The following is a 57,671-nucleotide window of genomic DNA, read 5'->3' as shown; positions in this document are numbered from 1 at the left end:
CCAGCCAGCCATAAGGCCCGTAATCAATTGTTATTCCGTGAATCGACATATTATCGGTGTTCATCACGCCATGAACAAAGCCTACACGCTGCCAATGCAGAATCATTTCTCTGGTTGTATCAGCTACGGTTTTAAAAAACTGTAAATATTGTTCTTTTGGTTCGCCTGTAATTTCAGGGAAATAATGTTTGATGTTATATTCTACAAATTGTTTCAGGTTTTTTAGTTCATTTCGGGCAGTAAGCATTTCAAAACTTCCAAAACGTATGAATGATGGTGCGACACGGCATACAATAGCTCCTTTTTCGTAAGCAGGATTTCCGTTGTACAAAATATCCCGAAGTACCTGATCGCCTGAAAGTATTAAAGAAAGTGATCGGGTAGTGGGAACGCCTAAATAATGCATCGCTTCGGCACATAAATATTCACGGATTGAAGAGCGTAAAACCGCTAAACCATCTGCTGTTCTGGAATACGGTGTTTTTCCTGCTCCTTTTAGTTGTAAAGTAAAATATTGATTATTATGTTCAACTTCGGTTAAATTAATCGCCCGGCCATCGCCTAATTGTCCGGCCCAGTTGCCAAATTGATGTCCCGCATAACACATAGCATAAGGTTTCGTTTCCGGCAGAATTTCTTTACCGGAAAAAATAGTTACAAATTGTTCTGACTGAATTTCATCTTTTGAGATTCCAACCAATTCCGCAACTTCTTCTGAAGCATGAATCAGTTTAGGATTCGAGGGTTTTGTTGGGCTTACATAAGAAAAAACGGCTTGTGAAACTTGGCGGATTTCGTTGTTTTCATTAGGGTCAGCCGGTAATTCAGTTGTAAAACGATTATGTATTTTTAAATTTTTCATTTTAATTTTCAATCTTTTAATTTATCAGCGTACATTTTTTTTAATTTGTACACTTTAGGATCGATAACCATTCGGCAATAACCTGCTTCGGGGTTGTCATTATAATAATTCTGATGATCTTCTTCGGCTTCATAAAACACCTGAAAAGGTTTTAGTTGCGTTACAATTGGATCCGTAAAAACAGATTTTAATTCATTGAAAACCTGTTCAGCAATTGTTTTCTGTGTTTCATCATGATATAAAATAATAGAACGATATTGTGTTCCCTGATCGGCACCCTGACGATTAAGAGTTGTGGGATCATGACTTGTCATGAAAATGGTAATTAAGTCATGATATGAAATTATGTCAGGATTAAAAACAACCTGTATCACTTCTGCATGTCCGGTTCTGCCGGTACAGACTTCTCTGTATGCCGGATTTTTAATCTGACCATCAGAATAACCGGATTTTAAGGTTTCAATTCCTTTTAAACGCTGGATTACTGCTTCAATACACCAAAAACAGCCACCACCAAAGGTTGCTACGGATAAATTTTTCATTTATTATTTTTTAGTTATCGATTTAACCTATTAGTTATGTAGGGTAAATTAATAAATTGTTTGTAAAAAGGCGATTTTATTAAAAATATTAAAGATATAATTTTGATTTGAAGTTTATTATTGATAAATCTGCAATTTTGGTAAAAAACAATATATTTGCTGTCAAATAAAAAGTACATCCAAGTACCGCAAAAATAATACCATGACTTTAGAAGCGTATTTTAATAATTTTCGAAAAAATATTATTGGAATTAATCAGGAGTTTACTTCTCCATACGGGAAAAAACAAATTATTTATACAGATTGGACGGCCAGCGGAAGGCTTTATCGCCCTATTGAAGAGAAACTTCTAAACGAATTTGGGCCTTTTGTGGCTAATACTCACACAGAAACGACTGTGTCAGGTACTGCCATGACAAAAGCATATCATCATGCCAGACATATTATCAAGCGTCATACAAATGCCAGTCCTGATGATGTTTTGATTACAGATGGTACCGGAATGACAGGTGTTATCAATAAGTTTCAACGAATTTTAGGGTTAAAGATTCCTGAAAACCTGAAAGCTTTTACCGTCATTCCGGCTGAGAAAAAGCCAATTGTTTTTATTTCGCATATGGAGCACCATTCTAATCAGACTTCTTGGCTGGAAACGATTGCAGATGTTGAAATTATTCCGTGTTCTGAAACTGAAAAAGGGCTTTTTAGTCTGGATAATTTAAAAGAATTATTAGAAAAATATAAAGACAGAACAATCAAAATTGCCTCAATTACGGCATGTTCAAACGTAACCGGATTAAAGACCCCTTTTCATGAAGTGGCAAAATTAATGCATCAGTACAATGGGGTTTGTTTTGTCGATTTTGCCTGTTCAGGACCATATGTGCAGATTGACATGCATCCTGAAGATCCGGAAGCCTATCTGGATGCGATTTTCTTTTCGCCACATAAATTTTTGGGAGGTCCCGGGACTTCAGGAGTTTTGATTTTTAATAAAAAATTATACAATAATATGATTCCGGATTGTCCAGGCGGAGGAACTGTTAGCTGGACAAATCCGTGGGGAGAACATAAATATATCGATAATATTGAAGACCGTGAAGATGGTGGAACTCCAGGGTTTCTACAAGTGATTAAAACGGCGCTTGCGATTCAGCTGAAGGAAGAAATGGGAATTGAAAACATCCTGAAACGTGAGCATGAGATTGTAGATTTTGTTTTTAACGAATTGAATCCTGTTTCGAATATTAAAATTCTGGCAGGACATCATCAGGAGCGTTTGGGCGTTATTTCGTTTTTTATAGATGATTTGCATTTTAATTTAGGTGTAAAATTACTGAATGATAAATTCGGAATTCAAACCAGAGGGGGATGCAGCTGTGCAGGAACCTACGGGCATTTTTTACTGCATGTTGATCAGGAAACTTCCAATAAACTGGTTGATGAAATTACGATTGGTGATTTAATCAAAAAACCGGGATGGATCAGAATGTCGATTCACCCAACGACAACGAATGAAGAAATTGCTTTTGTTTGTGAAAGCATCAAAGACTTGGCTAAAAACCATGAAAACTGGAAACTAGATTATTTGTATGATAAAAATACAAATGAGTTTATCCACAAAAATGCTAATTCTTTTGAGGATGAATTAGTGGCTGGCTGGTTTAGGGCTTAAGTCTGAAAAATAAAATTTTATACAAACCCGACAGGTTTTTAATCTGTCGGGTTTGTTGTTGTTATGAAATGATAAATTTCTAACCTAGCCCCGATAGAGCGGTTATCCTTTTATGGCGGGGTTCGCCATAAAAGATAAGAGCGAAAGCGGGACTTTTGGTCTTGAAAACCCTAAAAACGTCTGCTTCTGACCCATTAACTGATAATCATGCGGGTTTTAGTTGGCTGTTACAAATAAATGTATTATTTTTGCAGTCCTTTTGGCAGAGAAGAGTTTCCATTAGGAATCAACTATTTATGTAAAACAACTTCTGTTTTTTCTACTGCTTTATGAAACTCGAGGGAAACAGAATACAAATTTTTTATCAGCATGTCTGAACAATTAAAATCACAAGAAGAGTTTTTAGCAAATTTTAACTGGCATAACTTCCAAGAAGGAATCGATGCAGTAGATGAGAAAAACTTACAAGAGTTTGAAGAACTAGTATCAAAAACTTTCATCGCTACAGATCAGGAAGAAGTAGTTGAAGGTGTTGTTGTTAGAATTACAGATAGAGACGTTATCGTTGATATCAATGCTAAATCTGAAGGTGTTATTTCTTTAAACGAATTCCGTTACAACCCAAACTTAAAAGTAGGTGACAAAGTTGAAGTATTAATCGACATCCGTGAGGACAAAACTGGTCAATTAGTATTATCTCACAGAAAAGCACGTACTATCAAATCTTGGGATAGAGTTATTGCAGCTAATGAAACTGGAGAAATCGTTAACGGTTTTGTTAAATGTAGAACTAAAGGAGGTATGATCGTTGACGTATTCGGTATCGAGGCGTTCTTACCAGGATCTCAAATTGATGTTAAGCCAATTAGAGACTACGATGTATATGTAAACAAAATGATGGAATTCAAAGTGGTAAAAATCAACCACGAATTCAAAAACGTTGTTGTATCTCACAAAGCGCTTATCGAGGCTGATATTGAAGTACAGAAAAAAGAAATCATCGGTCAATTACAAAAAGGACAAGTATTAGAAGGTGTTGTTAAAAACATTACTTCTTATGGTGTGTTCATTGACTTAGGTGGTGTTGACGGATTAATTCACATTACTGACCTTTCTTGGAGCAGAATCAACCACCCAAGTGAAGTTCTTGAATTAGACCAAAAATTAAACGTTGTAATCCTTGATTTCGATGATGAGAAAACAAGAATTCAATTAGGATTGAAACAATTAAACGCTCACCCATGGGATGCTTTAGATGCTAATTTAACTATTGGTGATAAAGTAAAAGGTAAAGTAGTTGTAATCGCTGATTACGGTGCATTTATCGAAGTTGCTGAAGGTGTTGAAGGTTTAATCCACGTTTCTGAAATGTCATGGTCTACTCACTTACGTTCTGCTCAGGACTTCGTGAAAGTTGGAGATGTTGTTGAGGCAGTTATCTTAACTTTAGACAGAGACGATCGTAAGATGTCATTAGGTATCAAACAATTGACTCAGGATCCATGGACTGACATTACTTCTAAATATCCAGTAGGTTCTAAACATACAGGTATCGTTAGAAACTTTACAAACTTTGGTATTTTCGTAGAATTAGAAGAAGGAATTGATGGATTAATCTACATTTCTGACCTTTCTTGGACTAAGAAAATCAAACACCCATCTGAATTTGTAAATGTTGGTGAGAAACTTGATGTAGTTGTATTAGAATTAGATGTTGATGGACGTAAATTATCTTTAGGTCACAAACAAACTACTGCTAATCCTTGGGATCAATACGAAGATTCTTTCGCTGTAGGAACTATCCACAATGGTGAAATTTCTGAAATCGTTGACAAAGGAGCTACTGTAGAATTCGGAGATGATATCGTTGCTTTCATTCCTACTCGTCACCTTGAAAAAGAAGACGGAAAGAAATTGAAAAAAGGTGATACTGCTGATTTCAAAGTAATCGAATTCAATAAAGAATTCAAAAGAGTAGTTGCTTCTCACACTGCTATCTTCCGTGAAGAAGAAGAGAAAAACGTGAAAGCTGCAACTGAAAATACTTCATCAAACTCTTCTACAAACGCACCAGCTGCAACTTTAGGAGATAACAATGATGTATTAGCTGCATTGAAAGCTAAAATGGAAAAAACTGAGAAAAAATAATTCTTAGATTTTTATAAATAGAAGGTCCCACAGTGATGTGGGACTTTTTTTGTTTTTATAATTTCTTTTTTTAACAAATAAAGTTGTGTTATTGTTTTGAAAAGTTACTTTTGTGTGAAAATTTATATATATGAAGAAAATTTACTTTTTGGTTTTGATATTATTAATGTGTTTTAATGGAAATGCTCAAAATGTTTTTTTTAGTTATAGTCAGGAGTTTAAGGATATATTGGTATATAAAACATCTACAAATTCAAGTATAGCAAAAGATAAAAATGGAAAAAATATCAAGGTTGATATAAATGGTGATGGAGAGATACAGGTTACCGAGGCACTAAATGTTTATCAACTCAATATCGATGATTTGTATAAAGGAGAAGTTTTTTTTACATATGGTAGAATGAATGGTATTGAAGCTTTTACGAATTTAACCTATTTAAATTGTAGGGATTGTAATGTTAGGTATCTTGATGTTACGCAATTAGAAAATCTTCAAGAGTTGAATTGTGATGAGAACTACATGGAGAGTTTAAATGTTGCAGGATTGAAAAATCTTAAGAAACTAAGCTGTCAAAGAACTAATTTTGATTCCATTGACCTTACAGGTTTAACAAACTTAGAATATTTGAATTGTAGCCTAGGAATTAAATCTGCTTTGGATTTATCACCATGCATTAATCTAAAAGATTTTATATTAGATGGAACCGGTCTGAAAAGCTTATCCGTAGCAGGCTTGAATAAATTGGAAAATTTTTTAATTAAAGGAACTATATTAAAGAATCTGTCGTTGAAAAACCTACCATCGTTAAAGGTATTAAATTGTGGTTCAGATGTATATCAAACTACACCTTATTACATATCAAAACTTGAGTTATCAGGATTAAATAATCTGGAAGAATTGAATTGTTCCTATAATGAAATTACTAGTTTAGATTTATCTAGCTGTACTAAACTTAAAAAACTTAGTTGTTCTCGTAATAAATTAAGTGGAGTTTTAGATGTATCGGACAAGAAATACTTAACATTATTACATTGTTGGAGCAACAATTTGACTAGTTTAATAGTAAAAAATGGCTATGAATGGAAATCACCAGATATTTTTTTTCACCTTAATCCTAATTTAAAATACATTTGTGTTGAAAATGATCAATATGATTTTTTCAAATCTAGAGTTCAGGGTAGTGAATTGCCTTTGTCTTCTGTTGAAATTAATTCCTATTGTAGTTTTAAGCCGGGTGGAACAAGTTATGAAATTAAATGTATTGCTAAGATTGATAGTGATAAAAATGGATGTGATTTACTCGATAATGTTTATCGCAACATGAAATATGATATTAAAGAAGTTAATAATACAGGAAGTGTAGTTTCTGACGGTACGGGATCATTGAGTATTCCTTTAAAGGAAAATACTTATATTATAACTCCTGTTTTAGAAAATCCTAGCTATTTTTTAGTTTCCCCAACAAATGCTTCAGTTACATTTCCAACACAAACCAGCCCCTTTATTCAAGATTTTTGTTTTACTCCCAATGGTATTCATTCAGATTTAGAAGTTACTTTAATTCCACTACATCCAGCAAGACCAGGGTTTGAATCGAAGTATAAAATTGTCTATAAAAATAAAGGAAATACAACTGAATCAGGAAATATAAATGTAAATTTTAATGATGACCTTTTAGATTTTATTTCTTCCACTTCAGTAATTACAACTCAAACATTAAGTAATTTATCATGGAATTTTAGTGATTTAAAACCATTTGAACTCAGAGAAATTATATTTACATTAAAAGTGAATAAACCAACTGATAATCCAGCTGCGAATAATGGGGATATTTTAAAATTAAAAACAACGATTGCCTCACAAGAAACGGACGAAACCCCAAATGACAATACATTTACTTTGAACCAAACAGTAGTTGGTTCTTACGATCCAAATGACAAAACCTGTTTAGAAGGTTCGGTTATTACGCCAAGTTTAATAGGTGAGTATGTACATTACATGATCCGCTTTGAGAATACAGGAACGTATGCTGCACAAAATATCGTCGTAAAAGATATGATTGATTTATCAAAATTTGATATTTCAAGTTTAATTCCAACCAGTTCAAACCATTCTTTTGTAACTAAAATTTCAGAAGGTAATAAAGTAGAATTTATATTCGAAAACATCAATCTTCCTTTTGATGATGCTAATAATGACGGTTATGTTGCTTTTAAAATCAAAACTAAGCCAACGTTAAAAGTTGGAGATACATTTGCTAACGAGGCTAATATTTATTTTGATTATAATTTCCCGATACTGACCAATAAAGCCACATCAAAATTTCAAACGACTTTAAGTAATCCTGATTTTGAATTTTCTAATTACTTTTCCTTATATCCAAATCCTGTAAATGATGTTTTGAATATTAATGCTAAACAGGATATAGAACTACAATCATTAGAGATTTACGATATTTTGGGGCAATTGGTAATTGCTGTTCCAAATGCAAAATCAGTTTCTAATATTGATGTTTCTAAGCTTAGAACGGGGAATTACTTTATAAAAGTTAAATCAGATAAAGGAAGTTCGAGTATGAAGTTTATAAAGAAATAAAAGAATATTTCATTAAATAGAAAGTCCTACGCAGTGTAGGACTTTTTTATTGTTTTAATTTTAGATAATTTTTTTTAGAATAAATAAATTAATTAGCAGCTAATAATTCAGTCTCTTTTGGCATAAAATCATCAATAATCGAATAATTATTTATTCCGGTAATATTCATTTCGTCAAGGATATCAACCAGATTCCCGTAATTAGATTTTTTGCTGGGTTTTATTATTACTGTGATTCCTCTTCCTAATTTACCTGCTTTTGCAGAATGGTCTAATAGAAATTTATTTCTAATTAATAACTCTTTACGTATTCCTTCTTTTCCATATGCAATTTTTTGAGGCTTCTTTATTGGGTTATCTAAAAGACCTACAAAATATATTAGCTTGTTATTTTCGCCTAATAAAATAGTTAGAGATCTATTTTCTCCATGATCCCTATAAGGTCGACAGTCACAACATCCGTGATCAGGAAAATCTAAGTCCATAATTTTCGGTTTGGCCAATTCAGTTGTAACCATAAAGAATACAATTAGTAAAAATGAAACGCTGACCATTGCTGTTAAATCAACTCTTGTATTTAGTTTTTTGCTTCTGACTTTTCTATTAATTTCCATAGTTTTAAGAATTTAGTTGGATGCTAATAGTTTTGTTTCTTCCGGAGTGTAATCATTTACGATTACATAAGTATCAATTTTCGTTATTGCCATTTCATCCAAAATATCTACTAAGTTTCCGTAATTAGATTTTTTACTGGGCTTTATGATTACTATGATGCTTTTTCTGTAGTCTCCAGTGTATTCCTGAATTTGTTTAGTTTTAGTTACTAACTCTTTTCGAATACCTTCTTTGCCATAGTTTAATTTTTTTGGTGGTTCATGAGAAAAACCTAGCAGACCAAAATAGGATATAATTTTATTTTTATCATCAAGTAAAACAGTTAAAGTGCGATTTGGTAAACCGGCACCACAACCAAATCTGGATATATCTGCATCATAATCAGGCAAACCTAAATCCATTATTTTTGGTTTCCTTAATTCAGCTGCAACCATAAAAAATATAATCAGTAAAAAAGAAATACTAACCATAGCGGTTAAATCAACTTTGGTATTTAGTTTTCGGCTTCTGACTTTTTTAGGCATATTTTCCATAAATGATATGTTTTGATTCTAAAGTTAATAATAAAATGAATATAAAAATGATGCATCTTTAGAAATTTAATAAAAAACAAAATAATTTATTAATGCCTTGTTTACAAGGCTTACTGCTGGTATTTTGCATTTTTTGTTATCAGGTATTTTTCTTTTGAAAACCAAAATGGGTTTATCTCCGTAAATGACCTTATAACTTAAAACATTCATTATGAAAACTAGAAAATTTTTAGCAACAGCAGTTTTAGCTTTAGGATTTGCATTTACATCAAATGCTCAAAAAACAGTAATGGTAGGCGGAGCAGCAATGTATCCAAATAAAAATATTATTGAAAATGCGGTGAACTCAAAAGATCACACTACTTTGGTAGCTGCAGTAAAAGCAGCGGGATTAGTAGAAACATTACAAAGCAAAGGTTCTTTTACCGTTTTTGCGCCTACAAACAAAGCCTTTGACAAACTGCCTGAAGGAACTGTTCAAACATTATTGAAACCTGAAAACATCAAAACATTACAAACTATCCTGACGTATCATGTTGTAGCAGGAAAAATGAATGCTTCGGATATTGCAAAAGCAATAAAAATGGGTAAAGGAAAAGCAACTCTTAAAACAGTTAGCGGCGGAACTTTAACTGCCTGGATGGACGGGAAAGATTTGTATATTTCTGATGAAAGCGGAAATAAATCGAAAGTTACCATTGCAGATGTTAATCAGTCAAATGGTGTAATACATGTAGTAGATACTGTATTGTTGCCAAAAATGTAAAAACTATAATAAGGTTAATTAAATAGATTTTTTACAAATTTTTAAATCACCCTTTTGTTAATACAATAAAAGGGTGACTTTTTTTAGTTATATCTTTTTAACGTATTGGGTAATGATTACAATTTGCTGACCATCGACTTTTCCTTCGATATATTCTGCATTTTCATGGTCTAAACGAATGTTACGAACAGCAGTTCCTTGTTTGGCCACCATACTTGATCCTTTTACTTTTAAATCTTTGATTAAAACTACAGAATCTCCATGTTCTAAAATAACACCGTTACTGTCACGGTGAATAATCTTGTTTTCGTCATCTTCGCCTTCACCGGTTGCTTTTGCCCATGCAAGTGTATCTTCGTCTAAATACATCATATCAAGCAGTTCCTGTGGCCAGCCAGCTGAACGCATACGGCTTAACATTCTCCAGGCTACGACTTGAACAGCAATATTTTCATTCCACATGCTGTCGTTTAAACACCTCCAGTGATTTAAATCGACATTATCCGGATTTTCAATTTGGTCAATACAAGTGCTACAGGCTAATACAGCTTCATCAATACCGCCTTTTTGAGTGGGTAAAACGGTATATACTTTTAAGTTTTCTTGGGCTCCGCAAAGTTCACATTTAGATCCGCTGCGTTTATTTAATTCTCTTTCGATGCTCATTGTTTGGTGTTTGTTTGAGAAGGCGAAATTAGTTTTAATTTGTATGGTTTACAAATTTATATTTTGTTTGTCATTGCCAGGAACGAAGCAATAACACTAACAAAAGTAAACTTACTGCATATTGAAATTATTTCTTAATCCTGACCGCATCCGGAACCAGCATTTCATATTTACCGTTATTACGTAATACATCACGAACAATACTTGAACTGATAAAGGAAGTTTGTGCAGCAGTAAGTAAAAAGATGGTTTCAATTTTAGATAAACGTCTGTTGGTGTGGGCGATTGCTTTCTCGAATTCGAAATCGGCCGGGTTCCGCAATCCTCTTAAAATAAAATTTGCTTTTAGTTTATGACATAAATCTATTGTTAAACCTTCGTAAGTAATTACAGAAATCTTTGGCTCATCTTTGAAAGTTTCTTCAATGAAACGTTTTCTTTCTTCAAGTGAAAACATATATTTTTTTTCGGCATTCACACCAATTGCAATTACAATTTCATCAAACAATGGAATTCCTCTTTTAATAATGTCTTCGTGTCCAAGAGTAATAGGATCAAACGATCCCGGAAATATAGCTTTTCTCATTTTTTTATTTTTGAAATTCAGGTTTCGGCAAACAGAGCCCAATTTTTTTATTGAATTTTGAGTTTGATATTGAAATTGATTTTTGAAATTGATATTGAATCTAGGTTATTCGCAACGTATTTATTGAAGCAACCCATTCGTCCTTTTGACAGATTTTGCATTTTGCAGTTCCTGGTTTTTGTTTTTCAGTATGTCCACAGAAACTGCAGGAGTAAGTTCCTTCTTTTGGAATAATTTTGTTTTTTTCAGTAAATAAAGCGGGTAAGATCGGCAATCCGTATCCTACTTCTTTATCTTCGTAAAAAAAGACACTTATTTCACCGCTGGGTTCTATAAAAGCGTGTTTAACCTGTCCCAGATGTTCAATTGATTTCACACGAAGTTCAGAGAAAAATTCATCCTGGGCCAATGTCTCTTTTCTAAAACTGGTTACAGAAAATTTCCCATCACTAATAAGGCACTCAGTTTTACCTTCAATAAATTCTTCAAATTTTTTGCTTTTTCCGGTCAGCCAGGTTAAAGTCCGATACAAAATCATAATAACGGCAAAAACAATAATAGCCGGTACAATCCCGACATCTTCATAAAACATCGGATCTCCCGCTGCAGAGCCTAAAGCAATTACAATTACGGTTTCGAAAATCGACAATTGTTTTACGCCTCTTTTTCCGGCTAGTTTTAAAGTCAGTAATAAAACCGTAAACATTACGGCTGAACGAAAGATTACTTCCAGAAGGAAAACTCCCGGCAGTTCGTTAAATAAGACTCTGTTCCATTCAAAGATTTCTTTCATTTGTTGAGGTGCTGTTCTGATGAACTAAGTTACTGAGTTTTTATTGGAAAATTAAACTATTATTTTCGCCTTATTTTTATTATTTCATCTTCCTGATAAAGTTTTAAAATATCTTTTCTGGAATAATACACTTTTTGATCTGAAAAATTTTCTGGTTTATCCAAATCATCGATTTCGTATGGCATATAGGCCTCAAAATCATTATGGGTAGTATAAATGCTGTCTTTGGTTACTTTGTCAATTCTCATGTTCGAATAATAACCGTTAGAGAACTTTAAATTATAAACGTCTCCCTCAATTGGATTTTTTATTAGAATACTGGTCTCGTCCTTTTCTTCAAAATAATTACTGATTGAAAAAATAATGAATGCAATTAAAATAATGGAACCCAAAAACATCCAGGGTGTAGCATCTAATTTTTCATTTCTCAGTTTTAGTTGAATACTTTCAGTTAAATCTTCGTAATCAAAATTTTCATCGCAATGATTACAATTAATAAAAACCGTTTTACCAACCGGAAACAAAGGAACTAAGGTAAGAGAAATATATTTTCTGTAAATACTAAAATGCAATGTGTTTTCTTCGTTACATTTTGGACATTTTTCGTTTAAAATTATTCCGTTTTTTATGTTTGAATCCCGTGTTCCAACTAAAATCATCATAAATTAATGTGTGACATTTTATTAAAAAAATGAGGTGCTGAGATTCTAAAATTTCAGCACCTCTAATATCTTGACAAGCTTACGCTAAAGCCAGCTCAATAGCATTCGTAAACAAATCCTCCAAAGAAATTCCGGCTGCTTTGGCTTGCTGAGGAATTAAGCTTTCTGTTGTTAATCCCGGAATGGTGTTCATTTCCAGCATGTGCGGTTCGTTGTTTACGATAATGAATTCGCTTCTTGAGAACCCTTTCATTTTCAACACTTCGTAAGCTCGTTTGGCGGTTTCGCCTATTTTTTGTGTTAGTTCATCTGAAATTCTCGCTGGTGTGATTTCCTGAGATTTTCCTTCGTATTTGGCTTCGTAATCAAAGAAATCATTGTCTGATACGATTTCGGTAATTGGCAAAACGATGATTTCTCCTTTGTAATTGATAACGCCAACAGAAACCTCAGTTCCGTCAAGGAAACTTTCGATGATGATTTCGTTGTCTTCTTTGTAGGCTACTTCAATAGCGATTGGCAATTCAGCTTCGGTTTTTACTTTTGAAATACCGAAACTTGAACCTGCTTTGTTTGGTTTTACGAAGCAAGGCAAACCTACTTTTTTTACGATTTCGGCTGTATTGATTTCGTCTCCTTTATTTAGGTAATAAGAGATGGCTGTTTTGATTCCGTATGGTTTTAGAACGGATAATAAATCACGTTTATTGAAGGTTACAGCTGCCTGATAATAATCGCAGGAAGTTTGTGGCATCCCTAACAATTCGAAATATGCCTGCATGAGTCCGTCTTCGCCCGGAGAACCGTGAATAGCGTTGAAAACACAGTCAAATTTGATTTTCCCGCCGTTTACGGTTACGGAAAAATCGTTTCTGTCAATTGGGAATTCAGCATCATTTTCGTCTACATAAACCCATTTTTCTTTGAAAATATGAATTCGGAATCCGTTGTATTTTGTTTTGTCAAGGTATTGTTTTACTACGTTTCCGCTGATTAGAGAGATTTTATATTCGCTTGAATATCCGCCCATGATGATGGCTATGTTTTTCATTTTTTGGTGTTTATGTGTTTAATCGTTAATTTTCTTTGTTTGAGGTTTCAGGTTTTCTTTGTTTGCTACGCCAATTCGGCTAAAGCCTCGTGTCATGTTTTACAATTTCTTTTTTGTCAATAATAGTGACGAAAATGCTCTTATGAAACCAAAAGCCCTAGCCCTGATGGTAGCGGCATCCTTTTGTGCCGGGGTTCGGCGCAAAAGATACAGCGGACAGCAGGAAACAGCTTCTGAAAATTGAAATTCCAATAATCTTTGTTTTCAACATTAATAACATCGTGTTACTTTCTTGCTTAAAACAAAATTATCATTTTTTTTCAAACGAAATAGCTTTATCTTTGCGTTCATCTAAAAATAAATTTATGAGTTTACGTAAGTATTTAACGAGCCGTGTGTTTTTTTTACAAGTGTTGGGTGCAGCTGCTATTATTGCGGTTCTGGGTTATTTGTTTATGCATTGGCTAACGTTTACAACAGATCATGGACATGAAATTACAGTTCCGAATTTAGCTAAACTAACGGAAGAACAAGTAGAAGAAAAACTGGATGAGCTGGATCTGGATTATGTGCTTTTGGATAGTGTTGATTATAGAAGCGAGTTTCCTAAATTTAGCGTAGTAGAGCAGGATCCATTGCCGGGAACGATGGTAAAAGTAGGAAGAAAAATATATATAAAAATTAATGCATCGGGATTTTCGTCTGTTCGAATTCCGGATTTAATTGATAAAACATATCGTGAAGCAGTTCCAACACTGAAAGCTTTAGGACTTCAGGAAGGAACGATTACGTATATCCCGAACCTTGGAAAAGATATGGTTTTGGAACTTCGTTATAAAGGTAGAAACCTGAAAGCAGGTGATCGTGTACTAAAAGCGTCTAAAATTGATTTGGTTTTAGGTGACGGAAAAGCAACTTATGTAGATGAAAGTGAGGCAGTAGACAGTACTGCTGCGCCAATTGAAGAAACCCCAGCTGATGAACAATAATAGTGAAGAAAATTTAGATCTGGAAGACGAGTTATTCGAACATTTCAGGTTTGATGTGCCTAAAGGTCAGGCGCTGTTGCGTATTGACAAATATTTGATGAATATGATTCCGAATGCAACCCGGAATAAAATTCAGAATGCTGCCAGTGAAGGAAGTGTTTTTGTTAATGAGATTCCGGTAAAATCAAATTATAAAGTAAAACCTTTTGATATCATTACGGTGATGTTATCGCATCCTCCGTTTGAAAACAGAGTAGATCCGGAGGATATTCCGTTGGATATCGTTTATGAGGATGAGGCGCTTTTGCTTATCAATAAACCACCCGGATTGGTAGTGCATCCTGGACATGGAAATTATACAGGAACTTTGGTGAATGCTTTGGCATTTCATTTTGAAAATTTACCAATGAACAGCAGTGAACGCCCTGGTCTGGTTCACAGAATTGACAAGGATACATCAGGACTTTTGATTATAGCCAAAACGGAAGCAGCCATGACACATTTGGCCAAACAGTTTGAAGCTAAAACGACGGAACGTGAATATGTCGCTCTTGTTTGGGGAAATGTTGCTGAAGAAAGCGGAACCATTGAAGGAAATTTGGCCAGACATTTAAAAGACCGTATGCAAATGGCGGTTTTTGCTGATCCTGAAATTGGAAAACCTGCCATAACACATTATAAAGTTCTGGAGCGTTTTGGTTATGTGACTTTGATTTCATGTAAACTGGAAACAGGTAGAACGCATCAGATTCGTGCGCACATGAAGCACATTGGGCATCCGTTATTTAATGATGAACGTTACGGAGGTCATTTAATTTTAAAAGGAACTACTTTTACCAAATACAAACAGTTTATCGAAAACTGTTTTAAAGCTTTGCCACGCCAGGCTTTACATGCTAAAACGCTTGGTTTTGTGCATCCGAATACAAAAGAACTGATGCGTTTTGATACCGAATTGCCGCAGGACTTTCAGGATTGCCTTGAAAAATGGCGTAATTATTCGAAATCACATCATGTTGAGGATGTGGAGGAATAATTAGATAATGTGGCAATTTGTCAATTTTATAATTTACTCTAATATTTTAAAAGCTCCTGATGGAGCTTTTGCTTTTTAATGCTTTTCATTCGTTTTGTGGGAATTTTGAAATCGAAAATTTGATTAAGTATAAAAAATCTAATGATCTAAAAGACTAAGTTTGTAGAATAGGAAATACTGCTTATGAAATATATTGTACTTATATGAAAAACAATTTCGATCTCAGAACGGTAAATGTTACGCGTTATATCACGCCTTTGCGCGAGGGAGGTTCTTTGCCTGCTTTGGCAGAAGCTAATGACGATTTTAAATATGTCCTGAAATTTAAAGGGGCAGGTCACGGTGTAAAAGCTTTGATTGCCGAATTGATTGGTGGGCAGATTGCAAAAGCCTTAAAACTACAGCTCCCAGAATTGGTTTTCGCGAATCTTGACGAAGCTTTTGGACGTACCGAAGCCGATGAGGAGATTCAGGATTTACTGCAGGGAAGTCAGGGATTAAATCTGGCACTTCACTTTTTATCAGGCGCCATTACTTTTGATCCGGTCGTAACAACCGTTGACGATAAGCTGGCTTCGCAAATTGTTTGGCTGGACGCTTATATTACCAATGTCGACCGTACTTTTAAAAATACCAATATGCTGATCTGGCATAAAGAACTATGGCTGATCGATCACGGTGCGTGTTTGTATTTTCATCATTCCTGGAATAACTGGGAACAGCATGCCAAAAGTCCGTTTGCATTAATTAAGGATCATGTATTATTGCCTCAGGCTTCACTTTTAAAAGAAGTTGATGTCGAATTCAGAGCACTTTTAACTCCGCAAATAGTAGAAGAAATAGTCAATACGATTCCGCTGGAATGGCTGCAATGGGAAGACACAGATGAAACACCTGAAGCCTTGCGAAATGTGTATTTACAATTTTTGCAGACCCGATTAAATCATTCAGAAATCTTTGTAAATCAGGCTCAAAATGCAAGATAATCACTTATATGAGTACGCCGTAATTCGTGTGGTGCCAAGGGTAGAGCGCGAAGAGTTCCTGAATATTGGAATCATTTTGTTTTGCAAAAAAGCCAAATTTATAAAAGTATTGTCACATATTGATGATGCCAAAATACAAGCCCTTTCGAATGATTTTGATGTAGAACAATTGCACTGCAATATAACAGCACTTAAGAAAATTGCAACAGGTGACAAAGACGGCGGACCCATTGGAGAAATGGATATTCCGTCACGTTTTAGATGGCTGACAGCGATTCGAAGTTCTGCCATTCAAACCTCAAGGCCACATCCCGGAATGTGTGAGGATCTGGAAAAAACGATTCAGCGTTTGTTCGAGGATTTGGTTCTTTAGCTTTTGAGATTAAAAGGTTCAAACGTTTTCTTCAAAGAGGTATTTTCCGTCTGATACAATGTTTTAAATCGTGCAAAGTTTTTTATCTACATATTAATGGATAAAAATGGCTTTATTTCATCAGATTAAATCTTTTTAAAATCCTGCGTTAAACAAAAAAGCACTTAAAAGACTATAAACTGTAAAATAAACATAAGAAACTTATTTGATTTCCAGCTAAACAAAAAAACCACGAACTGCACAACTGCAATCCGTGGTTAAAAACGAAACTAAATTTTTTCTATTTTGGTTTCTTAGAATGAACCGCAAATGTTACCGCCTAAAGTAGCTCCTGCATTAGAAGAAATATCTGCTTTGACAGCTGTTTTATTAAGTTTTACAATAGTATAAGGAGGTGTAAAAGCTGTTTTGTTACCTGCTTTATTTCCTGTTGTATTCGTGAAAACATTGTCGGTTTCAGTAACAGCAGTATAACCACTCATTAAATCGATTGGCGTTTTTACACCTTCAAAAACGTTACTTTCTATACGAATATCAGCTTCAACACCGGCAGCAATACATTTGTTGCTTACAGTACTATTGAAGAAATTGTTAACCAAATGCACTTTTCCAAAACGAACTCTAGGCATTCTTTCTTTACATCCCGGAGCCCACCAGCATCTTGCAAAAGTGATTCTTAATTTTCCACGATCGGCTGTTGCACCATCGCTTGAACCAATTAAATTTGAATATCTGTGATCATCAGAACCTCCTGATCCACCAGCTTTTGGCGCTTTTAGATAATGAAATTTAGAATATGTAACCGAAATATAATCAGATTTGTTTTTGATGTCGAAGTTTCCGTCAACACCATCTCTAAATTCGCAGTGGTCAACCCATACGTTTTGGCAGTCGTCTAAGATGGCATTGTCCCAGCCATCTGTATCATAAGCACCAGGACCTTCAAAAATTAAGTTTCTGATAATTAGATTTTTACATCTTTTAATGTTAATAATACCGGAACCGTCTTTAGTTTGATTATTAGAAACCAATTTTGCTCCGCTTGCTCCGTAAATAGTTTTTCCGGTTTGATCCTGTAATGATAATCGTGTTGTAACGGTAATAGTTCCGGAAACTTTAACAACTTTTACAGAACTGCTTTCAATAGCAGATTTTAACTGTGCATAAGTTGTTACAGTTGTTTCAGCTGCAGAACCTCCTCCGGTTGTGTTTCCGTTTTGTGAAGCCCAGCCAGGTACTTCTGAGCAATTTCCGATTTTTGATGTCGAAATACTACCTGTTTCAATGTTTCCTTCAATAGTTGCTGCTTCATTTGATGAAGCAATTTCTTCAGAATTACACGCTGTAAAACAGAAAACTACTGCAGTTAAAAAAATGGATAATGTTGATTTAAATTTCATAATGTAAATTTGGGGGTTTATAAATATTTAACAGTACAAATCTCTATATATTGTTTTGTAAAAAAAATGAATAAGTTCAAACTTTTGTAAAAAAAATAAGCTAAATGGTTTTTTTAACAATTTTTGATTTACAAAAAAGAACAAATAATATACTTTTGCGTAATCGATTACACTGTTTTTTCCCCCGAATCTGACAGTCATCGAAAAACCACGTTTACTTAAAAAAATATAAACATGTACAACCTACTAAGAAAAAGCATTGAGCGAAAAATTCCGCTCACTGATCAGGAATGGGACATTATTGTCTCAAAAACACAACTTATTAAACTAAAAAAGAATCAATTTCTTCAAATTCAAAATTCCTACAACAGTTATCAGGGATTTATTTTAAAAGGACTGTTTAAAACGTACGCGTTAAACGAAAATGGAACCGAAAGCGTTATTTTCTTTTCGTTTGAAAACGAATGGATGTGTGACCTGCAGAGTTTTTATCATCAAAAGCCCACCACGTATAATATTAAAGCTATTGAAGATAGCGAAATAGTTGTCATCAATAAAGAAGAAAAAGCACAGCTATTTGCAAAAGTACCTAAACTCTTTCAGTTTCATGTACTAATGATCGAAAGTGCCAATGTAGCTATACAGGAGCGCCTTCTTGATGTTTTAAATAAAACTTCCAAACAGCGTTATCTTGATTTTAAGGAGCGTTATCCTCACAAGGTGCAGAAAATAAATAATAAAAATTTGTCTTCGTATCTTGGAGTCTCTCATGAATTTTTATCAAAGATTAAGAAAAGATGCTAAGTTTTTGATATACATATTAGTATGAGTTTTTGTATATAAAAAAATCCCGCGAGTCACAAAGTTTTATTTCACGCAGATTCTGCAGATTTGAGCAGATTTTAAAAGATAATCTGCGTAAATCTTTTTTAAATCTGCGTGAAAAAACTTTTCGCCTTTGCGAGATAAAAAAAACTTTGCGAACCTCTGCATAACCCTTTGCGAATCTCTGCGGTAAAACTCTAAAGTTTCTTCTCTAAAAATATAAACTCCAATGGTTCATCAGAAACCGTAACATGAATTTCACTTTCAGGAAAAGCTTCTCGTTCACCCGTATCCACATAACCATGGCGTTTGTACCAGGCAATAAGCTCCTCACGAACCGAAATAACGGTCATAATAATACTCGATAATCCCAAAGCTTTCGCCTGATTTTCGGCTTCTGCCAAAAGCTTTTTCCCGATGCCGCTGTTTTGAAGTTCTGGTGATACGGTCAGCATTCCCAAATACAATTGATATCCTTTTTCGACTAATAAAACCGAACCGATAATCGTATTATTCTCTGTAAACTTCAAAATAGTATTTTTTGGATCCAGAAAAATTTCGGTCATTTCTTGTTCATCGGTTCTTTTTCCTTCGAGTAAATGGGCTTCGGTTGTCCAGCCTTTTTTGGAGGTTTCGCCTCTGTAAGCGGAGTTGATTAGAGATACTAATGCCGGAATATCTTCTAGTGATGCTTTTGTAATCATTTTTTTGTGAAATGTAAATTGTGAAATGTCAGATGTCGAGTTCGATTTTATACAAAAGTTGGGGACGATGAAGTAAAATTGAAACTACTGTTTCTTTAATCTGTTCTCAAATTTTGATTTTTTCCAGGCATCAATCATTGTTTTCTTATCTTCCTCATTATTATAATTAATATTCACACCAAAATCATAACCATTTATCAGTTTGCTGTATAAAATTTGATTAAGAATTACTTTTCCGTCCGGAGCATAAATTGTAGTGTAAAAAGTACTGAATTTAATTCCTTGGATTATTTCTTTTCCTGATGAAGAATCTACTTTTATACCCTGATCAACATAGGTTTGATAAATTAATGCATTTAAATCTTTATTAGTTTGTTCATATTGCCCGGAAAAATCCTCTTTGAATGGCTCTGATGTTGAAGCAAACAAATTAAATTGATTTTTTTGGAAACTAATTAAGTGTTTTAAAGACTTCAAATCCATCTTTTGTCCTGATGATTTTTCTATTGCTTTTTGCCCTTTTTCTTCCTGTTGCTCTGTGATATCTTTTGAAACAATTGACCAACCAGTTGGAACTCGAATCTCCCAGCCAATTTCTCTACTTTTATATATTTCTCCTTTTAAAGTTCCTTCGTCAACTTGTTTATTTGGGTCTTTTCTATCGCATGAAAACAATAATAATGAAATAGTGTATATCAATAATGTTATTCGGGATAATCTCATATTATATTTTTTTTAAATTATTTATTTAGGTTTTTATATAGTGTGTTACTCAAATATCCCCAAAATATACCTATCGTCTACAATTGCATTTGGATTCTCTTTTACTTTTTCTAAAAAGAGGTTCAGATTACGATAAGTTCTAAATTTATAAACCCTTTGCTTATCATTATCTTTTACAAATATTTTCCAAACCCTTTTTTCGTTTATCATTACAGCAGTTCTTTGAACCTCAGTAATAGATGATAATGGATGTTGAACTACGGGTAAATTTAATGTAATGCAATACAGATTATTTGCATCAAAGTAAAGAACCGGTTTTGGAAATAAACGTTTTTCTAAACCAAATAAAAAAAGTGCAGGAGGAGCAGAGAGTCTGTAAAGTTCATCTAAATTAAGATTGGTTCTCTTCTTAAACTCGATTACTCTTTGCTCTTTAATATATTCAATGTACGATAGGATTTTTTTATAATTTAAAATTAAAATGAGTATTACGGCTATAAGAACGAGAATTTTTATGTTCATAATTTGGTTTAATGTTTTATTTTTTGATTAAAGCAATTAGGGTCAAACATAAGAAACTATTCCTAAATAAAAACCATAAACTACACTAAGATAATCGGTGTAATGGTGGTTTTAAATTTATAGAAAAACATCAAATTTATATCGGACAAAATGAATATTACTCAATCGAGCTGATTTTTATATGCTCAAATAACCTTCCTGTATTGGGTAAAAAGTAGAATCCATTTTTATTGAGTTTGTAGAAAGCATCTTCAGACTGAATAGAAGAAATTTGCTTAAGCGTATTGTTTTCAAAAAAGTAAATACCTTCAGATTTTGGAAGCTGTTTTATTTTTAAGTTTTTGGGTACAGAATCAACACTAAGTTTTGCCCCTACATCAGAAACTGAATAGACAGAATTCCCTTTTTTATTATCTTCATAATGTTCAGAATAAAACCAAATACCATTTTTCTGAAAGCTGCCAGTATCTGAATCTGATTTTAATGGTGGAGCGTAAGCAATGATTACAGAATCATTTTCTAAATAACAATTTGTATCAAAAACAAAATAGGATTTATCTTTCTTGCACAATATTTGACTGATCTGCGGATATCTCGAATTTTGCCCCATTGTAATTAATAAATTTTCTTTGCTCAATAAAGTATCGATAGTTTTATATTCTGAATATGTTTCTAAATCGACTTTCTTATAATTATTATTTTTCTCAGAACAGGAGAATAAGACCGTGGCTAAAAATAATAAAGCAGTTTTTTTCATTTTATAATCAATTGGAAGGGGACAAAAAATATTTTTTTAAATGTATTAAATATTTAACTAATGAAGTCCTAATCTTCGGACTTACTTTTTCTTCATTAATAACACATTCAATTTGTGTTGGGGACGTAGAAATAATTTTTAGATTTGTTTAATTGTAAACTTGATAAACAATAATTGACATAAAATACGAAAATAGTATCTTACAAAAACAGCTTTGTTTTTTACCAAAATTAATTTTCGTTTAAGAATTTTAAATATCTTTGAATTATGAGTACAGCAACAAAACCAAAACATATCGGCAGAAATATAAGCCGTATCAGAGAGCTTAAAGATATGAAACAGGAAGCACTGGCACAGGCTTTAGGAATAAGTCAACAGGCAGTTTCTGCTATTGAAAACAGCGAAACTGTAGACGAACAAAAACTAATTGAAGTGGCAAAAGCTCTTGAAGTTTCTGTTGAAGCAATTAAAAACTTTTCGGAAGAAGCGGTTTTAAATATTATTGGTAATACTTATCATGATAATGGTATTGTAAATGCTGGACTTAATTACAGTTGCACTTTTAATCCTTTAGATAAAGTTGTAGAACTTTACGAACGTTTGGTGCAGGCTGAAAAAGATAAAGTTGAGTATTTGGAGAAATTATTGAATGGGAAATAAACGTTGTGAAAATATATTTAATAAAAAAGAGATCTTGTTATAGATCTCTTTTTTGTTTCTTGTGCTCACAGTTGGGCGCTAGAGCTAGGAGGTGTTATCGAATAAGCTTAATTTTTCTTTCGTTCCACTTTTCAGAAATTCGATCATTATTTTTTTTAAAAATTTTTGAGTCTAAACTTGTGTTTGCCCAAGCTTTGATGCTATAATATTCCATTACTGGAATGAGAAGCTTTGGATAATCCCTCTCTGATAGATTTGATTTGCCAATATTTGTGAACTCAATTTTAAAACGTTCATTAATTTCTGATACATTCAAATAATATATTAGCATTATTATAAATTCAAAAAATAACGTCATCGGAATGCTAATTTCAAAAAGTAATCTAACGATGTCACCACCATTTTTTGTGAAAATTGATAATAAAAAAGGTACGCTTAGAATGATTAAATAAATTACAGCTTTATATAACATTAATTTTAAAGTGTTTTCAGTGTGAAATGAACTTTCATAAGAATTTAACGCAAGTTTTTTAATTCCTTGCTCAACTTCATCATTATTATAATAACCAATTGTATTTTCATCTGAATATTTAGTTCCAAAAGAGTTATCAATTAAATCATTTCTTTTTTTCTTTTCAGCACTATGAAAAAGAACTCTTGAAATTATATTTATGATTAAGTAGCCGATCATAGAAACGTAGCTAATGGTTTTTCCTAATTCCAACCAATCATTATAAGGAGAAAGCATTTTTACACTATAAAATTTTAATAAAAACCAATTTAAAAGAATTAATAATGCAGTTATAAATAGGAAAACAAAAGCAGTTTTCTCAAGTTTTCTTATTTGATCATAATTTGAGTCAAATGGAACTATTCTTGTCATATATGCTTAATTAAATTGTGGATAATCAGAACCAAAAATTTCCCGCCACTTATTTATAGACGCTTCTTGATTTTGATCTTCAGTTTCTAAACGATATGCCTCATAACCTTTATGATATGCATCATTTGCTTTTTCAGATATTTTACGTTTGTCGTCTAATGAAAGATCATTAAGATTAGAACAAATTTTTTTTGGATCGTTAACATTGTTAAAAACAGCTGATTTTAAATAATTCCAAAAATTAATAATGTTTATATCGATATGTGGCGATAATTCAGTTTTGCTCTCAACGAAATTTAATACGAAATTTTCAAATAAATAAGAACTGATTGTTGGCATTTTGGCTCGTTTATTCCAATATTTCAAAGTTCTCACTAATTGATGTACCGAGGAATTATATTTTTTATTTAAAGATAAAATATATTCATGGTCTAGACCAGGATTAGCGGCTTTCCAGTTTCCAGAACCGTCTGGAATTAAATAAAAACCACTCGTTGTATAAAAGGCAGGAACAATATCAAAAGTCCAAGCATAAGAAGTCAAATTCAATGTCGCTGCTTCTTGTCTTCGGTGAATCTCTGCTGATTTATACTGAGAAATATTTGACAGACTAGAAACGACTTTATTTACAACTTTTTTTGAATTTAATTTTCCATCGTCTGATAGATTTTTTAATCGGTCGCTTGCATTCTGTGTATGTATATAATACTCGTCCGGTTTAATGGAACTCTGTGAATAAGTAGCGTTATTTCCGCCCAGACAAAAAATTAAATCAATGTCGTCCAGTTCGCGAGTTTTTGTATTGCGGGAAAAAGAACCAAATTTGATATGTTTTTCTTCATATTTAAACGGAAATGTAACATCATTTGATGGAAAGTTATTTAGTTGCGTATATAGCCAATCGCGACTACTACGTGCAGTTTTGGTTTCATCTGAATCAAGATTAACATAATCTCGATTAAATTCTGTAAATGCTGAATTAACTGTTTTAGCCATTATTATTTTCGTTGATATTTAAATGTGGCAATTGATATATATTAGCTACAGTCTTTACAATTGTATCTAACTCGTTTTCTTGTTTTTCAAATATATACATTTTTTCTTGCCAATTTTAAAAAAAAATTATAGCGAATATTAGAAACTGAACATTATGTTAGGTTGATTAGTAAAAAAAGACTGAAAATAAATTCCAGTCTTTTTTTGATATTTCATAGAAAATTATTACCCCAAGAAACTCTTCAACTCCTCATAAGTCCCAATCTTCACACTAACTTTCTTCTCATTAATAACACTTTCAATTTGTGTTGGAATTGGAAGTGTGATTCCCGCTGTTACCAGAAGTTTATCTCATACCAAAATTGTATAAATCTTTTCCGAGTTGAGATACATTAAATCCAGAACTCCATGAACTAGTTTGATATGCAACGCCACATGCATATAAAAGTGCTTCACTTTCTCCATCTCTCGGTATACCTTGTGAAGCTTTGTCTTCAGCTATTTTGAAGCCATGATTAGATAATTGTTGTAAAAAAGGAAAAGCTTTTGGACTTATTGAATCTAAGCATATTGATAAATGATTGAAATATTCCCAATCAATATTTCCATCTACATGAGCTTTAAACAGTTTTGCTAAAATTTTAGATTTTTCTAAGGTTAGAAATGTGTCTAAATAGATCATTATTTGTTCAGTTACATTATTCCGATACTTTTCTTCCGAATTAAATTTTGACCTGAACTGATTAAGCTTTTGTGTGTCGATACTTTGATTATGAAATTCCTTTAGAAAGACAAATAGTTTCTTTACAAAAAACCTCTCTTTAATACTAACGCCAATTTTTCCAACAGCATAGATAGTTTTTATAAATGGGATTTCTTTTAAGACTCCATCTGCTAAGAAACTATCCAATACCAATTCTGAATAATCTAGACTTAAATCAATACTATTATCAGCAATCTCGTTCGAAATAGCAGATGTTAACGTGTTTTCATTTTGTTGGCTTGTTGTCATGGACAATGTTTCTTTTAAATTTCTGGTAACTCATTTATAGGGGAAATAAACTTTTGCATATACACGTAAAATCAGGTAGCTAAGCGAAACTTTATTTCATTTTCTTACTTTTCAAATATATGTGTTTTTTATTACCAATTTTTACGGATTTCCGTACTTGATATTGTTATATATTAATTCAAAATAATTAATGGTATTGCAATAAAAAAGCGAGTAATTTTTTTACTCGCTTTAATCATTTATTATATGTTTTACCCCAAGAAACTCTTCAACTCCTCATAAGTCCCAATTTTCACACTAACTTTTTCCTCATTAATAACGCTTTCAATTTGTGTTGGAATCGGAAGCGTAATTCCTAAAGCAGGTTCAACCACATCTAAGAATTTAATAGGATGCGCTGTTTCTAAGAAAATTCCAATTGCGTTGGGATGTTTTTCCAATTCTTTTTTCAAACCTAAATAACCAACAGCGCCATGTGGCTCTGCGATATAACCGTCTGTGTTATAAATATTTTTTAGAGCAACTAAAGTTTCTTCATCAGTATAACTATAAGAAGAGAAGTCTTTTTCGAAAGCTTTCAGGTCATTATTGTACAATTCCTGAATTCTAATAAAGTTACTTGGGTTTCCAACATCCATGGCGTTAGAGATTGTTGCTTTAGAAGGTTTTGGATCGTATTTTCCGTTTTCTAAGAATCGTGGTACCGTGTCGTTTACGTTTGTAGACGCTACGAAATGTTCAATTGGTAAGCCTAATTTCTTTGCCATAATTCCGGCGCAGATATTTCCGAAGTTTCCGCTTGGACAAGAGAAAACCAATGGTTTGTTTTGGCTTTTCAAGGCTTTGTAAGCAAAGAAGAAATAAAACATCTGCGGTAACCAGCGCGCAATATTTATAGAGTTTGCAGAAGTCAGGTTTTTATGCGCTAAAGTTTCATCTAAAAACGCTTTTTTTACCATATCCTGGCAATCGTCAAAAACACCGTCCACTTCAAGCGCTTTAATGTTTTGCCCTAAAGTAGTCAATTGTTTTTCCTGAATATCGCTCACTTTTCCTGACGGATATAAAATCACAACATCTACGCCGTCAACGCCTAAAAATCCACTGGCAACGGCTCCGCCTGTATCTCCGGAAGTGGCTACTAAAACGGTGTTTTTAGCATCTTTTTTGTCTTTATTGAAATAGCCCAGACAACGTGACATAAATCGCGCTCCAACGTCTTTAAACGCCATTGTCGGTCCGTGGAATAACTCTAATGAATAAACTCCGTTTTCGACTTTCACAACCGGAAAATCAAAAACTAAAGTATCCGCGATAATTTCTTTTAGTTTTGCTGCAGGTATTTCGTCACCAACGAATTGTTTTATTGCTTCAAAAGCAATTTCTTCGTGGCTTAAACTTTCGATTGTATCAAAAAATGAAGGATCTAAAGCGGTAATATTTTCAGGGAAATATAATCCTTTGTCACTCGCTAATCCTTGTATAACAGCTTCCTGAAAAGAAACTTTTGGGGCATTATGGTTTAAACTGTAGTATTTCATTTTTATTTTAGATTTTTAGACTTTAGATTTTTAGATTTTTAGAAAATAAATTCCAATACTAAAATTCTAAATTCCAATAAATTATGTTTTACTATTTTAATCGCTTTTTTGTCATTTCGACGGAGGAGAAATCTTCGCAAGTAACTCCGCAACGAAAGTCCAATCTTTGTCGAGCTTCTAGCGAAGATTTCTCGTTCCTCGAAATGACAAACTGTATGGCTATGCTTTGCGTCTGTACTTTGTCGAGCTTCTAGCGGAGATTTGCTTCGCCTATTCGCTATCGCTCGGGTCTCCTCCGTCGAAATGACAAACTGAACGGTTATGTTTTGTGTCTGTACTTCGCGTAGGCTTCAACTTCACTCAGCCTGACAAACGCCTCGTATAAATCTTAATACGTAATTCTTAACAATTAATACTTTTCACAATTCACATCTCATATTTTACAAAATGCGTACGCCATCGGGATTAATTTTCGAAACATGAATCTCATAAGGCAAATTCATTTTTTCGTAAACCTCACTCATGGCTTTTGCGATTTGATCTGCGGTTTCTTTTCCTCGGCTTAAAGCAAAAATCGACGGACCGGAACCTGAAATTCCGGAACCTAAAGCACCGTTTTCGTAAGCTGTTTGTTTGATCTGGTCAAATCCCGGGATTAAAACGCTTCTTAAAGGTTCAACGATTTCGTCATGAAGCGATCTTCCAATCAATTCGTAATCTTTCGTGTAAAGACCTGCAACCAATCCACCAACATTTCCCCATTGCATGATGGCGCTTTTTAGGGAAACATTTTGTTTTAAAACTGAACGTGCATCAGACGTTTTTAATTCAATCTGAGGGTGAACTACCGTTGCGAACAATTCCTCTGGGCTATCAATTCGTATAATATCAAGTGGCGAATAACTTCTAACTAAAGTAAATCCGCCTAAAAGGGCAGGAGCAACGTTGTCGGCGTGTGCGTTTCCGCTGGCTAATTTCTCGCCCTGCATCGCAAACTGAACCAAATCTTTACGGGAATATGGTCTTCCTAATAATTCATTAATTCCGAAAACTGCTCCGGCAGAACTGGCAGCACTGCTTCCGATTCCGCTTCCGGCTTTGATGTTTTTATAAATTTCGATTTCAAATCCAAAATCCAATTCGTCCAAAGTAGCTAACATCGCCAAAGCCGCCACACCCGAAACGTTTTTCTCAGTTTCAAGTGGTAAATCGGCACCAACAATTTTAGTAATTCGAACACCTTTCTGATCTGATTTTCGAACGATCATTTCGTCACCCGCATTGTCTAAGCAAAGTCCCAATACGTCAAATCCGCATGAGAGGTTTGCAATAGTTGCCGGGCAAAATAGTTTTATTTCCATTTTTTTAAAGTTTCTAAGTTGCTAAGATTCTGAGTCTCTAAGTTTCTTTTGCAACTTTTTATTTTTAAGTTTCTAAGTGGCTAAGTTTCTGAGATTCTAAGTTTAGTTAAGAAAAAAAACTTAGAATCTTAGCGACTCAGTATCTTAGCATCTTTTACACGTTTCCTATGCGAATTACATCTGCAAAAATTCCTGAAGCGGTTACGGCTGCACCGGCACCGGCTCCTTTGATTAATAAAGGCTGATCTACGTAACGATCGGTGTAGAAAAGCACGATATTGTCTTTTCCTTCCAGATTATAGAAAGGATGATCTTTTGGAATGAATTGAAGACCAACGCTTGCTTTTCCGTTTTCGAATTGCGCTACGTATTTTAGTCTTGAATCTTTAGCTAAAGCTTCTTTGTAAATGTTTTCAAAATGCTGTGAATGTTTGATTAACGATGCAAAAAAGTCATCGTTGTTTGTTGTTGCTAAGCATTCAGCTGGTAAAAACGATTCATTTGCAATAGCGTCAATATCCATTTCGTAACCGCTTTCACGAATTAGAATCAGGATTTTACGCGCTACGTCGATTCCGCTTAAGTCGATTTTAGGATCCGGTTCTGTGAATCCCTGCACTCCGGCTTCTTTAACAACATCATGAAAAGAATTATTCTCATCAAAATTGTTGAAAATAAAGTTCAGACTTCCGGACAAAACCGCCTGAATTTTATGCACTTTATCACCTGAAGCGATCAAGTTTTTTACAGTATCGATAATCGGTAATCCCGCACCAACATTCGTTTCAAATAAAAACGGAGCGTTATACTGGCGAGATAAACTTTTCAGTTTTTTATAATTGTCGTAAGCAGATGAACAGGCAATTTTGTTACAGGTTACAACGGCAATGCTTTCTTTTAAGAATTTCTCGTACATTTCAGAAACGCTTGCATTTGCAGTAATATCTACGAAAATGCTGTTTCTTAAATTCAGTTCTTTTGCACGTGCGATGAATTCTGTCGGAATAGCAGCTTCTCCTTTTTCTAAAGTTGACTGCCAGTCTTTTAGAGAAATTCCGTCTTCGTCAAAAAACATTTTTCTGGAGTTCGACAAAGCAATTACGCGAACATTAATTTTTAGAACCTCTTTTAAGAATTTCTTTTGAGAGTGAATTTGTTCAATGAATTTCTCACCCACATTTCCAACACCCATTACGAATAAATTCAGCTGTTTGGTGTTCTCTTCAAAGAAGTTTTCGTGTAAAGTATTTAAAGCTTTCTTAACATCTCTTTCGTTGATTACTGCTGAAATATTTCTTTCAGAAGCACCCTGAGCAATCGCACGGATGTTTACGTTATTTTTTCCTAAAGTACTGAACATTCTTCCGCTCAGACCTTGATGATTTTTCATGTTTTCACCTACCAAAGCAATAATGCAAAGGTCTTTTTCGACAATGCAAGGGTCGATTTTGTTTTGTAAAATCTCAACGTCAAAAGCTTTGTTGATCGCTTCTTCGGCATTTTCAGCATCCGAATTCAGGATTCCGATACAAATTGAATGCTCAGAAGAGGCCTGAGTAATAAATATAACGTTGATTTTTTCGTGTGACAATACTTCAAACAAACGTTTTGATGAACCTGAAACCCCAATCATTCCCGGGCCTTCAAGCGTCAGTAACGAAATATGGTCAATATGGCTGATTCCTTTTACAGGAGTAGTCTGCTCTGAAATTTTGTTCGAAATCAGAGTACCTTCTGCTTCCGGTTCAAATGTATTTTTGATTAAAATTGGAATGTTTTTTCTTAAAACCGGCTGAATCGTTGGCGGATATAATACTTTGGCACCAAAATGAGACAATTCCATCGCTTCCTGATACGAAATATTTGCAATTGGCTGTGCCTGTTTTACAATTTTTGGATTGGCAGTAAACATTCCGTTTACGTCTGTCCAGATTTCAAGCTGTTCAGCATTGATTGCTCCGGCAATGATAGCAGCAGTATAATCAGAACCGCCACGTCCTAAAGTTGATGTGATGCCATCAAGAGTCTGAGCAATAAAGCCAGGCAAAATAGTAATTCGGGATTGATTCTCTGCAAAATATTCCTGAATCAAAACATTTGAAACTTCAAAATTTACAACCGCTTTGCTAAAGTCATTATTCGTTTTGATTAATTCACGGCTGTCTTTATAAACTGAATCTTTGCTAATTTGCTGATAGGCCTGAGCAATGATATATGAAGAAAGTAATTCGCCAAAACTCAAAATAGTATCTGCAGTTCTTGGGGATAATTCGCCCAAAAGGAAACAGCCATCCAGTAAAGTTTCTAAATGATTGATGATTCTTTTTACGTGGCTCAGCAAACTGCTCTGTTCGCTAACCGGAATCAGTTCTTTTAAAGTATCTAAGTGTTTTTTCTCGATTTCAGCAACGATATCCCTGAAGGTTTCATCATTTTCAGCTGCTTTTGCTGCTGCCAGATGTAGCAAATCGGTTACTTTGCTTAATGCCGAAACAACAACAACGAGTTTGTCCTTTTCGGCTTTTTGTTTAACAATTTCGAGAACGAGTTTTATATTTTGTGCATTGGCAACCGAAGTTCCGCCAAATTTTAATACTTTCATTTTGATGTTTTTTTCTTTTATGCAAATATTTTTATGTATCCAAAGTCTTTCTTCTTTCAGGAAAAAAGTATAGATAAACAGGATTATATGTAAAAATGTATACCCCTAAGGGGTTGTAGTTGTTGTAGTAGAAATAATTGTAGCAGCAATTGCAACTTCTGATTGAGTTGTCATTGTAGATTGATATTTTGTGCTGTTACGTTTCATTTTTGATTTTTCAAAAGTACAGTTTTTTATAAAAGTTAAAAAGCTAAATTGTTTTTTTGCGAATATTTTAATAAAACAAATGATAAAAAATCAATATTGAGTATTTGTTAAAATTACACGCTCTAAGTTGGGTTTTTGATATATTTAAGATTAAAATTCATCTGATCAAAGAATTTGTTTTTAACTGGATTTGCACTAAAAGCGGTATTTGTGTTTCTAAGTTAGGATTGTGAAATAAATAATTTTAAAAATCACTTGATTAGAAATTTTAATTATTGTGATAAATTGTTGCTTTTTAATGTTGATTTGTTGAATTTTGATGTTTTAATTTGAAATCACCATGAGGGAAATCCATTATATTAGTACTGAAACCATAACTTTAGAGACTTTGCAGGAAATTTTAAGTCACGATAAGGCATTAGAATTATCTGAAGAAGCAAAAGTAAATGTGCAGAAATGCCGTGATTATCTGGATAAAAAAATGGCTTCCCATTCTGAACCTATTTATGGTATTAATACTGGTTTTGGATCGCTTTACAGTGTGAAAATTTCGAATGAAAACTTGTCCAAACTTCAGGAAAACCTTGTAAAATCTCATGCTTGCGGAACCGGTGAAGAAGTGCCGGCTGAAATTGTAAAATTAATGCTGCTTCTTAAAATTCAGTCCTTGAGCTACGGACATTCAGGGATTCAGCTGCAGACATTAAATCGTCTGGTTGATTTTTATAATAATGATATTCTTCCGGTTATCTATACACAGGGTTCACTCGGAGCTTCAGGAGATTTAGCTCCTTTGGCGCATTTATCTTTGCCTTTGATAGGAGAGGGTGAAGTTTATTTTGAAGGAAAAAGAAGGATTTCTGCCGAAGTTTTGAAACATTTTAACTGGGAACCGATTATTTTACAATCCAAAGAAGGGTTGGCTTTATTGAACGGAACACAGTTTATGGGGGCTTACGGAGTTCATATTTTGATTAAAGCCTATAAATATTCGTATCTGGCAGATTTGATTGGAACGATTTCTCTGGAAGCTTTTGATGGAAGGATAGAACCTTTTAATGAACTGATACATTTTATACGTCCTCATAAAGGTCAGATTGTAACGGCACAGCGAATTAATGAATTTTTAGAAGGAAGCGAAATTATTGTACAGCAAAAAAAGCATGTTCAGGATCCGTATTCTTTCCGTTGTATGCCTCAGGTTCACGGAGCTTCAAAAGATGCTATTGATTATGTTCGAAAGGTATTCAAAACTGAAATTAACTCTGTTACAGATAATCCAAATATATTTATAGAATCTGATCAGATCATTTCAGGAGGAAATTTCCACGGACAGCCTTTGGCATTGGCATTGGATTTTATAGCAATTGCTTTGGCAGAATTGGGAAGCATTTCTGAAAGAAGAACGTATCAGTTAATTTCGGGTTTACGCAATCTTCCGGCATTTTTGGTTGATAATCCGGGCCTGAATTCAGGATTGATGATTCCACAATACACAGCAGCAAGTATTGCAAGTCAGAACAAACAGCTGGCAACACCTTCAAGTGTTGATAGTATTGTTTCGAGCAACGGGCAGGAAGATCATGTAAGTATGGGAGCAAACGGAGCTACAAAAGCGTTAAAAGTTATGGATAATTTAGAACGTATTCTGGCAATAGAATTGTTAAATGCTTCGCAGGCTATTGCATACAGAGAACCATTAAAATCAAGCGATTTTATCGAAATGTTCTTAAGCAGTTACAGAGAAATTGTGCCTTTGGTTAAGGAAGACAGGATTTTACATTATGATATTGAGAAGACCATTTTGTTCCTGAGTAGTTTCCAAATTGAAAACGATTTGTTAACAATGGCTTAACATTGTAAAACAATATTGAAGTAATTTTGCACTATCAAAAATATAAAAATGTCAATAAACAGTATTTTCCAATTTTTAGTGCCGAAAGACAAAAAATTCTTTCCACTTTTTGAAGAAGCTTCAAGCAATTTAATTGAATTAGCTTCTAACTTACACGAAGCTGTAAATCTTCCATTGAAAGAAAGAGAAGTTCTTTTTCAGAAAATTGATGAATTAGAGCAAAAAGGAGAAGACATTACACGTCAAACCAATCTTGAATTGAGTAGAAACTTCATTACTCCGTTTGACAGAGAGGATATTCACACATTGATCACTTCGATTGATAACGTTGCAGATTATTTGCACGGTGCAGCAAGCAGAATGAGATTGTATCAGGTGGATAAGATTACAAAATCGATCAGAAAAATGACAGAAATCAACCTTGAAGCATGTCAAAACATTGACAGTGCGGTAAAAGAGTTGAGAAACTTAAAGAATTTCAAAGTAATTAAAGATGCTTGTGTCAGAATCAATAAACTGGAAAACAAGTCGGATAACGTATATAACAAAGCAGTTTTTGAAATTTTTGAAAACGAAACTGACGCTAAAAATATTATTAAATATAAAGAAGTGTTATCTGTTTTAGAATCAGCAACAGACAAATGTAAGAGTGTTGCCAACATACTGGAATCTATTTCTGTAAAACATTCTTAATTAAATTTTTCATTCTGAAGTTATAATTTATGACGCTACTTATAATTATTATAGTATTAGCTTTAATTTTTGATTACATCAACGGTTTTCATGATGCGGCAAATGCTATAGCGACTGTTGTTGCAACAAAGGTTTTGACGCCTTTTCAGGCCGTTCTTTGGGCAGCATTTTTTAACTTTCTGGCGTACTGGGTTTTCGGATTTGGAGTTGCGGATACTGTTGCCAAGACAGCGCACACGATGGAAATTAACCTGGTAGTTATTTTAGCAGGTGTTATTGCGGCAATCTGTTGGAACTTATTGACCTGGTGGTTAGGAATTCCTTCCAGTTCATCCCATACTTTGATTGGAGGTTTTGCAGGAGCAGCTATAGCGCATGCAATTGCAGTTCATGGTTTTTCAGGTTATGCCGGAGAAGACGGAACAACACATTACTGGTACGAAATCGTAAGCTGGTATAAGGCTGGAAAGGATGGCGGAATGCCTTCGGGTGTTATCATTATTATTGCTTTTATTGTATTAGCACCTTTATTAGGAGCGTTAGCCTCTTATTTAATATCAATTTGGTTGTTAAACGCTTCCCGTAAAAATATTGGTCCTAAAATATTTACTATAGCTTTAATGATTGCAACAATTTGGTTTGTTTATGCTCAAATGGTTCCCTATGAAGTTATAAAAGCAGAAGGAAAGCCTCGTTTTGAATCACATTTCTGGAGTGTAGTCTTTGATGGGCATAATATTAAATGGTTTTTAGTTGCTTTTATCATCTTAACGGTAAGTGCTTTTTGTTTGATATTTAGCAGTTTAAATCTTCATCAGGCTGATGCAGCTTTGAAAAAGATGCAATTACTTTCTTCAGCGGCATTCAGTTTAGGTCACGGAGGAAACGATTCTCAAAAAGTTATGGGTATTATTGCAGCTGCTGTTGCAGTTTATATCAATACAAATCCGGGAGTTCACATGGATTCATGGTTAGATGTTGTTTTGCCTAATGATGACAAGGGAATAAAAGGTGTAATGCCAGGCTGGATTCCGCTGGCGTGTTATTCTGCAATTGCTGCAGGAACTTTGAGCGGTGGCTGGAAAATTGTAAAAACGATGGGATCTAAAATTACAAAAGTAAGTTCGTTTGAAGGTGTGGCTGCTGAAACTGCAGGTGCTTTGACACTTTACTTTACAGAGCATTTAAAAATTCCGGTAAGTACAACGCATACCATTACAGGATCTATTATTGGGGTTGGATTAACGAAACGTGTATCTGCTGTTAGATGGGGAGTAACCGTAAGTTTGATCTGGGCATGGGTATTAACGATTCCTATTTCGGCTCTTTTAGCAGGATTGGTTTACTTTGTGTTGAGTGTTTTTATCTAAATGGGTAAAATGATTTTTGTGAAATGTGAGATGTAAAATCACATTTTGATACATATAAAAAAGCTGGTTTCTTAATTGAAACCAGCTTTTTGTTTTTTTGTGGATGTTAAAAAGGCTTATTTTTTCCAGTTTAACTGTAAGGCATAACATGTTTTTTCTCCTTTGGTGATACTAAAAGTAGTAGCCGAGCTCTCTTCAATATCGCTTTCGTGAATTATTACAGTATCTTTTAATGAAAGCTCTTTCATGAAATTCATTTCAAAGCTTTTTACTTCCTGCTTCAGAATTCTTTTGGGATTCACATGGTCGAGACACCATTCCAGATATTTTACGTTATTAACGTGGTTTACAATATCGAGATCCGATAAATAAACTATTTTTTCGAATATGGCTTCTTTTTCGTGATTGATATTAATTTTTGAAAAACCTTCTGTTGTGGCTCTTTTTTCAGGGAATAATTTAAAATGTTCATAAGGTAATGCCAAGGCCTCAGGACGGCGTAATTGTGTGTTAAAAACGGCCCAATACGTTTCGCAGCCCACTATTTTTTTTCCGTTGACGTACATTTCCAGCGCACGTACAGATCGTGAGTTTTCCAGGCTGTTAATCCAGGTCGTTACAGTTACAATATCTCCGGATTTTGGCAAATCTGAAATCTCAACGCGCATTCTGCTCAAAACCCATGCCTGATGAAACTCCTGCATATCAGAAAAGCTGATACCGCCAACTTCAGAATGTGCCGCCGCTGTCAATTGTAAAATATTACAGAGATCTGTATATTTTAAAGAGCCGTTTGGGGTACATTGTGTGAAATTGATTTCCCAGTCTTTGCTTAGAATGGATGTGAAGTTTGGTGATATTGGCATTAATTTAGACTTCTTAGATTATTAGAATTTTAGATTTTAGATCTTAGATTCAATATATGTTATGATTTCGCTTTTTGGCGCAGCATAATCGAACCATTTCGTGTTTTCATTTCGTTTGAACCACGTTAATTGTCTTTTGGAAAATCTTCGGGTATTTTTTTTAATTTCCTCAATGGCAAACGGCAAAGTGAATTCTCCGTCAAAATAACTGAATAATTCTCTATAACCGACGGTTTGAAGCGCATTTAACGCTTTGTTAGGATATAATGTTTTTGCTTCTTCAAGTAAACCTTCGTTCATCATAATAGCAACACGTTGGTTGATACGGTTGTAAATTATTTCTCTGTCCGCTTCTAAACCAATTAGGATGGGAGTGAAGTTTCGGTTGTTTTTCTTCTGGTTCAAAAAGGATGAATATGGTTTTTGAGTTCCTATGCAGACTTCTGTGAAACGCATCATTCGTTGTGGATTCTGTAATGTCTGTGGATTTTCTAAAGTAATTTTTTGAAAATAATCAGGATCCAGGTTTTTCAATTGTTCCTGAAGATATTCGATTCCGAGTTTTTCGTAGTTTGAATTGACTTCTGAGCGTACTTTGGGGTTGATTTCGGGAAACTCGTCAAAGCCTTTTAATATGGCATCAACATACAATCCGGAACCGCCGATCAGAATTGCGAAATCATTATTTTGAAACAATTCTTCGATTTTTGCTAAAGCTTCTTTTTCGTAATCACCAACAGTATAATTCTCGAATATCGATTTATTTTGAATGAAGTGATGTGTTGCTGCTGCAAGTTCATCCTGATTTGGAACGGCTGTACCAATGGTCATTTCTTTAAAAAACTGACGGCTGTCACAGGATATTATTTCGCAATTAAAATGTTTTGCCAATGCAATGCTTAAGGCTGTTTTGCCTATGGCTGTTGGTCCGACAATGGTAATTAGGTATTTCATATGTTTTTTAGCCCGGATGGAAATGGAAACCCCGGACTTATATTTGTTAGTTTTTGCGGCTTAAAAGAAGCGACTTTAGAAGCTGCTTTTATGACTTAAAAAACAACAAAGATAAGGAGGAGTTGCAATGTACAGCCGGAATAGCTTCATAAATTAATGATGTAATTCGGTTCCGCACTCGTGACAGAATTTAGCATTGTCAAAATGAAGCTGTGAACCGCAGATCTGACAAGAGGTTTTTGTAGAGACGGTATTGTTTCTGAGACTTTTTTTAGCAAATTCGGCAGTTACGATTCCGGTTGGAACTGCTATGATTCCGTAACCCAAAATCATGACCAGCGCCGCTATAAACTGTCCTAATGGAGTTTGAGGAGAAATATCTCCGTAACCAACGGTTGTCAGTGTTACAATTGTCCAGTAGATCCCCATTGGAATACTCGTAAACCCGGAATCTTTTCCTTCGACCAGATACATTAAAGAACCAATGATTACGGTACTGATAAGTACGAAATAAATAAAAACAAGTATTTTTTCCTTACTGGCTTCAATTGCTTCCTTCAGTTGAAAGGACTGATGTGAGATTTGAGGAATATGCAGTATTTTGAATAATCTGAAGAAACGAAGTGCGCGTATAATGGATAAAATACTTGCTCCGGGGAAAAATATAGATAAATACATAGGTAAAACAGCCAATAAATCGATTATGCCGTAAAAACTGAAAATGTATTTAACCGGTTTTTGGATGGAAATAATCCTCAAAACATATTCAATGGTAAAAAATATAGTAATTATCCATTCGCAGATCCATAATTGGTAATGATATTTGGAACTGATGCCCTGAACTGTGTCGAGCATTATTAGCAGAACGCTCAATAAAATCAAACCTAAGAGAACTAAATCGAACATTCTTCCTAAAATGGTATTAGTACCATACAGAATGATTTTGACTTTTTCCCTGAAGATTTCGTATTGTGATTTTTTGTTTTTCATATCCTTAAAGATAATGAAAGTTTTGTTTTACTAAAAATGAAGTATTTTCAACGATTTGCTTTTTCGGATGTATTGCTGAATAATGTTTTTTACGTCGCGATTGTGCTGCATCGGAATCAGGATTTTGTTCAGGATTTCGATATTGGTAATCTGATAATTCAAATCGTAATAAGCGTAGCCTTTATAGATTCCGTTTTCGACTAAAATAGCACTTCTTTCGTTTACATTTCGGCCTCTGTCTATTAAAATCATGCTTTTGTTTTCAAAACTATTTTCAGAAATAAACTGCTGAACCCTTAAATTGTAAATTTCAGTAGTGATTTCGCCAATACAGGCACCATCACATTCTTTGATTTTGTATTGAAAACATTCTTTCTTGGTCTGATATAAACCGGTCAGTTTTTGGCACAAATGATATTTCGCGGTGAACTTGAAAAGTGCATTTTTACCTTCCTGCAAAGAAGCAAATGATGTGATTTCTTTTTTGCGTCCGTCGGCTTTTCCGAGGTTTATATTCAGATAGCCGTTTGAATCTTTTTCAACATAAATGGCGAATGGAAAAAAACTCTTTTTTTGTGAACGATTGTGTCTTGGGCGGTTTATTTTTACTTCTTCGCTTTCTTTTAGCAAAGCAATTAATTCACTTCCTGTTTCCTCATAAGTTATAGTAAAAACTTCTGCTTGTATACGTTTGCTTTTGGTTGTAATTCCGGTAAAATGCTGATTGACTCTTTTTCGGATATTGAGACTCTTACCGATATAAATTAAATGTCCACCTTCGTTATGAATGTAATAAACGCCTGTTTTTGAAGGCATCTGGTTTACCAAATCCTGAAGTTTTGGTGAAATTCCTTTTTCAATTTCAAATTTTACAAAATCTTTGAGGATAGTTTTTTCCAGATCTTTTTCCAGTAATATTTTGAATAACTTGGTCGTGGCAATAGCATCTCCGCTTGCACGATGTCTGTCGGCTATTGGAATTCCGAGGGAACGGACTAATTTTCCTAAACTGTAAGAAGGCTGTTCCGGAATTAATTTTTTAGCAAGTTCAACGGTACAAAGTGTTTTTGATTCGAAATTATAACCTAAACGTCTGAATTCGGTACGCAGGATTCGATAGTCAAAAGAAGCGTTGTGTGCTACAATAATACAATCAGAAGTAATTTCGATGATTCGTTTCGCGACTTCAAAAAATTTAGGTGCAGAACTCAGCATAGCATTATTGATTCCGGTTAATTTAGCCACAAAAGGCTGAATCGGAATTTCGGGATTGACAAGGCTAATGAATTGGTCAACGACTTCATGGCCATCAAATTTATAAATGGCGATTTCGGTAATTCCCTCTTCATTGAATTGGCCTCCGGTGGTTTCTATGTCTAGTATTGCGTACATTTTCAAATGTCAAAAATCAATGGCAATATCAAAAATCAATATCAATTGCAATGTCAAAAATCAATGTTTTAAAATTGAAATTCTTTATTGAAATTGTCATTGCCATTGTTATTGTTATTGAAAAAATTACTTTTTATTTATTATCATTTTTGATGAAATTGCAATAAGTTGTTCTACTTCTTTTAGAAGTTTATTTCTTTTGTCGTTATCACCTTCTTTTATATAGTCTAATATTTTTAAAGAATTTCTGGATTCTTTAAACTCTTTTACAACTAATGAAACTTTAAAAATAAAATCTTTATCTGTTATGGTTCCCTGGGCTTCTCCAAAATTTAAAGAAGCACTTCCGGATGATCTGATTAACTGGTTTTTATAATATTCATTTTCAAAGATTCTTTCTAATTGTCTCGTAAAGAAAATACATTCTCCTGCAAAACGAATCAGTCGATCATCAAAATTGAATATTTTCTCCATTTTATATTTTATATTTTAAAATTGCCATTTTAATTGTAATTGATTTTTGCCATTGATTTTTGATATTGAAGCTTTAGCGTCCTCCAAAAATACTACTGCCAATTCTAACCATTGTGCTTCCGCATTCAATAGCAAGTTGGTAATCGCCTGACATTCCCATTGAAATTGTTGAAAAATGTGCTGCTGTTGAAATACATTGCTGTGTGTCCCGGCATTGTGCATCTTTGTTTTGAAGCGAATCAAAAATCGATTTTAAATGAAGGAATTCTTTTTTGATTTGGTTTTGGTTTTCTGTAAAAGTAGCCATTCCCATTAATCCGAGAATTCGAATGTTTTTCATTTCTTTAAATTCAGAAGAAGACAATAATGCGGTCAGTTCTTTTTTGTCAAGACCAAATTTTGTTTCTTCTTCGGCAATATATATCTGAAGCAGGCAATCAATAACCCGATTGTTTTTTAAAGCCTGTTTGTTGATTTCCTGTAATAATTTCAAACTGTCAACGCCATGAATCAAACTTACAAAAGGCGCCATAAATTTCACCTTATTGGTTTGCACATGGCCAATCATATGCCATTGAATGTCTTTTGGCATTTGTTCATATTTATCGGCCATTTCCTGAATTTTGTTTTCTCCAAAAATACGCTGACCGGCTTCGTAAGCCTGCATTAAATCTGAAACAGGTTTTGTTTTTGAAACCGCAACCAGAGTTACGTGCTCAGGAAGCGTCGACTTTATTTCTAGCAGATTTTGCTTTATTGAATTCATTTTCGATTATAAATCTTGATTAGTTCATTATTTTTTTCATTTACAAAACCTTTAATGTCCATTAAAAATATGTTTTTTAAAACTTTTGCATCATTTAATTCAGAAAGGCTAAGGTTAAATGTTTCTGAAATATCTTCTTTATTATTTTCAGTTCTGATTACTTTAATTTTTACATAAAAAAGCGAGGTTTTAAAATAGTAAAACTCGCCGTAAATATTTTCTGAATATGAATTTTCATAATGAATAGCCTGGTGATAATCTCCTTTTATTAAATCGCTATATTTATCAAAATCATATTTCCTTTTTTCAATCTTTGATAATTTTTCATAGTTTTCTTTATTAAAATGATTTACATAAAGTTTATATGAGAATCCTCCACTTCCATTTATAATCTTTGTTTGATTCCTTTTGATTTTACTTTCAATTGATGTGCTTATTCTCCCTTCTGAAATGATATCTCTACCATTTTTTTTACAAATACTATCAATTTCATTTGTTGTAAATTGTTTAATTGAATCTATTTTTACGTTTTGAGAAAAACAAACCATTGTTGTAAAATGAACGATCAATAAAAATAGATTTTTCATTACTTATATAAACTGCTTCGAAATCTTCTCCGCCTTTTTACTTTCGCTGTAATCATAAAAACCTTCTCCGGATTTTACTCCCAGTTTCCCGGCTCTAACCATATTCACTAATAATGGGCAAGGAGCATATTTTGGGTTTTTGAAGCCGTCATACATTACATTTAAAATGGCAAGACAAACATCAAGACCAATAAAATCAGCTAATTGAAGCGGTCCCATTGGATGTCCCATTCCTAATTTCATCACGGTATCGATTTCATAAACTCCGGCTACTTTGTTGTATAACGTTTCAATTGCCTCGTTTAGCATAGGCATTAAAATTCTGTTGGCAACAAATCCCGGATAATCGTTTACTTCGACTGGAACTTTCCCCAGTTTTTCAGATAAATTCATGATTATTTTGGTGACTTCATCGCTGGTATTGTATCCGCGAATAATTTCGACCAATTTCATAATCGGTACCGGATTCATAAAATGCATTCCGATAACACGTTCAGGATGTGCAACAACAGCACCAATTTGCGTAATTGAAATCGAAGAGGTGTTTGTTGCTAAAATAGTGTTATGCGAACAGGCTTCGTTTAATTGTTTGAAAATATTCAGTTTTAATTCTACATTTTCAGTTGCTGCTTCGACTACTAAATCAACTCCGACAACACCGTCCTTAATATCAGTATACGTAATGATATTCGTAATGGTTCTGGCAACATCTTCCTGCGTGATTGTTCCTTTAGATAACATACGCTCAAGGTTTGCCGCAATTGTTGCCATTCCTTTGTCTAATGATTTTTCAGAAACATCAATCAGTTTTACAATAAAACCGCTTTGCGCAAAAGTATGTGCAATTCCGTTACCCATTGTTCCTGCACCAATTACAGCTATAGTTTTCATCTAATCTGGTATTTGAATTTTAAAAGTTAAGGTTTAAAGCGGCTTTGAAGCCTGCTTTAAACCTTAAAGATAATAAGTTTGTTTTTTTATTATTTATCGAAACAATCAATAATCTGATAGGCAACTCTTAATGCATCTGTAGCCTGTTCTAATGTTACAACCGGAGTTGTATCAGTATTGATGGCATTGGCAAAAGAATTTAATTCGTCTAAAATGGCGTTGTTTTGTTCTACGTCCGGATTTGTAAAATAAATTTGTTTTTTTACTCCTTCGGCATTTTGAAGAATCATATCAAAATCTCCCGGAACTTCAGGAGCGTCTTTCATACGGACAACTTCACATTTTTTCTCTAAAAAGTCTACTGAAATATAGGCGTCTTTTTGAAAAAAACGTGTTTTACGCATGTTTTTCATCGAAATTCGGCTTGCAGTTAAATTAGCAACACAGCCATTTTCGAATTCAATTCGTGCATTGGCAATGTCCGGAGTTTCACTGATTACCGAAACACCACTGGCATTGATATTTTTAACTTTTGAATTAACCACACTCAAAATCGCATCAATATCATGTATCATTAAATCCAAAACTACAGGTACATCCGTACCACGAGGATTAAATTCGGCCAAACGATGCGTTTCAATGAACATCGGATTTTCGATCATGTTTTTGGTAGCGATAAACGCAGGGTTAAATCGCTCTACGTGACCAACCTGTCCTTTTACATAGTATTCTTTTGCCAAAGCGATAATTTCTTCGGCCTCATCAACAGTGTTGGCAATTGGTTTTTCTATGAAGATGTGTTTTCCTGATTTGATGGCTACTTTGGCACATTTATAGTGCGAAAGGGTTGGAGTTACAATATCGATTACATCCACGGCGTGGATTAATTTTGCAATTGTATTGAAGTTTTTATAGCCAAATTCTTTTGAAATTCTTTCGGCATTTTCCTGATTTTCATCGTAAAATCCAACTAATTCGTATTTGTCAGATTGTTGTAATAAGCGTAAATGTATTTTACCTAAGTGACCCGCACCTAAAACTCCTACTTTTAACATGAGAATGTATTTTAAACAAAAATAGAATTTATTTGTCGAAAGTGAAAATGAATTTAGCTAATTGTGAATTGTGAATTGTAAATTTATGAGTAACGGCTTCCGACTTTTGACCTTCAACTTTATTAATTTAATAATTAAAAATCAATATTTGATTTCCTTTTTAGTTTCTTATTTTTGCAAAAATAAAACCTACCCATTTTGAAAGATACTGCCAAACATCAAGGACTTCGCAATCAATTAGTAAGCACTTTAGAACAAAAAGGGATTACTGACAGAGCGGTTTTAGATGCGATAAAAAAAATTCCGAGACACCTTTTTTTAAATTCGAGTTTTGAAGATTATGCTTATCAGGATAAGGCTTTTCCTATAGGAGCAGGGCAGACTATTTCGCAGCCCTACACGGTTGCTTTTCAATCGCAGCTGCTGGAAGTAAAAAAAGATCATAAAATTCTCGAAATTGGTACTGGCTCGGGCTATCAGACTGCTGTTTTGTTTATGCTGGGTGCAAAAGTGTACAGTGTTGAAAGACAGAAAGAGCTGTTTAAAAGTACCTCCAATTTATTTCCTAAATTAAATATCAGACCTAAACATCTTTCGTTTGGAGATGGTTACAAAGGTCTTCCAAATTATGCTCCGTTTGACAGCATTATTGTTACAGCAGGTGCCCCGTTTATTCCACAACCTTTAATGGCACAATTAAAAATAGGAGGAAGACTGGTAATTCCGCTTGGTGAAGACGTTCAGATTATGACTTTGCTGATTCGAAAAAATGAAACCCAATTTGAAAAACATGAGTTTGGAGAGTTTAGATTCGTACCTTTATTAGAAGATAAAAATTAGAAAAAATGCCTCAAAATAATTTAATATTTATGGGGCATTTTTATTTGGGATTAATAAATAAAATGTTTTAATGTCTTAGAGAATTAGTTTTTACAATAGTTATAATATTGTAGCTGAAATTTTACCGAGCTGTACATACAAAAATTACTTAACCTTAATTACTACTTTTCCTCTGGATCTCCCTGTTTCAACATAAGACAATGCTTCGTTAGTCTGTTCGAATGAAAAGACTTTATCAATAACAGGTTTTATAATCCCAGTTTCAATCAGTTTTGTTATTTCGCTTAACTGTCTGCCTTCTGCTCTCATAAACAGAAATACAAAATTGGTGTTTAATTTTTTTGCTTTTTTCTTTACTCCCAGACTAATCAGTTTCGTTACTAATTTTAAATACCAGGGCAAACCAATTGTTGTGGCAAATTCAGGCGTTGGAGGGCCTACTAGTGAAACAAGCTGTCCGCCAGACTTTAAAATTCGTAATGATTTTTCTAAAATTTTTGAATCTCTGTTACTGTGTAAAACAAGATCATAATCTTTCAGTTTTGTTTCAAAATCTTCCGTTTTGTAATCAATAATAAGATCGGCACCAAGAGATTTTACTAATTCAATATTTTTTGCGCTTGTAGTTGTGGCAACAAAAGCCCCTAAATGCTTTGCTAACTGAATAGCAAATGTGCCAACACCACCCGAACCAGCCTGAATGAAAACTTTTTGCCCTTTTTGTATTTTTCCTATTTCAACTAGAGACTGCCAGGCAGTTAAACCAACCAGAGGAATAGAACCTGCTTCCTCCATTGAAAGGTTTTTGGGTTTTAAGGCAACATCATTTTTATTAATAGAAATGTATTCAGCAAAAGTACCAACCCTATAATCTGACGGACGAGAATATATTTCGTCGCCAACCTTAAACTTGCTGACTCTGGAACCTATTTTGGTTACAACACCAGCTACATCGTGACCATTGATAAAGGGTGGCTTGTAGGGTAAGAACAGTTTAAAATCACCATTTCTAATAAGTGAATCTAATAAATTAACACCTGCAGAATGAACTTGTACCAATACATCATTTTCATTTACACTTGGTACTGCCCAATCTGACAAATGTAATTTTTCTTTTTTGCCGTATTTTTTTACTATGAATGCTTTCATTTTTTTTCTTTTTAGGCTTTGTTTAATTGTTTGAGAACATTTTTTTCTAAAACTCCATAAGCAAAATGTTGCAGGTTTATTAGGGCAGAAGTCCCTTTGCCCACAATATTTCTAAATTTCGGCTTGTCTGTTTGAACAACTTTGAGTGCTTTTTCTGCAACCATCGCAGGATCTTCGGCCTGATCTACCAAGTTTTCTGTGAATTTTTCAATCTTATTTCTTAACGTATTGTAATCTTCAATTTTATTTAATGTTGTTGTGGAATTATCTAAAATGCTTGTTTTAAAAGCAGCCGGTTCAATCATGGCAACACTAATATTAAACTCGTTCAATTCGTATCTTAATGATTTGAAATAACCTTCCAATGCGTGTTTTGAAGCCGCATAGTAAGCTGCATTAGGAAATGAAACAAGCCCTATAATGGAACCAACAGTAATTATTTTACCGAATTTTTGTTTTCTAAAATGGGGTAATACAGCATTAGTTACTTTAATAGTTCCCCAAAAGTTAGTTTCCAATTGCTGCCTGCCCAACTCAACAGGTGTTTCTTCTGCAATACCTGAGACTAAAAAGCCGGCATTATTGATAAGAATATCCAATTGACCTATTTTCTTAAAAATTCTTTCCGAAAAACTATTTATCGATTGTTCTGAATCAAGGTCTAATGCTATCATTTGAAAAGGAACCTTACCTATATACTTTTCAGGATTCCGACTTGTACCAATTACATTATAACCGTTTTTGTGTAACTCGTTTGCGATAAGTAAACCAAAGCCTGAACTTGCACCCGTTACTAAAATATTTTTTTTCATTATTATTTATTTTAATTTTATCCGTAAATTCGCTTGCTAAATGCAAGTGCAAATATATAAACAACTTTTAAAATGCAAGTTAAAATTTAAAAATATTTTATGGAATTGAATAAAAAAAGATCAGAATGCCCATTGAGCTGCTCACTTGACGTGTTTGGAGATAAGTGGTCATTGCTCATTATCAGAGATTTGATGTTTGGAAATAAGTGCACTTATAATGATTTTTTAAAATCGGCTGAGGGTATTGCTACCAATATTTTAGCATCAAGGCTGAAAGGGCTTGAAGAAAATGGTATTATTGAAAAATCAGCTCACCCGGACAGTAAAGCAAAATTTTTGTACAAACTGACCCCAAAAGGAATTGACTTATTACCTATAATTATGGAAGTTTATATTTGGGCGGATAAATATTACGAAATGCCAGTTGACCTAAAAGCAACAATTAAAGAAGCCATGAAAGACAAAGAGAAATTTGTAAAACAGATTACAAAAGAATTGAAAATCAAAATAAAAGAGAAAAAAAGCGACAGCTAAAAGTAGTAGCACTATAAACTATTTAAGAATAAAAACAACCTTTTTTAAAGCGATTTAAAAAAGGTTGTTTTGTTTTTTCGAACTTCCAAAAGTAGCTGCCAGGTTGTAAAAAAGCAGAGCCTTGTAACCATATAAAAGTTTAAGTTTCTTTGTTTTTAAAATGCTATTTAATTCTTCCAACTGATCCCGTTTCAGAAGGAATAAGTTCAAAAACTGAAGTAGGAGCAAGACCTGATTCGATTCTGTGTGAAACGTACAAAATAGCTACATTGGTTTGCTGTTTGATAGTATTGATTAACTGAATCACCAAATCTACGTTTTCGTCGTCCAGACCTTCCACAGGTTCGTCCAGAATTAATAAAGGCGGATGTTTTAAAACAGCACGAACAATTAGTGCTACTCTTTGCTGTCCGATTGAAAGATCTATAAAACGTTTCTTTTTTAAATGACTCATTTCAATTACTTCCAGCCATTGTGCAACGATTTGTTTTTGTAAAGTTGTCGGTTGAATATACAATCCGATAGAATCGAAAAAACCGGATAGGATCATTTCTTCCAGGGTGTGACTTTTCTGAAACAGATCCATCATGGCGGTGGTATAAATACCGATTTGCTTTTTGATTTCCCAAACGCTTTCACCACTTCCTTTTTTTCTTCCGAATAAAAATAAATCCTGACCATATCCTTTCGGGTTATCACCTGTAATTAAGGATAAGATAGTGCTTTTTCCGGAACCGTTCGGGCCAATTAACTGCCAGAATTCGCCTTGTTTGATGGTCCATGAAATGTTGTCCAGAATTTTTCGATCTTCATAACTTACTGAAACATGATCCATTTTTATTAATTCACTTTCGTGAAAAGTACCCGGATCATGAGCCTTTGGAATTGCAGCTGTATTTAAGGTTTTAAAATGGTTTTCGGTTTTTGAAATAGGGTATAAAGTAAACGAATTGTCTTTGATCTGGACTTTATTCACCACAAAATCCATTAGATCAACCGTACGATTTACAAGCTGAATAATAGATATGGTATCCGTAAGTTTTTCTAAAGAAAGAGCCAAAGCCAGACGCGAAGCCTGATCTAAATGGTCGAAAGGATTATCGAAAATGATAAAATCCGGATTTTGGCTGATACAGTATTTTAAGAACTCCTTTTTGCGTTCGCCCGAAGAAAAAGTCCTCAATTGCCTGTGAGATTCAGGTGAAGCTTCAACAGATTCGTATTGGTATTCTCTTTCAATAAATTTTTCAATTGAAATATCAGAGAATAAAATCCCTTTTTGGTTGTTAAAAACGGCTAATTCTTCTTTGGCTTCGCCGGATAGGAGGGAGTCTATGAACTTTTTTTTATTTACCTGATTGGTTAAAAGAATGTCCCAATGTTGTTTTTGATGCATTATGTATTTCTTGAAAGGATATTATTTTTTAGTGTTCATTGGCAGATTATTTCGTGACCATTCGCTCCAGGAACCTACGTAAAGCTGTGGAATTGGAATTCCGGCATAATCCATAGCTAGCAAAGTGTGGCAGGCTGTAACCCCTGAACCGCAATGAACGATTACATTTTCGGGTTTTACATTTCCTAAAATTTCAGTGTATTTTTTTGCCAGTTTTTCAGCAGAAAGATAAAAACCATTTTCGTCTAAGTTTTCGCTAAATGGAACATTAACCGCACCCGGAATATGACCTGCAATCAAATCAAGTGGTTCTGTAAGAGCTTCAAAACGGTTTTTGTCTCTTACATCAATAACGATATTTTCAGGATTGTTGCGGGCTTTATCTACCTCTTTGATGTTGCTTAAAGAGAGCTCCCAGTTTGTAACCGGATATTTTTCAGCTTTCTCAAAACTTTCTGTTTCTGAACTTACAGGAAAACCTGCTTGTATTGCAGCCAGTAAACCTCCGTTTAAAACCTGTACTTTTTCATGGCCAACAGCTTTTAGCATCCACCAAAATCTGGAAGCAGCGTTTGAACCGTTTTTATCATCATAAATAATAACGTGACTTTGCGGTGTAATGCCAAGTTTTGAAAGTACTTCTGCAAATTTATCCAATGAAGGTAAAGGATGTCTCCCACCATTTGCAGGATTGCAGTCGGCAGTAGCTAAATCTTTGTTTAAATCGACGTAACGGGCACCTTTTAGATGTTCCTTTTTGTAATTTTCTTCGGCATTGAGTCCCGCTCTCGCATCGATTAAAATAAATTCAGATGAATTTTTTAACTTAAGTAATGCTTCGGGATTAATTATGGGAGACCAATTTTGCGACATATGATTTCGTTCTAAAAATTAACCCGGAATTTTTTCAATTAAAATTTCGGCACCTGATTTGTCAAAATAAGTGCAGGTCATCTCGATAATATCAACACGCCATTTCGCGATTCCGCACTGTCCGGAGTGATTGCAAAATGTAATATAATCGGTCTGACCGTCTTGATGTGCTACCAGAAATTCTATAAAACGCTCTTTGCTGGCTGTATCTTCAACTTTTATTTCAGGGTATTTTTCTTCTGAAATTACAGAATAATTATTTACACCATAATATTCCACATGGCCGTCGTTTACAAAGGTATCATATCCTTTTACGCCCAAAATAATTAAATCCTGTATATAATTTGGAAAATCGGCACCGCTTTTTACTTTGGCATGCACCTCTTTTATTTGTTCTATTGTAAACATAAAATTTGATTTAAGGTTAACTTTTATTGCTTCAAAAATACGATTAATGGTTTTATAAATGCATCAAAAGATTCAATATGTGGCAAATGTCCGGTGTCTGCAATTTCTACAAGTTTACAATAGGGAATTGCTTTTTGTGTTTTTTTGCCCAATTCGGCATAATTGCCCATTGTTTTTCTTACTTCTTCCGAAACAAGTGGTTTTCCTAAAGCGGTTTTATCCCTTGTTCCAATGATTAATAGTGTTGGACTTTTGATATTTTTAAATTCGTATAAAACAGGCTGGGTAAAAATCATATCGTACATCAATGCCGAATTCCATGCTACAATACTATAATTGGGTGCTGTTGTCCAGCCGGCGCCGAGTTCAGCCCATTTTTGAAAATCAGTATTCCATTTTCCATCATAATAATTTGCCATTTGGTATTTTTTGATGGCTTCGTAATTTTGTTTTAATTCGCTTTCGTACCACCAATCGACAGGTTTGTACGGAACAACTAATTTCCAGTCTTCTAAACCGATTGGATTTTCAAGGATTAATTTTTCTTCAGTTTCAGGATACATCAGTGCAAACCTTGTAGCCAGCATTCCGCCCATAGAATGTCCTAAAACAGCTGTTTTTTCAATTCCTAAATGTTCTAAAAGTTTTTTGGTATTCTCAGCAAACTGCTGAAATGTGTATTGAAAATTATTCGGTTTTGATGATTTTCCAAAACCAATCTGATCAGGAACGATAACCCTGAAACCTTCTTTTGTAAGGGCTTTGATAGTGGTTTCCCAATACGCTCCGTTGAAATTTTTTCCGTGCAGTAAAACAATATTTTTATGGTTGTAGTTGGAAGGGGTTATGTCCATATAAGCCATTTTTAAAAACTGACGCTGATTGTTCAGTTCAAAAAACTTTACAGGAAAAGGATATTCGTAATTTGTTAAATTAATATCCAGCTGTTTTATCTTTTCTTCCTGCGAAAAGCAAATAAGAGGGAGCAGCAATAATAAAAGTTTTATGGTTTTCATTTGAAAGCGAATTTATTTGAGAATTATAAATTTACCGCTATGCATTTGAAAGGCAAAAATTATAATCTTAAAATTATCAGAAAGTGGGAATAATATAAAATGAGCCTATTAGAGATACGATATTTAATGCTGCTTTAGGAATGAGGCTGACTTTGATCTGTTTTTATTGTAACGACTCTTTGTGGATAAGGAATATCTATTTCAGCTTGGTCAAAACGTTTTTTTATGCTTTGCAATAAATCACACTACATTACAAAACCATCTGTAGAATTTTTTGCCCAGCCCCATGCTTTCAGAGTTACGCTTGAATCGGCCAGAGCCACAACTCTTGCACCTACTAAAGGTTGTTTCTGCTTTTTATTCTCTGGAATTCTGGTGTCAATAAAAAGAGGATGTTTGGCAATTTCTTCTTTCATTATTTGTAATGCTTTGTCAATATCAGATTCATATCCAATCCCAATTTCGATTATTTTACAGCATTTGGTGTCGTGCATATTGGTATTTATGATAATCTGATTACTAATGACGGAATTCGGAATGATGATTCGATTGATCTCTGCATCTTTCAGAACAACCTGTCTTAAATTGATATCTTCGACCGTATCGACAAAATTATCAATAGTGATTTTGTCATTAATTTTAAAGGGTTTGAAAATGACCAGAAAAATACCGCTTACAATATTACTTAAAGCCTGTTGAGAAGCAAGACCTGCTACTAAAGAAATAACGCCGGCACCTGCCAAAAAAGAATGTCCTATAATCTTAAATTCGGGAATTTAGATTAAAGCAAAAGCAAATCCTAAAATGTAAATCACCATAATAATTAAATGTTTCAAAAATTTAAAACCCGTTGGATCGTATTCTTTATTGTTCAACTTTTGATATAAAAAGTAGCGTAGTACTTTTTCTGTTATCGCACCTAAAATAATGGTTGTGATGACTATTATAGCTATGAAGACAGCTATTCTGAAGTCTTTTGTGAAGTCTTTTGTGAAGTCGATCATACGATTTAATTCTGAATTAGACATTAAAAAGCTAATTCACGAAGTTTTACAGCTATCAAAAATAGCTTCATAATATTGAAGGAATTACCTCACAGATATTAATGAAACGTTAAAAGGATGCAGGATGGGGCAGGACAGTATCTTATTAGCTTATAACTAAATTGGTTATAACTATTTAACCAATTTTAACCAATTATGACCAAAAAAAGTACTTTAACATTTAGGCATATGCTTAAAGTTTTTATGATTTGCGGGTTAATCACTTTTTATGGTGATTTGAATGCCCAGACATTAGCATTTCCGGAAGCTACCGGTTTTGGACGATTTACCACAGGAGCGAGAGGAGCTGCAAATCCACAGATTTATTTAGTAACGAATTTAAATGACAGCGGACCGGGATCATTTCGTGATGCCGTTAGTCAGGAAGGAAGATTTGTAATTTTTAAAGTAGGAGGTATTATTAACGTAGCCTCTTCGATTGCAATAGCAAAAAACACAACTATTGCCGGACAAACAGCTACAGGAGAGGGAATTGTGTTGTTGGGGGCTAAGGTGTCATTTACCGGAGCAAGTAATACGATTGCCCGTTATGTTCGTATTCGTTTTGGGGCGACTACTCAAAATCAGGATGCATCGGGAATCTCAAATGGGGCAAATATAATTTTGGACCATATGAGTTTTACCTGGGGTACAGACGAAGTGTTTTCTGTTAACTGGGATAGCAAAGGTGTAAGCCCGGATAACATAACGATTCAGAATTCTATTATTGGACAGGGAATGCACCGTCACAATCATTCAGCGGGAGGATTGATGCAGCCTCCGGCTGGGGGTAAAATAAGTTTAATAGGTAATTTATATATATGTAACAAAACCCGGAACAATAAAGTAAAAGGGATCAATGAGTTTGTAAACAACGTTGTCTACAACTGGGGGAACTACGGAAATACTTATGGACATACTGAATCCGGTGATGCCTACATTATGGGCGGAGATTCTGCCGGGGGGTCAGATGTTAATATTATCAATAACTATTTTATTGGTGGACCAAATACAAGTAATACGGTTTTATCACCTTTTAACCGAGGGAATGATAATTTCTCTTTATATGGTGCAGGAAATTATTTTGACAATAATAAGGATGGGGTGCTAAATGGTACGTTAGTTCCTTACGACTTAACAGGATATCCTACGGGAGATGTAGCCACTCTTTTGTCAGCACCGTATGATTACCCGATGAAAAACCCAACATTGTCTGCTGTGGATGCTTATAATAAAATTGTAGCGAATGTTGGTGCTTCGTATCCAAGACGTGATCAGGTGGAGAATTTAATGATTTCAGATTTAGTGTCTAAAGGGACAACGGCTACTTATGTGTATGTACAAAGCGATTTGACAAGTAAGTTTGGTTTTATCAACGGTGGAGCAGGACATGTTTATGGCGCTCCTGCTCCTTTGGACACCGATAATGATGGAATGCCTGATACCTGGGAAGATGCTAACGGATTAGACAAAAATACGGCTGATGCCTTATTAGTAAGTACAACAAACGCTCCTTATCTGAATATTGAAGTGTATATTAACGGATTAACAAACACAACACCTGCAGATTTTGTTCTCCCACCGTCAAATGTGAATTTTACTAATGTGGTTTCTACTGAAGTTCCACCATCAAGTTCTTTAAAAATAAATTGGATTGATGCAGCTACTAATGAGGATAATTATATCGTGGAGCGTTCAGTGAATGGTACAGATTATAATGTTATCGCTACCCTTGGAGCAAACGTTACAAGTTATAATGACACTGGTTTAGATCCAAATACCCAATATTATTATCGCGTTAAAGCAAAAAATACTACAGAATCATCTGTATACGAAACAGGAACGGTAACGACACCACCTATTCCGTCGGCACCGACAAAAGCCTCAGCACCTAATCCGGGTACAGGACTTACTAACATTCAGTTGTCAGGCGGTAATTTAACGTTGAAATGGAGCGGAAGTACAAACACAATAACTTATGCTGTTTATTTTGGTACAAATCCTTTAAACTTAACAAAATTGAGTGATGTAGCTTATGTTACTGCTCCAGTATATCAACTCACAGGATTAAGTCCGGCAATAACGTACTATTGGAGAATTGATGCTTCTAATGCTAAAGGAACAATAACTGGCGATGTATGGAATTTCCGTGCCCTCACACCAGAACTTGTTGGTCATTGGCCGTTTAAGGAAACTGCAGGAGAAGGTCAGCAAATTGCTGATATTACAAACTATGCAAATAATGGTCAGTTAGACGCAGCTTTCGATAATGGGACTGTTCGTGTAGCAGGAAAAGAGAACAAAGCTATAGATTTTGCAACATTATTGCCAAATAAACTTATGGTAAGTATCCCAAATCAGGATCAGATATTATTTGATAAAAATTCTTTTACGGTTTCATTTTGGATGAAGGCCGATGCTAGTTTAATACCTGCTGGTTCAACATTAAGTTCTTATATATTATGCAAAGGTTCAATGACAAAAAATACAACAACAGGTGCGACAGGCAGAAGATTTAATGTAGAAATTAAGAGCAATCAATTGCGTTTTGCCATAGATGATGATAAAACAAAAACAGAACTTGTATCATCATTGGCAGCTACGAGCTATTTTACTGGAAATTGGGTCAATGTGATTATTATGAGAGATGTTGCCACATCAAAATTAAAGATATACACCAATGGAGTTTTTACAAATGAAAAAACCGATGCAACAGGAACAGCAGTGGGTATTGGAGAAGCAACAGATTTGGTAATTGGTAATATTGGGGCACTTGAGTTGTATGCCAATACTACTCCGGCACCGTACAAAGGATTATTTGATGAACTTAAAATGTTTAATTATGCTTTAACTGCTGCAGAAGTTACAGCTTTATACAATCAAACATTTTTGAATACCAATAAATTCAATCAAAGTAAAAGTAATGTTGTTGTATATCCTAATCCGGTAAAAGAGAAGATTTTTATCCATATTCCGGATAGTAATTTGTCTTTTGTAACTGCAACTTTAAGTGATGTGACCGGGAAAATCATTCTTAAAGAAAAGATTACGTCAGACGGGAATGGAACTTTTATTTTGAATATATCCAATAAAAAAGTAGCAGGACTTTATATCCTAAACGTTTCAGGAGAAAATTTAAATGGCAATTACAAAATTGTAGCAGAATAAAAACAGAATATTTGTTATAAAATAAAACCGTTACATTAATTTGTAACGGTTTTATAATTTTAAGGAATCCGGTTTATTTACAACCCGACAAAATCATCACTTTTTGGGAAAATACTCAATGCTTCGACAGCAATTTCAGGTGTTGGAGAAGCTAATTTTCTAAGTTTTGTATCCATCCAGGCACCATCAACAGTAATAGTAGCACAAAGTGTATCATCTTCTCTTCGGAATTCGTGGATGATAGACCAGCGTGAAGCATCAGCCTTCATTTTGGACGTTTTGGTATGGATGAAAATTTTATCCGAAAGTTTTAATTCTTTTCTAAAAACACATTCTTCCCTAAATAAAACAGGTCCAAAACTTTGTTCCTGCATTACTCTTAAAGTTAAACCTAATTCGTTTAGGATTTCGATACGATGCTGAGCACCAAAATCGTAATAAGCACTGTGACGGACATGAAAATTAGGATCAAGATCGGACCAGCGAAAGGATATTTCTTTTATAAATGAAGCCATTTTTAATTGTAATTTAAATAATTTTAAAAATCGAAATTACGAATAAAAGAAAAAAAGTTTGTCTTAAAAAGGCTAATTTTTGGAATTGTTTTTTTGAAGAATTGATTCTATATTAATTAAGGGAAGTTAAAATAAACTCCAAGATTCTTAGCTTTATATTTATCTGACCTGTTCGGATTCGTTATATTTCGATCATCAAGTAATTCTAAACCTAAATTTTATTTTAATTGAAGTTCAGTGCACTTCGTTCGAAGTAGCATTCTTTATTGTGATGGGGTTCATTATAAAAAAATACAGAGTATAGCAGGAATCAGCTACTTGGCTCCTTAATATTGACATGAAATATAGACGTGTGCCAGACTTGTCAGGTTTTGAAAATGCCATGTTGTCAGATTTTTTTTTGCGTGTCAATAGTAAACTGACAATTTACTTTGGTTTTTTATATTGGCACAAAGATTGACTTATGCCACCTGAGTTATTAAAATGTATATCAAAATTAAATATATAAAAAATGGGTAAAATAATCGGAATTGACTTAGGTACGACGAACTCTTGTGTTTCTGTAATGGAAGGTAACGAAGCAGTTGTTATTCCTAACGCAGAAGGAAAAAGAACTACACCATCTATCATCGCTTTTGTTGAAGGTGGAGAAATTAAGGTAGGTGATCCTGCAAAAAGACAAGCAGTAACGAATCCTACAAAAACGATTGCTTCTATTAAACGTTTTATGGGACACACTTTTGCTGAAACTCAGGAAGAGGCAAAAAGAGTTCCTTACAGTGTTGTAAAAGGGGACAACAATACGCCACGTGTGGATATTGATGGCCGTTTATACACTGCTCAGGAGTTGTCTGCAATGACACTTCAAAAAATGAAAAAAACTGCTGAAGACTATTTAGGTCAAACTGTAACTGAAGCGGTTATTACTGTTCCTGCTTACTTTAATGATGCACAACGTCAGGCTACTAAAGAAGCTGGAGAAATTGCTGGTCTTAAAGTTATGCGTATCATCAACGAGCCAACTGCTGCTGCACTTGCTTACGGATTAGATAAAAAAGGAACTGATCAAAAAATTGCTGTTTACGATTTAGGTGGAGGTACTTTTGATATCTCTGTTCTTGAATTAGGTGACGGTGTATTTGAAGTATTATCTACAAATGGTGATACTCACTTAGGTGGTGATGATTTTGACCAGGTTATTATTGACTGGTTAGCTGACGAATTCAAATCTGAAGAAGGTATTGATTTACGTTTAGATCCAATGTCATTACAACGTTTAAAAGAAGCTGCTGAGAAAGCTAAGATTGAATTATCATCTTCTGCTGAAACAGAAATCAACTTACCATATGTAACTGCTACTGCTTCTGGACCAAAACACTTAGTGAAAAAATTATCTAGAGCTAAATTTGAGCAATTATCTGATACTTTAGTAAAACGTTCTATGGAGCCAGTTGCTAAAGCATTAAAAGATGCAGGTTTATCTACATCTGATATTGACGAAGTAATCCTTGTAGGAGGTTCTACTCGTATGCCAAGAATCGCTGATGAAGTTGAAAAATTCTTCGGTAAAAAAGCATCTAAAGGTGTTAACCCTGATGAGGTTGTTGCTATTGGAGCTGCTATTCAAGGTGGAGTTTTATCTGGAGATGTAAAAGATGTATTGTTACTTGACGTTACTCCTTTATCTTTAGGTATCGAAACTATGGGTGGTGTATTGACTAAATTAATCGAGTCTAACACAACTATCCCAACTAAAAAATCTCAAGTATTCTCTACTGCTGCTGATTCTCAACCATCTGTTGAAATCCACGTATTACAAGGAGAAAGAGCAATGGCAGTTGATAACAAAACTATCGGTCGTTTCCACTTAGATGGTATTCCACCAGCACCAAGAGGAGTTCCTCAAATCGAAGTAACTTTCGATATTGATGCTAATGGTATCATCAAAGTTTCTGCAACTGATAAAGGAACTGGAAAATCTCATGATATCCGTATCGAAGCTTCTTCTGGACTAACAGCTGAAGAAATCGAAAAAATGAAAAAAGATGCTGAAGCTAACGCTGACGCTGACAGAATTGCAAAAGAAAGAGCTGAGAAATTAAACGAAGCTGACAGTACTATCTTCCAAACTGAATCTCAATTGAAAGAGTTAGCAGATAAATTGACAGACGAGCAAAAAACAGCTATCGAATATGCTTTAACTGAATTGAGAATGGCTCACCAGTCTCAGGATCTTGACGCAATCCAAAAAGGATTAGACAATGTAAATGCAGCCTGGAAAACAGCTACAGAAGCAATGTACGCTCAAGGTGGTGAAGGTCAACAAGCTGCTCCACAACAAGATCAGTCTCAAGGAGATAATGTTGAAGACGTTGAATTCGAAGAAGTCAAATAAGTACTGATTAATATCAGTTAATAATAAGTGTTAAACCGCTGTAAACGAAATGTTTACAGCGGTTTTTCTTTTTTATTATTTTTAATTTCTGCTGTTTTTTAATCATTTTTTGCCATATATTTGTACCATATTTGTACCGGCACTTAAAAGGAGACAAAGTGGCACTTATGTCTTCTTATGGTACCTTAATGGGAGACAAAGATGATGAAACGAATAAATAAACAATGTCTTAACTGCGGGGAGGAATTTCTTCCTAAAACCGTAGCTTCTGTTTACTGCTCACATATATGCAGTAAAAAAGCATACAAACAGAAGATGAGGCGGCTTAAAATTGAAGATCAGGTCAAGGCGCTGGCAGATAAAATACCCCAGAGCAGGGCTTTTATTTCTGTTCCTGAAGCTGGCATGCTTTTTGGCATTGCCAAAAGAACCCTCTACAGACTTGTCGAACAAGGAAAATGGAATTGCAACTAAAAAGTGGAGACTTTTTACGCTACTAATTTTTCATTTTGCTGGTGTAATAATTCCATTTCGTTTGGTGTTCTGTATCCAATAGAA

At 34.1% G+C, this 57,671-nt stretch carries 56 protein-coding genes (1 of these 56 running past the window's edge); 18 read left to right on the top strand and 38 right to left on the bottom strand.

Going from position 1 to position 57,671, the window contains the following annotated elements; all coding sequences use genetic code 11:
• Both FLACHUCJ7_RS20095 and msrA read right to left on the bottom strand, forming a co-directional pair.
• On the bottom strand, positions 1-862 hold the 5' portion of the coding sequence (locus FLACHUCJ7_RS20095) for a protein adenylyltransferase SelO (RefSeq protein ID WP_180910202.1). Its footprint begins 707 nt before the window's first position; only the first 862 of its 1,569 coding nucleotides appear in the window; the start codon lies at positions 860-862; its stop codon lies off the left edge, out of view.
• A gap of 8 nt (positions 863-870) precedes the next feature.
• The gene (gene msrA / locus FLACHUCJ7_RS20090) at positions 871-1,404 is read right to left on the bottom strand and encodes a peptide-methionine (S)-S-oxide reductase MsrA (protein ID WP_180910201.1); all 534 of its coding nucleotides are present in this window, start codon (positions 1,402-1,404) and stop codon (positions 871-873) included.
• A 202-nt stretch (positions 1,405-1,606) separates the two neighbouring features.
• On the opposite strand from msrA, the gene FLACHUCJ7_RS20085 reads away from it, so the two are divergent.
• The 3 genes from FLACHUCJ7_RS20085 to FLACHUCJ7_RS20075 all read left to right on the top strand — a co-directional run bounded on the left by FLACHUCJ7_RS20085 (position 1,607) and on the right by FLACHUCJ7_RS20075 (position 7,823).
• Positions 1,607-3,079 (top strand): aminotransferase class V-fold PLP-dependent enzyme, encoded by a 1,473-nt coding sequence (locus FLACHUCJ7_RS20085; protein ID WP_180910200.1) that lies wholly within the window; start codon positions 1,607-1,609, stop codon positions 3,077-3,079.
• A 369-nt stretch (positions 3,080-3,448) separates the two neighbouring features.
• Positions 3,449-5,227 (top strand): 30S ribosomal protein S1, encoded by a 1,779-nt coding sequence (rpsA, locus tag FLACHUCJ7_RS20080; RefSeq protein WP_180910199.1) that lies wholly within the window; start codon positions 3,449-3,451, stop codon positions 5,225-5,227.
• A 130-nt stretch (positions 5,228-5,357) separates the two neighbouring features.
• A complete protein-coding gene (locus tag FLACHUCJ7_RS20075; RefSeq protein ID WP_078229818.1) occupies positions 5,358-7,823 on the top strand; it encodes a DUF7619 domain-containing protein in 2,466 nt (821 codons plus the stop codon).
• Between the two features lie 88 nt (positions 7,824-7,911).
• Here FLACHUCJ7_RS20075 and FLACHUCJ7_RS20070 read toward each other — a convergent pair whose 3' ends face one another.
• Positions 7,912-8,436 (bottom strand): ExbD/TolR family protein, encoded by a 525-nt coding sequence (locus FLACHUCJ7_RS20070; RefSeq protein WP_078229819.1) that lies wholly within the window; start codon positions 8,434-8,436, stop codon positions 7,912-7,914.
• Between the two features lie 12 nt (positions 8,437-8,448).
• Complete coding sequence (locus FLACHUCJ7_RS20065) at positions 8,449-8,970, bottom strand: ExbD/TolR family protein (RefSeq protein ID WP_180910198.1); 522 nt, start codon at positions 8,968-8,970, stop codon at positions 8,449-8,451.
• A 211-nt stretch (positions 8,971-9,181) separates the two neighbouring features.
• Between FLACHUCJ7_RS20065 and FLACHUCJ7_RS20060 the strand changes: the two genes are divergently transcribed.
• Complete coding sequence (locus FLACHUCJ7_RS20060) at positions 9,182-9,736, top strand: fasciclin domain-containing protein (protein WP_180910197.1); 555 nt, start codon at positions 9,182-9,184, stop codon at positions 9,734-9,736.
• Between the two features lie 87 nt (positions 9,737-9,823).
• Here FLACHUCJ7_RS20060 and FLACHUCJ7_RS20055 read toward each other — a convergent pair whose 3' ends face one another.
• The 5 genes from FLACHUCJ7_RS20055 to FLACHUCJ7_RS20035 all read right to left on the bottom strand — a co-directional run bounded on the left by FLACHUCJ7_RS20055 (position 9,824) and on the right by FLACHUCJ7_RS20035 (position 13,494).
• Positions 9,824-10,402, bottom strand: coding sequence for a PhnA domain-containing protein (locus FLACHUCJ7_RS20055; protein ID WP_078229822.1), 579 nt, complete (start codon positions 10,400-10,402; stop codon positions 9,824-9,826).
• A 127-nt stretch (positions 10,403-10,529) separates the two neighbouring features.
• Positions 10,530-10,988 (bottom strand): pantetheine-phosphate adenylyltransferase, encoded by a 459-nt coding sequence (coaD, locus tag FLACHUCJ7_RS20050; RefSeq protein WP_078229823.1) that lies wholly within the window; start codon positions 10,986-10,988, stop codon positions 10,530-10,532.
• 100 nt (positions 10,989-11,088) lie between these two features.
• Complete coding sequence (locus tag FLACHUCJ7_RS20045; RefSeq protein WP_180910196.1) at positions 11,089-11,781, bottom strand: DUF421 domain-containing protein; 693 nt, start codon at positions 11,779-11,781, stop codon at positions 11,089-11,091.
• Between the two features lie 59 nt (positions 11,782-11,840).
• Positions 11,841-12,443, bottom strand: coding sequence for a zinc ribbon domain-containing protein (locus FLACHUCJ7_RS20040; protein ID WP_180910195.1), 603 nt, complete (start codon positions 12,441-12,443; stop codon positions 11,841-11,843).
• Between the two features lie 79 nt (positions 12,444-12,522).
• Positions 12,523-13,494, bottom strand: a complete 972-nt coding sequence (locus tag FLACHUCJ7_RS20035; protein WP_180910194.1) for a D-alanine--D-alanine ligase — start codon at positions 13,492-13,494, stop codon at positions 12,523-12,525.
• A gap of 365 nt (positions 13,495-13,859) precedes the next feature.
• On the opposite strand from FLACHUCJ7_RS20035, the gene FLACHUCJ7_RS20030 reads away from it, so the two are divergent.
• The 4 genes from FLACHUCJ7_RS20030 to FLACHUCJ7_RS20015 all read left to right on the top strand — a co-directional run bounded on the left by FLACHUCJ7_RS20030 (position 13,860) and on the right by FLACHUCJ7_RS20015 (position 16,878).
• A complete protein-coding gene (locus tag FLACHUCJ7_RS20030) occupies positions 13,860-14,483 on the top strand; it encodes a PASTA domain-containing protein (RefSeq protein WP_078229827.1) in 624 nt (207 codons plus the stop codon).
• Positions 14,473-15,519 (top strand): RluA family pseudouridine synthase, encoded by a 1,047-nt coding sequence (locus FLACHUCJ7_RS20025; protein ID WP_078229828.1) that lies wholly within the window; start codon positions 14,473-14,475, stop codon positions 15,517-15,519. Before FLACHUCJ7_RS20030 ends, FLACHUCJ7_RS20025 begins: the two co-directional genes overlap by 11 nt.
• 203 nt (positions 15,520-15,722) lie before the next feature.
• Positions 15,723-16,505, top strand: a complete 783-nt coding sequence (locus tag FLACHUCJ7_RS20020; RefSeq protein ID WP_180910193.1) for a HipA family kinase — start codon at positions 15,723-15,725, stop codon at positions 16,503-16,505.
• Positions 16,495-16,878, top strand: coding sequence for a DUF3037 domain-containing protein (locus tag FLACHUCJ7_RS20015; protein ID WP_180910192.1), 384 nt, complete (start codon positions 16,495-16,497; stop codon positions 16,876-16,878). The genes FLACHUCJ7_RS20020 and FLACHUCJ7_RS20015 overlap by 11 nt, the downstream gene beginning before the upstream one ends.
• A 293-nt stretch (positions 16,879-17,171) precedes the next feature.
• On the opposite strand, the gene FLACHUCJ7_RS20010 is transcribed toward FLACHUCJ7_RS20015, so the two are convergent.
• Positions 17,172-18,278: a pectate lyase family protein gene (locus FLACHUCJ7_RS20010; protein WP_078229830.1), complete on the bottom strand. Its 1,107-nt coding sequence runs from the start codon at positions 18,276-18,278 to the stop codon at positions 17,172-17,174.
• A gap of 234 nt (positions 18,279-18,512) precedes the next feature.
• Here FLACHUCJ7_RS20010 and FLACHUCJ7_RS20005 point away from each other — a divergent pair, with 234 nt between their 5' ends.
• Positions 18,513-19,082 (top strand): Crp/Fnr family transcriptional regulator, encoded by a 570-nt coding sequence (locus FLACHUCJ7_RS20005; protein ID WP_031455394.1) that lies wholly within the window; start codon positions 18,513-18,515, stop codon positions 19,080-19,082.
• 218 nt (positions 19,083-19,300) lie between these two features.
• Here the strand turns inward: FLACHUCJ7_RS20005 and FLACHUCJ7_RS20000 are convergent, their stop codons facing one another.
• The 4 genes from FLACHUCJ7_RS20000 to FLACHUCJ7_RS19985 all read right to left on the bottom strand — a co-directional run bounded on the left by FLACHUCJ7_RS20000 (position 19,301) and on the right by FLACHUCJ7_RS19985 (position 21,809).
• Entirely contained in the window at positions 19,301-19,807 is a 507-nt protein-coding gene (locus FLACHUCJ7_RS20000) for a GNAT family N-acetyltransferase (RefSeq protein ID WP_180910191.1), read from the bottom strand.
• Between the two features lie 84 nt (positions 19,808-19,891).
• Entirely contained in the window at positions 19,892-20,530 is a 639-nt protein-coding gene (locus tag FLACHUCJ7_RS19995; protein WP_123922085.1) for a hypothetical protein, read from the bottom strand.
• A 45-nt stretch (positions 20,531-20,575) separates the two neighbouring features.
• Entirely contained in the window at positions 20,576-21,052 is a 477-nt protein-coding gene (locus FLACHUCJ7_RS19990; RefSeq protein ID WP_180910190.1) for a hypothetical protein, read from the bottom strand.
• A 157-nt stretch (positions 21,053-21,209) separates the two neighbouring features.
• Positions 21,210-21,809 carry a hypothetical protein gene (locus tag FLACHUCJ7_RS19985; RefSeq protein ID WP_078229834.1) on the bottom strand — a complete coding sequence of 200 codons (600 nt, stop codon included), beginning with the start codon at positions 21,807-21,809 and terminating at the stop codon, positions 21,210-21,212.
• Between the two features lie 267 nt (positions 21,810-22,076).
• Here FLACHUCJ7_RS19985 and FLACHUCJ7_RS19980 point away from each other — a divergent pair, with 267 nt between their 5' ends.
• Entirely contained in the window at positions 22,077-22,469 is a 393-nt protein-coding gene (locus FLACHUCJ7_RS19980; RefSeq protein ID WP_180910189.1) for a helix-turn-helix domain-containing protein, read from the top strand.
• A gap of 94 nt (positions 22,470-22,563) precedes the next feature.
• Here the strand turns inward: FLACHUCJ7_RS19980 and FLACHUCJ7_RS19975 are convergent, their stop codons facing one another.
• From FLACHUCJ7_RS19975 to thrA, 6 genes are all read right to left on the bottom strand, one after another.
• Positions 22,564-23,352 (bottom strand): hypothetical protein, encoded by a 789-nt coding sequence (locus FLACHUCJ7_RS19975; protein ID WP_180910188.1) that lies wholly within the window; start codon positions 23,350-23,352, stop codon positions 22,564-22,566.
• Positions 23,353-23,358: 6 nt separating this feature from the next.
• A complete protein-coding gene (locus tag FLACHUCJ7_RS19970) occupies positions 23,359-24,348 on the bottom strand; it encodes an SMODS domain-containing nucleotidyltransferase (protein ID WP_180910187.1) in 990 nt (329 codons plus the stop codon).
• A gap of 346 nt (positions 24,349-24,694) precedes the next feature.
• Positions 24,695-25,360 (bottom strand): hypothetical protein, encoded by a 666-nt coding sequence (locus FLACHUCJ7_RS19965; protein WP_180910186.1) that lies wholly within the window; start codon positions 25,358-25,360, stop codon positions 24,695-24,697.
• 251 nt (positions 25,361-25,611) lie between these two features.
• On the bottom strand, positions 25,612-26,901 hold the full coding sequence (gene thrC, locus FLACHUCJ7_RS19960; RefSeq protein ID WP_180910185.1) for a threonine synthase: 1,290 nt from the start codon (positions 26,899-26,901) through the stop codon (positions 25,612-25,614).
• 440 nt (positions 26,902-27,341) lie between these two features.
• On the bottom strand, positions 27,342-28,262 hold the full coding sequence (locus FLACHUCJ7_RS19955; RefSeq protein WP_180910184.1) for a homoserine kinase: 921 nt from the start codon (positions 28,260-28,262) through the stop codon (positions 27,342-27,344).
• Between the two features lie 154 nt (positions 28,263-28,416).
• Positions 28,417-30,864, bottom strand: coding sequence for a bifunctional aspartate kinase/homoserine dehydrogenase I (gene thrA / locus FLACHUCJ7_RS19950; RefSeq protein ID WP_180910183.1), 2,448 nt, complete (start codon positions 30,862-30,864; stop codon positions 28,417-28,419).
• Positions 30,865-31,411: 547 nt separating this feature from the next.
• Here thrA and hutH point away from each other — a divergent pair.
• Genes hutH through FLACHUCJ7_RS19935 form a run of 3 tightly spaced genes read left to right on the top strand, consistent with a single transcriptional unit; the run spans position 31,412 to position 34,989 of the window.
• The gene (hutH, locus tag FLACHUCJ7_RS19945) at positions 31,412-32,926 is read left to right on the top strand and encodes a histidine ammonia-lyase (protein ID WP_180910182.1); all 1,515 of its coding nucleotides are present in this window, start codon (positions 31,412-31,414) and stop codon (positions 32,924-32,926) included.
• A 48-nt stretch (positions 32,927-32,974) separates the two neighbouring features.
• A complete protein-coding gene (locus FLACHUCJ7_RS19940; protein WP_078229841.1) occupies positions 32,975-33,619 on the top strand; it encodes a DUF47 domain-containing protein in 645 nt (214 codons plus the stop codon).
• 29 nt (positions 33,620-33,648) lie between these two features.
• Positions 33,649-34,989 carry an inorganic phosphate transporter gene (locus FLACHUCJ7_RS19935; RefSeq protein WP_078229842.1) on the top strand — a complete coding sequence of 447 codons (1,341 nt, stop codon included), beginning with the start codon at positions 33,649-33,651 and terminating at the stop codon, positions 34,987-34,989.
• A gap of 116 nt (positions 34,990-35,105) precedes the next feature.
• Here the strand turns inward: FLACHUCJ7_RS19935 and FLACHUCJ7_RS19930 are convergent, their stop codons facing one another.
• The 9 genes from FLACHUCJ7_RS19930 to FLACHUCJ7_RS19890 form a co-directional block, all read right to left on the bottom strand.
• Positions 35,106-35,855 carry an acyl-[acyl-carrier-protein] thioesterase gene (locus tag FLACHUCJ7_RS19930; protein ID WP_180910181.1) on the bottom strand — a complete coding sequence of 250 codons (750 nt, stop codon included), beginning with the start codon at positions 35,853-35,855 and terminating at the stop codon, positions 35,106-35,108.
• A 36-nt stretch (positions 35,856-35,891) separates the two neighbouring features.
• A complete protein-coding gene (gene miaA / locus FLACHUCJ7_RS19925; protein ID WP_180910180.1) occupies positions 35,892-36,809 on the bottom strand; it encodes a tRNA (adenosine(37)-N6)-dimethylallyltransferase MiaA in 918 nt (305 codons plus the stop codon).
• 153 nt (positions 36,810-36,962) lie between these two features.
• Complete coding sequence (locus FLACHUCJ7_RS19920; RefSeq protein WP_180910179.1) at positions 36,963-37,799, bottom strand: ion transporter; 837 nt, start codon at positions 37,797-37,799, stop codon at positions 36,963-36,965.
• 30 nt (positions 37,800-37,829) lie between these two features.
• A complete protein-coding gene (locus FLACHUCJ7_RS19915; protein ID WP_180910178.1) occupies positions 37,830-39,191 on the bottom strand; it encodes an exonuclease domain-containing protein in 1,362 nt (453 codons plus the stop codon).
• Between the two features lie 126 nt (positions 39,192-39,317).
• Positions 39,318-39,665: a four helix bundle protein gene (locus FLACHUCJ7_RS19910; protein WP_180910177.1), complete on the bottom strand. Its 348-nt coding sequence runs from the start codon at positions 39,663-39,665 to the stop codon at positions 39,318-39,320.
• Between the two features lie 73 nt (positions 39,666-39,738).
• On the bottom strand, positions 39,739-40,431 hold the full coding sequence (locus FLACHUCJ7_RS19905; protein ID WP_180910176.1) for a YggS family pyridoxal phosphate-dependent enzyme: 693 nt from the start codon (positions 40,429-40,431) through the stop codon (positions 39,739-39,741).
• A complete protein-coding gene (locus FLACHUCJ7_RS19900; RefSeq protein WP_180910175.1) occupies positions 40,428-40,979 on the bottom strand; it encodes a hypothetical protein in 552 nt (183 codons plus the stop codon). The genes FLACHUCJ7_RS19905 and FLACHUCJ7_RS19900 overlap by 4 nt, the downstream gene beginning before the upstream one ends.
• Positions 40,980-41,021: 42 nt before the next feature.
• A complete protein-coding gene (locus FLACHUCJ7_RS19895) occupies positions 41,022-41,909 on the bottom strand; it encodes a 3-hydroxyacyl-CoA dehydrogenase family protein (RefSeq protein ID WP_180910174.1) in 888 nt (295 codons plus the stop codon).
• A gap of 89 nt (positions 41,910-41,998) precedes the next feature.
• A complete protein-coding gene (locus FLACHUCJ7_RS19890; protein WP_180910173.1) occupies positions 41,999-42,964 on the bottom strand; it encodes a Gfo/Idh/MocA family protein in 966 nt (321 codons plus the stop codon).
• A 198-nt stretch (positions 42,965-43,162) separates the two neighbouring features.
• On the opposite strand from FLACHUCJ7_RS19890, the gene FLACHUCJ7_RS19885 reads away from it, so the two are divergent.
• Positions 43,163-43,804 carry a protein-L-isoaspartate(D-aspartate) O-methyltransferase gene (locus FLACHUCJ7_RS19885; RefSeq protein ID WP_031455417.1) on the top strand — a complete coding sequence of 214 codons (642 nt, stop codon included), beginning with the start codon at positions 43,163-43,165 and terminating at the stop codon, positions 43,802-43,804.
• 144 nt (positions 43,805-43,948) lie between these two features.
• Here FLACHUCJ7_RS19885 and FLACHUCJ7_RS19880 read toward each other — a convergent pair whose 3' ends face one another.
• Entirely contained in the window at positions 43,949-44,953 is a 1,005-nt protein-coding gene (locus FLACHUCJ7_RS19880) for an NADP-dependent oxidoreductase (RefSeq protein ID WP_180910172.1), read from the bottom strand.
• 11 nt (positions 44,954-44,964) lie between these two features.
• Positions 44,965-45,765: an SDR family oxidoreductase gene (locus FLACHUCJ7_RS19875; RefSeq protein ID WP_180910171.1), complete on the bottom strand. Its 801-nt coding sequence runs from the start codon at positions 45,763-45,765 to the stop codon at positions 44,965-44,967.
• A gap of 99 nt (positions 45,766-45,864) precedes the next feature.
• Here FLACHUCJ7_RS19875 and FLACHUCJ7_RS19870 point away from each other — a divergent pair, with 99 nt between their 5' ends.
• The gene (locus tag FLACHUCJ7_RS19870) at positions 45,865-46,299 is read left to right on the top strand and encodes a winged helix-turn-helix transcriptional regulator (protein ID WP_078229853.1); all 435 of its coding nucleotides are present in this window, start codon (positions 45,865-45,867) and stop codon (positions 46,297-46,299) included.
• A 163-nt stretch (positions 46,300-46,462) separates the two neighbouring features.
• On the opposite strand, the gene FLACHUCJ7_RS19865 is transcribed toward FLACHUCJ7_RS19870, so the two are convergent.
• The 6 genes from FLACHUCJ7_RS19865 to FLACHUCJ7_RS25475 all read right to left on the bottom strand — a co-directional run bounded on the left by FLACHUCJ7_RS19865 (position 46,463) and on the right by FLACHUCJ7_RS25475 (position 50,996).
• Positions 46,463-47,695, bottom strand: a complete 1,233-nt coding sequence (locus FLACHUCJ7_RS19865) for an ATP-binding cassette domain-containing protein (RefSeq protein ID WP_180910170.1) — start codon at positions 47,693-47,695, stop codon at positions 46,463-46,465.
• 21 nt (positions 47,696-47,716) lie between these two features.
• On the bottom strand, positions 47,717-48,568 hold the full coding sequence (locus FLACHUCJ7_RS19860; protein WP_180910169.1) for a sulfurtransferase: 852 nt from the start codon (positions 48,566-48,568) through the stop codon (positions 47,717-47,719).
• Between the two features lie 18 nt (positions 48,569-48,586).
• Positions 48,587-48,976, bottom strand: a complete 390-nt coding sequence (locus FLACHUCJ7_RS19855; protein ID WP_078229856.1) for a DUF1398 domain-containing protein — start codon at positions 48,974-48,976, stop codon at positions 48,587-48,589.
• Positions 48,977-48,999: 23 nt separating this feature from the next.
• On the bottom strand, positions 49,000-49,992 hold the full coding sequence (locus FLACHUCJ7_RS19850) for an alpha/beta fold hydrolase (protein WP_180910168.1): 993 nt from the start codon (positions 49,990-49,992) through the stop codon (positions 49,000-49,002).
• 245 nt (positions 49,993-50,237) lie between these two features.
• On the bottom strand, positions 50,238-50,735 hold the full coding sequence (locus FLACHUCJ7_RS25480) for a mechanosensitive ion channel family protein (RefSeq protein WP_230408886.1): 498 nt from the start codon (positions 50,733-50,735) through the stop codon (positions 50,238-50,240).
• Between the two features lie 33 nt (positions 50,736-50,768).
• Positions 50,769-50,996, bottom strand: a complete 228-nt coding sequence (locus FLACHUCJ7_RS25475) for a hypothetical protein (protein WP_230408885.1) — start codon at positions 50,994-50,996, stop codon at positions 50,769-50,771.
• 228 nt (positions 50,997-51,224) lie between these two features.
• Here FLACHUCJ7_RS25475 and FLACHUCJ7_RS19840 point away from each other — a divergent pair, with 228 nt between their 5' ends.
• Positions 51,225-54,203, top strand: a complete 2,979-nt coding sequence (locus FLACHUCJ7_RS19840) for a LamG-like jellyroll fold domain-containing protein (protein WP_230408884.1) — start codon at positions 51,225-51,227, stop codon at positions 54,201-54,203.
• Positions 54,204-54,280: 77 nt separating this feature from the next.
• Here FLACHUCJ7_RS19840 and FLACHUCJ7_RS19835 read toward each other — a convergent pair whose 3' ends face one another.
• The gene (locus FLACHUCJ7_RS19835; protein ID WP_163394670.1) at positions 54,281-54,718 is read right to left on the bottom strand and encodes an acyl-CoA thioesterase; all 438 of its coding nucleotides are present in this window, start codon (positions 54,716-54,718) and stop codon (positions 54,281-54,283) included.
• 511 nt (positions 54,719-55,229) lie between these two features.
• Between FLACHUCJ7_RS19835 and dnaK the strand changes: the two genes are divergently transcribed.
• Together dnaK and FLACHUCJ7_RS19825 are read left to right on the top strand one after the other, a co-directional pair.
• Complete coding sequence (gene dnaK / locus FLACHUCJ7_RS19830; RefSeq protein ID WP_078229859.1) at positions 55,230-57,113, top strand: molecular chaperone DnaK; 1,884 nt, start codon at positions 55,230-55,232, stop codon at positions 57,111-57,113.
• A 201-nt stretch (positions 57,114-57,314) separates the two neighbouring features.
• Positions 57,315-57,587: a helix-turn-helix domain-containing protein gene (locus tag FLACHUCJ7_RS19825; RefSeq protein ID WP_230408883.1), complete on the top strand. Its 273-nt coding sequence runs from the start codon at positions 57,315-57,317 to the stop codon at positions 57,585-57,587.
• The last annotated feature ends 84 nt before the right edge of the window (positions 57,588-57,671 follow it).

Origin of the sequence: Flavobacterium salmonis, from assembly GCF_903819435.1 — a bacterium.
In the GTDB taxonomy this organism is placed as follows: Bacteria; Bacteroidota; Bacteroidia; order Flavobacteriales; family Flavobacteriaceae; genus Flavobacterium; species Flavobacterium chungangense.
This window is presented reverse-complemented; position numbering and strand designations above follow the sequence as displayed.

Coding starts and splice junctions, on each gene's coding strand:
- FLACHUCJ7_RS19990 (WP_180910190.1), bottom strand. CDS start 21,052: ATGAACATAAAAATTCTCGTTCTTATAGCCGTAATACTCATTTTAATT.
- thrA (WP_180910183.1), bottom strand. CDS start 30,864: ATGAAAGTATTAAAATTTGGCGGAACTTCGGTTGCCAATGCACAAAAT.
- rpsA (WP_180910199.1), top strand. CDS start 3,449: ATGTCTGAACAATTAAAATCACAAGAAGAGTTTTTAGCAAATTTTAAC.
- FLACHUCJ7_RS20060 (WP_180910197.1), top strand. CDS start 9,182: ATGAAAACTAGAAAATTTTTAGCAACAGCAGTTTTAGCTTTAGGATTT.
- FLACHUCJ7_RS20020 (WP_180910193.1), top strand. CDS start 15,723: ATGAAAAACAATTTCGATCTCAGAACGGTAAATGTTACGCGTTATATC.
- FLACHUCJ7_RS19975 (WP_180910188.1), bottom strand. CDS start 23,352: ATGACAAGAATAGTTCCATTTGACTCAAATTATGATCAAATAAGAAAA.
- FLACHUCJ7_RS20040 (WP_180910195.1), bottom strand. CDS start 12,443: ATGATGATTTTAGTTGGAACACGGGATTCAAACATAAAAAACGGAATA.
- FLACHUCJ7_RS20055 (WP_078229822.1), bottom strand. CDS start 10,402: ATGAGCATCGAAAGAGAATTAAATAAACGCAGCGGATCTAAATGTGAA.
- msrA (WP_180910201.1), bottom strand. CDS start 1,404: ATGAAAAATTTATCCGTAGCAACCTTTGGTGGTGGCTGTTTTTGGTGT.
- FLACHUCJ7_RS19865 (WP_180910170.1), bottom strand. CDS start 47,695: ATGCATCAAAAACAACATTGGGACATTCTTTTAACCAATCAGGTAAAT.
- FLACHUCJ7_RS19940 (WP_078229841.1), top strand. CDS start 32,975: ATGTCAATAAACAGTATTTTCCAATTTTTAGTGCCGAAAGACAAAAAA.
- FLACHUCJ7_RS19985 (WP_078229834.1), bottom strand. CDS start 21,809: ATGAAAAAAACTGCTTTATTATTTTTAGCCACGGTCTTATTCTCCTGT.
- FLACHUCJ7_RS19915 (WP_180910178.1), bottom strand. CDS start 39,191: ATGTACGCAATACTAGACATAGAAACCACCGGAGGCCAATTCAATGAA.
- FLACHUCJ7_RS19860 (WP_180910169.1), bottom strand. CDS start 48,568: ATGTCGCAAAATTGGTCTCCCATAATTAATCCCGAAGCATTACTTAAG.
- FLACHUCJ7_RS19840 (WP_230408884.1), top strand. CDS start 51,225: ATGCTTAAAGTTTTTATGATTTGCGGGTTAATCACTTTTTATGGTGAT.
- FLACHUCJ7_RS20035 (WP_180910194.1), bottom strand. CDS start 13,494: ATGAAAAACATAGCCATCATCATGGGCGGATATTCAAGCGAATATAAA.
- FLACHUCJ7_RS19905 (WP_180910176.1), bottom strand. CDS start 40,431: ATGAATTCAATAAAGCAAAATCTGCTAGAAATAAAGTCGACGCTTCCT.
- miaA (WP_180910180.1), bottom strand. CDS start 36,809: ATGAAATACCTAATTACCATTGTCGGACCAACAGCCATAGGCAAAACA.
- FLACHUCJ7_RS20015 (WP_180910192.1), top strand. CDS start 16,495: ATGCAAGATAATCACTTATATGAGTACGCCGTAATTCGTGTGGTGCCA.
- FLACHUCJ7_RS20045 (WP_180910196.1), bottom strand. CDS start 11,781: ATGAAAGAAATCTTTGAATGGAACAGAGTCTTATTTAACGAACTGCCG.
- FLACHUCJ7_RS20010 (WP_078229830.1), bottom strand. CDS start 18,278: ATGAAATTTAAATCAACATTATCCATTTTTTTAACTGCAGTAGTTTTC.
- FLACHUCJ7_RS19935 (WP_078229842.1), top strand. CDS start 33,649: ATGACGCTACTTATAATTATTATAGTATTAGCTTTAATTTTTGATTAC.
- FLACHUCJ7_RS19890 (WP_180910173.1), bottom strand. CDS start 42,964: ATGTTAAAAGTAGGAGTTTTAGGTGCGGGTCACTTAGGTAAAATACAT.
- FLACHUCJ7_RS19970 (WP_180910187.1), bottom strand. CDS start 24,348: ATGGCTAAAACAGTTAATTCAGCATTTACAGAATTTAATCGAGATTAT.
- FLACHUCJ7_RS19910 (WP_180910177.1), bottom strand. CDS start 39,665: ATGGAGAAAATATTCAATTTTGATGATCGACTGATTCGTTTTGCAGGA.
- hutH (WP_180910182.1), top strand. CDS start 31,412: ATGAGGGAAATCCATTATATTAGTACTGAAACCATAACTTTAGAGACT.
- FLACHUCJ7_RS19955 (WP_180910184.1), bottom strand. CDS start 28,262: ATGGAAATAAAACTATTTTGCCCGGCAACTATTGCAAACCTCTCATGC.
- FLACHUCJ7_RS20000 (WP_180910191.1), bottom strand. CDS start 19,807: ATGATTACAAAAGCATCACTAGAAGATATTCCGGCATTAGTATCTCTA.
- thrC (WP_180910185.1), bottom strand. CDS start 26,901: ATGAAATACTACAGTTTAAACCATAATGCCCCAAAAGTTTCTTTTCAG.
- FLACHUCJ7_RS19965 (WP_180910186.1), bottom strand. CDS start 25,360: ATGACAACAAGCCAACAAAATGAAAACACGTTAACATCTGCTATTTCG.
- FLACHUCJ7_RS19855 (WP_078229856.1), bottom strand. CDS start 48,976: ATGTTTACAATAGAACAAATAAAAGAGGTGCATGCCAAAGTAAAAAGC.
- FLACHUCJ7_RS19900 (WP_180910175.1), bottom strand. CDS start 40,979: ATGGTTTGTTTTTCTCAAAACGTAAAAATAGATTCAATTAAACAATTT.
- FLACHUCJ7_RS19870 (WP_078229853.1), top strand. CDS start 45,865: ATGGAATTGAATAAAAAAAGATCAGAATGCCCATTGAGCTGCTCACTT.
- FLACHUCJ7_RS20005 (WP_031455394.1), top strand. CDS start 18,513: ATGTACAACCTACTAAGAAAAAGCATTGAGCGAAAAATTCCGCTCACT.
- FLACHUCJ7_RS19875 (WP_180910171.1), bottom strand. CDS start 45,765: ATGAAAAAAAATATTTTAGTAACGGGTGCAAGTTCAGGCTTTGGTTTA.
- coaD (WP_078229823.1), bottom strand. CDS start 10,988: ATGAGAAAAGCTATATTTCCGGGATCGTTTGATCCTATTACTCTTGGA.
- dnaK (WP_078229859.1), top strand. CDS start 55,230: ATGGGTAAAATAATCGGAATTGACTTAGGTACGACGAACTCTTGTGTT.
- FLACHUCJ7_RS19920 (WP_180910179.1), bottom strand. CDS start 37,799: ATGAAAAACAAAAAATCACAATACGAAATCTTCAGGGAAAAAGTCAAA.
- FLACHUCJ7_RS19835 (WP_163394670.1), bottom strand. CDS start 54,718: ATGGCTTCATTTATAAAAGAAATATCCTTTCGCTGGTCCGATCTTGAT.
- FLACHUCJ7_RS20025 (WP_078229828.1), top strand. CDS start 14,473: ATGAACAATAATAGTGAAGAAAATTTAGATCTGGAAGACGAGTTATTC.
- FLACHUCJ7_RS19980 (WP_180910189.1), top strand. CDS start 22,077: ATGAGTACAGCAACAAAACCAAAACATATCGGCAGAAATATAAGCCGT.
- FLACHUCJ7_RS25475 (WP_230408885.1), bottom strand. CDS start 50,996: ATGATCGACTTCACAAAAGACTTCACAAAAGACTTCAGAATAGCTGTC.
- FLACHUCJ7_RS20065 (WP_180910198.1), bottom strand. CDS start 8,970: ATGGAAAATATGCCTAAAAAAGTCAGAAGCCGAAAACTAAATACCAAA.
- FLACHUCJ7_RS20070 (WP_078229819.1), bottom strand. CDS start 8,436: ATGGAAATTAATAGAAAAGTCAGAAGCAAAAAACTAAATACAAGAGTT.
- FLACHUCJ7_RS20075 (WP_078229818.1), top strand. CDS start 5,358: ATGAAGAAAATTTACTTTTTGGTTTTGATATTATTAATGTGTTTTAAT.
- FLACHUCJ7_RS19995 (WP_123922085.1), bottom strand. CDS start 20,530: ATGAGATTATCCCGAATAACATTATTGATATACACTATTTCATTATTA.
- FLACHUCJ7_RS19850 (WP_180910168.1), bottom strand. CDS start 49,992: ATGAAAACCATAAAACTTTTATTATTGCTGCTCCCTCTTATTTGCTTT.
- FLACHUCJ7_RS20030 (WP_078229827.1), top strand. CDS start 13,860: ATGAGTTTACGTAAGTATTTAACGAGCCGTGTGTTTTTTTTACAAGTG.
- FLACHUCJ7_RS20085 (WP_180910200.1), top strand. CDS start 1,607: ATGACTTTAGAAGCGTATTTTAATAATTTTCGAAAAAATATTATTGGA.
- FLACHUCJ7_RS19880 (WP_180910172.1), bottom strand. CDS start 44,953: ATGAAAGCATTCATAGTAAAAAAATACGGCAAAAAAGAAAAATTACAT.
- FLACHUCJ7_RS19895 (WP_180910174.1), bottom strand. CDS start 41,909: ATGAAAACTATAGCTGTAATTGGTGCAGGAACAATGGGTAACGGAATT.
- FLACHUCJ7_RS19825 (WP_230408883.1), top strand. CDS start 57,315: ATGATGAAACGAATAAATAAACAATGTCTTAACTGCGGGGAGGAATTT.
- FLACHUCJ7_RS19930 (WP_180910181.1), bottom strand. CDS start 35,855: ATGCCAATATCACCAAACTTCACATCCATTCTAAGCAAAGACTGGGAA.